Origin of the sequence: Aeromonas sp. s9 (assembly GCF_040907765.1) — a bacterium.
Taxonomy (GTDB): Bacteria; Pseudomonadota; Gammaproteobacteria; order Enterobacterales; family Aeromonadaceae; genus Aeromonas; species Aeromonas caviae.
Window position 1 is genome coordinate 1 of the sequence record NZ_JBFOCK010000025.1, and the last position, 53,352, is coordinate 53,352.

Genomic DNA, 53,352 nt, shown 5'->3' on the forward strand with positions numbered 1-53,352 from the left:
GGCGAAGGTAAGTTGATGACTCATGATGAACCCTTTTTCATGGCTCCAGATGACAAACATGATCTCATATCAGGGACTTGTTCGCACCTTCCCTAACCAAGTCGCTATTCTCCCACTGCTGGATTCCAATAATCAAAGTTTCGAAGGGCAAGAGTATCTTGGTCTTTATCCAGTTGTGACCAAGTACTTCCAGAACAATTCCATGAACCATTACATCGAAGATCGCGGCCACAGGTGGACTAACCTTGGTAACTTTGCTCGTGGAACGCCATCGTGGAATGTCTATAAGTCATAAATGTAAGATTTTGTGGTTTTTTTGACATTAAACTTTACCAAATAAATTACAAATCAAGCACTATGCGAACCAACCAATTGATTTACAAAGATAAATCACAAAATCTACCACGTGAAGGTGAACATTACCTTTTTGATCCCCTGCGGCAGGCCCTGATTCATCAGGGCCTTTTTTTACCTGTTTCTGACGCATTCACCTCCCCCGACGACCATGTTGCTGCCACTCTCCCGCGCTTTACGTCCCCTTCGTCCAGGCTTGTGGCTATCATCGAGACGATTTCTCCCTTCGGGAACCTGCATGAACCACTTGAGTCGTCTGCTGTGCTTCGCCCTGCTGATGTTCGGCGGCCACCTTGCTGCGGAGCCGCTGCGGGTGGGCGTCAGCTTTGCCATTCCTCCCTATGTCATCAGCCACGAAGACAGGGGCATTGAACTCGATCTCATGCGAGAGGCCTTCGCAGGCAGCCCCCATGAGCTGCAGGTCGTCTATCTTCCCCTGGAGCGCACCTTAAGGATGCTGGAGGAAGGCAAGCTGGACGCCATCATCAACGTCAAACCCGGCATGCTGGAAAGTGCCTACCTCTCACAGCCGGTGATCACCTTCCACAACCGGGTCTTTACTCTGGCGCCGACGGCAGTCCACACCATGAAGGATTTGCAGACCCTGCGAGTCAGTGCCTTCCAGCGTGCACGACAGATCCTGGGAACGACCTTCTCCGACATCGTCGACCAGAATCCCCGTTATGAAGAGGTGGCGAGGCAGGAGGGACAGGTACAGCGGCTCCTGCTCGGGCGCACCGATGCCGTGATCCTGGAACAGCGGGTGTTCTACTACTATCTGGCTCAGTTGCTCGGGGATGACCAGGAGGGCGACCGCTATCCCAAGGACAAGGTCAGACAGCACGACCTCTTCCCCCCGACTCACTACCACTTCGCCTTTCGCGAGGCGGGCCACCGACAATGGTTCGACAGACAGCTCGCCAAGATGAAGGCGGACGGGCGCTATGAGCGGATCTTTGCCGCCTATGGCACCACCTCTACTGCCGGAGACAAAAAAGCCAGCCCATGATGGACTGGCTTGATACCGGCTCCGGGGAGCCGCAGTGGATGGAGCGTTACTTCATCGCGCTGCCGTTTTTCAGCTCTGCTTTCTGACGTTTGGCTTCGCGTTTCTCTTTCAGTGACATCTGCGGTTTTTTCTTGGCATCTTTGCCGTGATGCTGTTCTTTGTTGCTCATCATCAGACTCCAAAAAGGTTACCTGGACAGTTGGAACGGGTGTTCCAGCATGTCAGCCGAATCGTGGATTTCAGTACGCCAACAGTGACGATCGGGGATCGCACTGGCCTCAGCATACTCCCAATCTTCCGCCGGGATCCAGCCTCCCGGGAACGCCTGTCAGCCAGGCGTTCCCGTCGCGTGCTCCCCTCGGAAATGACGACCGAGCGACACTTTTGGCATCCGGGGACGGATGGTCAGCCTGTCTCCGATGGATGTGTGTTAGGGTGGGCATTCAACGATCGCAGGAGCGCGTCATGAAGAAGCTGGAAATGAAGGATCTGACCGAGGCCGAGAAAGCCGAGATTGCCCTGCTGGTGCAAAAGGCCCAGGCCAATGCCGATCACACCCTGACCAACGGGGAGCGCAACAAGATCCGCGAGGCAGGACGCCAGAAGATCGCCGCCGATCGCGCCCAGGCCGCCAAGGCTGCTTCCGCACTGGCGCGGGAAAAAGCCAAGGAGCGAGCCAGCGCCCAAGTGCTGCCCGACACCTTCAGCTGGTCCGATTCCGTCAGCAACAAATACCGTGGCAGACGGTAACGGCAGCATGAATGCTCGCAGATGACGCTGCTGCAAAAAAGGGGGCTGGCAGAGCGTCATGTCATGCCCCTGAAAAGGGCAGCAGGAGGCGCCTGGCAGCTGATGCACACCCGGATAAAACGCCTATCCAGCCATCACTGACTGAAACGAATACCAAGATAAAGATTGCCATGACAGGGTGTGCGTGTTCTAATCGTTTTCGATGGTTCGGTAGTTCAGACCTGATTATGTTAGGCAGTCATCTTAAAGCAGTGATTTGTGCAGGCAGTTATCCCCGATAATTCTTGCCAGATAATTCTCCTTCTTTAGTGCTCCCCATACGTATTTCTGACGAAAAATCATGGATTGCCACCCTAATGGCGTTTCACTAATCACTATTCAAGGAAATTATCATGTCCAACAAAATGACTGGTACCGTAAAGTTCTTCAACGCCGAGAAAGGCTTCGGTTTCATCTCCCCGGCTGACGGCAGCAAAGACGTGTTCGTTCACTTCTCCGCCATCCAGTCCAACGGTTTCAAAACCCTGGAAGAAGGTCAGCGCGTTGAGTTCACCATCGAGCAAGGCCAGAAAGGCCCGGCTGCTGCCAACGTTACTGGCCTGTAATTCACGCCCGAGCCGCCTTCCGTTTATCGGCAGCGCCTCAGCAAGAATTGAAAAAACCCGCTTCGGCGGGTTTTTTGTTGCCCGTTTCCGGGTGGCCGACCTGTTGCCCTGCTTCCCTCTCGCCACGGGCAGCAAAAAGGGCACCCTGGTGGTGCCCCATTTCCTGGTCAGGTTCCTTACAGGGGCAGGCTGATCCGCGCCTCCAGCCCCCCCTCCTCGCGATTGTGAAGGCTGAGCTCACCGCCGTGCTGGTGCACCAGGGTACGGGCGATGGCGAGCCCCAACCCCACGCTGCCCGACTCGGTATTGCGGGCTTCATCCAGGCGCACGAAGGGCTTGAACACCTCCTCCAGCTGGCTCTCCGCAATCCCCGGCCCCTGATCGCGAACCAGGATCAGCAACTCGCCGTCACCGCGCACCAGCGAAACCTCGGCACCCCCTGCGTACTTGATGGCGTTGCCGATGAGGTTTTGCAGTACCCGGCGCAGGGTATTGGCCCGGCAGGCGTAAACCTGCTTGCCCTCGGCCAGGCAGGTGACGGGCTGGCCCATGTCGGCATAGTCGTCACACAGGCTCTCCAGCAGGCTGACCAGATCCAGCTCCCGGGTCGCCTCCTGCTGCCCCTCCTCCCGGGCAAAGCTCAGGGTCGCCGCCAGCATCTGCTCCATCTGCTGCAGGGTCTGCTGGAAGCGATCCTTGTCCTCCCCGTCCGCCAGAAACTCGCTGCGCAGCCGCAGGCTGGTGATGGGGGTGCGCAGGTCGTGGGAGATGGCGGCCAGCATCCGGGTTCTGTCCTGCACGAAGCGATCGAGCCGGGTGTGCATCCGGTTGAAGGCCTGGATGGACTCGCGGATCTCGGTGGGCCCCTCCTCGCGCAGGGGCTCGATGTCCTCACCACGCCCCAGCCTGTCGGCGTTGGCCGCCAGTTGCTTGAGGGGACGGGTCGCCCGGCGGAACAGCCAGATCATCAGGCCGATCACCAGGCTCGCCACCAGCAGCAGGTTGAGGGTGGTCTGCCAGGACCAGCTCGCCGTCTCCTTGTCCACCAGGGAGCTGAACTGGAGCCAGCCGCCGTTGGGCAGTTCGATGGAGCCGTAGAGCCGCATGTCCTGGGGCGGCGGCATGCCGTTGCGATCCTTCATCATGCGGTTGTGGTGCTGCCAGGCCCGGCTGCGCTGGATGTCCTGCTTCAGCTCGGCGCTGATCTCCACCGCCAGGGAGGATGGATAGCCGAGCTTGGCCCGCACCAGCTTCTCGAAGCGGGGGCTGCGGTTGTCCGGCTGCAACGGCTCGTCGGCCAGACGCAGCAGCAGGGTCTCGCTGCGGCTCGCCTTGAGGATCTCGTGATAGAGGGAAGGAGGAGAGAGGGAGAGCAGGCGCACCACGGAGATGATGCGTTGCATGGCGTTGCGGCTGTTGACGTAACCGAGGGCCTCCTCCCTGTCCGAACGGTAGATCTGGATACTGAGCAGCTGGATCAGCACCAGCCCCGCCAGGGCCACCAGCACTATCTGGCCGGTCAACCCCTTGGGCAGCAGCCTGGCGAAGACGCGCTTGATCATGTCGGCCTCACTCCTGGGTCACGTCGGCGGCGAACAGGTAACCGCCACCCCAGATGGTCTTGATGAGCTCGGGATTCTTGGGATCCCGCTCCAGCTTGCGCCGCAGTCGGCTCACCAGGGTATCGATGGCGCGATCGAAGGCCACCGCCTCCCGGCCACGGGCCAGATCCAGCAACTGATCCCGGCTCAGCACCCGCTGGGGCCGCTCCAGAAACACCTTGAGCAGATCGAACTCGGCGGTGGAGAGGCTCATCCCCACCCCCTCCTCGTCCACCAGCTCCCGGCGATTGACGTCGAGCAGCCAGCGATCGAAGCGCAGATCCCGGGTCAGGGTCTCCGGCAAGGGCAGGCTCTCCACCTGGGTGCGGCGCATCACCGCCTTGATGCGGGCCAGCAGCTCCCGCGGGTTGAACGGCTTGGAGAGGTAGTCGTCCGCCCCCATCTCCAGGCCGATGATGCGGTCCGTCTCCTCCCCCATGGCGGTAAGCATGATGATCGGCAGGCGGGATTTGACCCTGAGCTCGCGGCACAGGGTGAGGCCATCCTCCCCTGGCATCATCAGATCCAGCACCAGCAGGTCGAACTCCCGCTCATCCAGCAGCCGCTTCATCTCCTTGCCATCGCGGGCGCAACTGACGCGCATGCCATGCTGCTCCAGAAAGCGCTTGAGCAGATCGCGGATCTCGCTGTGGTCATCGACCACCAGAATATGAGGGCTGCCTTGGTTCATCATCATCTCTCCGTTATCGGGCTGGGGCGATTATACGAAAATCAACCGGGCGGGTTGTGTCAAAGTGTGCCAGCACGCCCCTGTGCCACACTCTGCTACAAAATAGGCCTCTACTGGCAAATTTCAGACACTTCCACGGTGTTTACTGGATACCAAGGCGAAAGAGCCTCTACCCGTACACATCCGACAGGAGTTACCCATGAAAAAGCTGACCAAGACCCTGCTGACCGCCACCCTGATCCTTGGCCTGCCGCTGGGCGCCTATGCCGCCAGCGAGGCGGTCTCCACCGCGCAACCGACCCAGGCCACGGCGACCGGTTGCCCCATGGACGGTACCGGCATGATGGGCAGCAAGCATCATGGCGGCCGCCACGACAAGATGGCCCGCATGAAGAACATGACCCCGGAACAGATCCAGGCCCATCTGCAACAGCGCTACGACAAGATTGAAGATCCGGCCAAGAAGGCCGAGTTCGTGAAGAACCTTGGTCTGCGTGCCGACGGTATGATCAAGCACGCCGAGGTGATGAAGCAGTTCGCAGAAGCAAACCAGTAAATCGAAGTAATGAAGCCGTTTGCCGAAGCAGACCAGTAAGTCGAGATGATCAAGCAGTTCGCAGAAGCAAACCAGTAAATCGAAGTAATGAAGCGGTTTGCCGAAGCGAATCAGTAAGTCGAGATGATCAAGCAGTTCGCAGAAGCAAACCAGTAAGTCGACGTAATGAAGCGGTTTGCCGAAGCAGACCCGTGATCCGGCGGGGCCCTGCCCCGACACCGGCAAAAACGACAGGGTGGCGCAAGCCACCCTTTTTTTGTCTCCACCCCCCAGTTTTTCACCTTTTCCTGCCTGGCCGCATCATGTTATGTGAGCGATAACAAACGTTTCACTTTCGAAATAAATCATAATGGTCCCTCACACAACAGACGCGGGCACGATCCCGGGCACAGTGGACAGGAGTCGTTATGGGATGGAATCTGGGCACAATCAAGGGGCGCTATACCGCCGTTTTTCTGGGCTTCATGGCGCTGGTGTGCGCCCTGACGGTGATCGGCATCCAGATCTGGATCACCCCCGCCCTGCAAAAAGCGGGGGAGGAGAACGTGGCGCTGCGAGTCGGCGAGATAGCGACCGACATCCGTGACCAGCTCAACGGGGTGCAGACCCAGTCGCGCAGCATTACCCAACTGGTGGCACAACTGCCGAGCGAGCAGATAGATGCCCAGCTCCCGGCCCTCATCGACCAGTACGGCAACGGCATGGTCTTCGGTGGCGGCATCTGGCCCCTGCCGGACAAGCGGGAGGCGGGGCGCGCCAAGTTCAGCACCTTCTTCCACAGGGATGCGTCCAACGCCCTCATTCCCAACACCTACTGGAACTCGGCAGAGGCGCCCAACTATTTCGATCAGCCCTGGCACAAGGCCGGTCAGCAGGCGCCCCGTGGCGTCTGTGCCTGGGCCGCCGCCTACAAGGATGGCGCGAGCCAGCAGCCGAGAACCAACTGCGCCATGGGGATCTACCAGGATGGCGCCCTCTACGGGGTGTCGACCATAGACGTCACCCTGGGCTTCTTCAACGACCTGGTGGCCAAGAAAGAGCAGGAGATCGGCGGTCAGGTGATGATCATCGAGGCTGACGGCAAGATCCTGAGCCGCAACGCCCGTCTGACCGGGGATGTGGTGCTCGGCAACCTCTCCGCCCATACCGACTATCCCTTCGCCCTCGCCATCAGCGGCCTGCTGGGCCAGGATGCGAGCAAGGGGCAGCTGCGCACCACCTTCCAGGATCAGGGTGAGGAACAGACCCTGCTGATGGAGGCCATCGAAGGGACCCCCTGGCTGCTGGCCGCCGCCCTGCCGACCCGCACCCTGACCCAGGACAGCCGGGATGTGCTCGCCACCCTGGCGAGCATCCAGCTCCCCCTGGCGGGGCTGCTGTTCGTGCTCATGGTGCTGGCCATCAGCCAGCTTGGCAGCCGCCTGCAGACCCTCAAGCTCAACATCGACGCCCTCAGCGCCGGCGACGCCGATCTGACCGCCCGCATCCAGGTCAAAGGGCATGACGAGCTGGACAACATCGCCCTGTCGGTCAACCGCTTCATCGCCTTCCTGCAACAGATGATGGTGCAGGTGACCGCCGCCACCGACCTCATCACCCGCGAGCTGGCCCAGCTCGATCAGCAGACCGGGCAGGCCAGGCGGATCCTGGGAGAACACGCCAGCGAAACCGATCAGGTCGTCACCGCCCTCAACGAACTCAGCTCCACCGCCGACAGCGTTGCCCGCCACGCCAACGACTCCGCCAGCTTCACCGAGGCCGCCAACGGTCAGGCGGCCAGCTCCCGCAAGGTGGTGGGGTCAGCCTCCGCCAGCGTGGTGGCCCTCATCGACGAGGTGGATCTCGCCGCCGCCAAGGTGCTGGAGATGCAGGAAGATGCCCAGCAGATCGGCAGCGTGCTCGGAGTGATCGGCGGCATCGCCGCCCAGACCAACCTGCTGGCGCTCAACGCCGCCATCGAGGCGGCCCGGGCCGGTGAACAGGGCCGGGGCTTCGCGGTGGTGGCCGACGAGGTGCGTGCCCTCGCGGCACGCACCCAGAACAGCACCGCCGAAGTGGGCAGCATGTTGTCACGGCTCACCCAGGGGGTCGCCGAGGCAGTGGTCGCCATGGAGCAGACCAAGCGCAGTTGCCAGGCGGCGGCCGACACCACGGGGCAGGTCACCGGCGGCCTCGACACCATGGCCGACGCCGTGGTGCAGATCCACGATCTCAGCAGCCAGATCGCCACCGCTGCCGAGGAGCAGAGCCGGGTAACCGAGGAGATCAACCGCAACATGGTGAGCATTCGCGACATGCTGAACCTCCTGGTGGAGAACGGCGGCAACACAGAGCAGAGCGCCGCCACCCTGCTGGGGTCCAACCGCCAGTTGCTGGCCCTGGTGCACCGCTTCAAGGTGTGAGCCTGAACACCAGGCAGCAAAAAGGGGCCCGCGGGCCCCTTTTTCATTCACTTTGCCAGGACTCAGGCCTTGTTGGCCAGGTTCAGGGTCTTCACGGTCTCGCCTTCGAACTTGATGACCACGTTCTTCTGGGCCACTTCGGAGTCTTTCAGCAGGGACTTGGTGGTCTCGGCCAGCAGCGGGGAGGCCTTGTTCAGAGCGTCCAGGTCATAGGTCCACACTTCCAGACCGGCGTCGGTCTTGGTGCTGGCCGGGGCGCCCAGCTTGTCCTTGATGGCCTGCTTGTTGGAGCCGCCTTCCTTGATGTCCAGGGCCTTCTTGATCGCTTCGTTGGAAGCGGTGTCCATGGCGTTGCCAGCCATCTCTTTGGCGGTGCTGGTGACGCTGCTGGTCACGGTGTCGGTCAGGGAATCCATCAGGCCGGCGTGGGCAACCAGAGGCAGGGCGGTCAGGGCAATCAGCAAGGACTTTTTCATGAAGATACATCTCGCAAGAATGAAAAGAGCGCGCATGAAACCAGCGGGATGAATTGGAGTCAAGAAAATCCCTTGGTCAAGCCGTATTCGGGGGGGAAAAGCCCCGTAGCGGCTCCGACCAGTGCCCTTGTCAGCCGCTGAGCTGGTCCTTGCCCGCCAGCTTGGCCCGGTAGAGCGCCCTGTCGACCCGCGCCATCAGGTGGGACACCTGCTCGTCGGGGTCGGACTCCACCAACCCGAAACTCAAGGTCACGGGCTCGATCCCCTTGACCCTGGCATGACTCAGGCGCTGCCTCAGCTTCTCGGCCACCACCCGGGCGTCAGGCAACCGGGTATTGGGAAGCACCAGCATGAACTCGTCACCCCCCCAGCGGGCCAGCAGATCGATCTCGCGGATGCAGCCCCGGGTCAGCTGCACGATATCGATCAGGGTCTGGTCCCCCACCCCGTGGCCATGGCGATCGTTGATCTGCTTGAAGTCGTCCACGTCCATGGCGATCACGGCAAAGGGCTCCTTGAAGCGCTTGGCGCGCTCATGCTCCAGCCGCACCGCCTGCTCCAGCCGATAGCGGCTGGCCGCGCCGGTCAGGGAGTCCGTCTCCGCCAGGCGGCGGTTCTCCTCCACCTGGAACTGCAATGCCTGGTTGAGCCGCTCCAGTTCGGCGGTACGCTGCGCCACCTGCTGCTCCAGGGTGCGGTTTTGCAGCTCCAGCCTGGCGTAGAGTTCCCGCTGGGCGTGGATGTTGCGGTGTGCCCCCACCATCCTGGCGACACTGCCGTCCGGGTTGCGTGCGACGATGCGGCCACAATCCGCCACCCAGAGGTAGTCACCGTTACGGCAACGGCAGCGGTATTCGGCCCGGTAGTCCGCCGCCCGCCCACTCAGGCAGGCATCGAAGCTCTCCATGACCTGCGCCAGATCGTCCGGGTGGATCAGGTTCTCCCAGGTGAAGACGGTGTTGTCGAGGGAGTGTGGCTCATACCCCAGCATCTGATACCAGCCGGGATAGCGATGGACATAGCCGGTGTTGGCATTCCAGTCCCAGAGACCGTCGCTCACGACCTCCAGCATGCCGCTCATCACGGCCTCGTCGAGGGCCGGTAGCCTTGTCATCTCATTGTCATGCAGCATGAAAACCTTCCTTGTTCTGCTACTCGGCGCCACGGATCCGCTTGTTGACCTGGCGGGAAAACCGGGCCTGCCGGTCGAGCCTTCAAGGGGCGACTGGCCTCGACACCCCGTCATGACGGGTTATCGGCCAGGTTGCCCTCTTGTTGAACAACAGTAGCAGCCTGCACACTTTCGAGTCTTGCGCGCCGTCACGCTCCCTTCCGTTCTTCTGCCGGCCAGATTGCACCACGGCGGTGCACACCTTTGGCGCAGCCCTGCCCATATTGGGCAAGCCTCGCTGACCAGGGCTGCGATTAATAAGCAAGTGTATGAATAAAAAGAAAAATACTTTTCTGGCGCAATATTTGCCTTTATCTGGGTGAACCACAAGGATTGGGGATATTGCATGAAATTAATCACCGCCATCATCAAGCCGTTCAAACTCGACGACGTGCGCGAAGCCATCGCCAACCTCGGCGTCGAGGGGCTCACGGTTTCCGAGGTCAAGGGGTTTGGCCGCCAGAAGGGGCACACCGAGCTGTACCGGGGTGCCGAATACCAGGTGGATTTCCTGCCCAAGGTAAAGCTGGAGATCGCCACCCTGGCCGACAACGTCGAGCAGATCATCGAAGCCATCAGCAAGGCCGCCCACACCGGCAAGATAGGTGACGGCAAGATCTTCGTTTATGACCTGCAGGCCGCCGTGCGCATCCGCACCGGCGAGACCGACGCAGACGCCCTTTGATACGACTGGAACTGAGGAATACGACATGGAAGAGTTGATCACATCCGTCAGCGAGCTGCGCTATGCACTCGACACCTTCTACCTGCTGATCTCCGGCGTGCTGGTCATGTGGATGGCCGCCGGGTTCGCCATGCTCGAAGCCGGCCTGGTCCGCGCCAAGAACACCACCGAGATCCTGACCAAGAACATCCTGCTCTATGCCATCGCCTGCATCATGTTCCTGCTGGTCGGCTACAACATCATGTACGTGGACAACAGCGCCGGCGGCTGGCTGCCGAGCTTTGGCAGCCTGATGGGCAGCCAGGCGGACGACGCGGGCCACTCCCTGCACTCCGACTTCTTCTTCCAGGTGGTGTTCGTCGCCACCGCCACCTCCATCATCTCAGGTGCGGTGGCAGAGCGGATGAAGCTCTGGTCCTTCCTGCTGTTCTGCGTGGTGATGACCGGCTTCATCTACCCCGTGGAAGGCTACTGGAGCTGGGGCGGCGGCTTCCTGAAAGAGGCGGGCTTCTCCGACTTCGCAGGCTCCGGCATCGTCCACATGGCGGGCGCTGCCGCTGCCCTGGCCGCCGTGCTGCTGCTCGGCCCCCGTCGCGGCAAATATGGCAAGCAAGGGGAGATCTACCCCATCCCCGGCTCCAACCTGCCGCTCGCGACCCTGGGCACCCTGATCCTCTGGATGGGCTGGTTCGGCTTCAACGGTGGCTCCCAACTGGCGCTCTCCAGCGCCGCTGACGCCACCGCCATCGGCACCGTCTTCGTCAACACCAACGCCGCCGCGGCCGCCGGTGTGGTCGGCGCCCTGCTGGTCAGCAAGCTCACCTGGGGCAAGGCGGATCTCACCATGATCCTCAACGGCGCCCTCGGCGGTCTGGTCGCCATCACCGCCGACCCGGCCTCCCCCAGCCCGCTGTTCGCCAGCCTGATCGGCGCCCTGGCCGGTGCCCTGGTGGTCTACGCCATCGTCGCCTTCGATCGCCTGAAGATCGATGATCCGGTCGGTGCCATCTCGGTACACGGCGTCTGCGGCCTGTTCGGCCTGATGGTGGTGCCCTTCTCCAACACGAGCGCCACCTTCGGTGCCCAGTTGCTGGGTGCTGCCACCATCTTCGGCTGGGTCTTTGTCGTCTCCCTCGTGGTCTGGAGCCTGCTCAAGGCCACCATGGGCCTGCGGGTCAGCGAAGAGGAAGAGATGATGGGTGTGGATGTCCACGAGTGCGGCATCGATGCCTACCCCGAGTTCGTCAGCGTCAAATCCAGCATCTAAGCACGCCATCTGCTTGCGGGGCCCGGGGGACACCTCGGGCTCCGTTTTTTTTGGCGGCTCGGCGCCCCTGAAGGCAGGAGAGCAGTTCGAGTGATACCACTCTGCCACGCAACCGGTGAACCCTCTGCTTTGCCCCCTCCCCTTTGCAAGGGGAGAGTCGGGGTATGCCGTGCCGATTGACGGATGGGGCCATAACCCCCTCCCCGCCTCCCCCTTGGCAGGGGGAGGAGCAAGCAAGCGCCCCTGGCTGGACGAATCAAATAATCGAGGTGGCAGCCACGTAGGTTCGATTAGCGAAGCGTAATCGGACAGCGGTAACAGCATTGTTCCCTTCTCCCCTTGCGGGAGAAGGGTCGGGGATGAGGGGCAGGAAAAAGAGAGTTCGCGGTAAACGTTGGGCTTCGCTACGCTCAGCCACAACCTACAAAATCGGTAGGCTGGTACTGAACCTGCGCAGCCCAACATACGAGATATAATCAAACCTCAATCTTGAAAATAAATATACAATAATAATGAATGGCTTTTATCATATGATTTATATTATGTACTTCCCTAAACAACATTAAAATTTTACGCATAAACTCCAAAAAATATATTTCATCAAAATTCTTTCTCTCTAAACCTTCTTTAGTAGGATATATTTTTATAAGCTGTGTCGACTCAGTATATTCATACTTGTAATGCGCAATGCCATTTCTTAATCGACTGTCAACTGCCTCAGCAGCAACCCTATAAAATGAATCATCTAAAGCAGCCAACTTGTTACCAAAGTCAACGTCAGCAAACCTATCCAAAGATGAATAACCTCGAATAATTTCTTTTTTCTTGTTTAGCCTAACTTCATCACTAAACATGTTGTGATCGCCACGTTTTATTATATTATTTATTCCAGCAACTAATGTAAGTTGACGTGAAAATACTTCAGCCAAATCCTTGTATAAGTTATTACAACTATCAAAGTCTGCACTCGACACTCTTGCTGGCGTCAATCCAATATTATAACTGTCCACATAATCATAATATAGCGCAGGTCGTAACGGCAAATCTAAAGAAATCATCTTTGGATATAATTTCAAACAATCATGATGCAGATTTTTCAAGAATGACTTATTAATTAACTCACTAATGAAATCACGTGTCTTGTCGTATTCTGTCTCATTAAGATACTTGAGTAAGCTTGGGAATTCCGTGCTTAATTCTTTATTGTGTTCATATATCGTGAATGGTGACGACATAATCGATGTAGCTGAATACAGTGCTGCAAGCACGTCTTCTTTTTTATGTGTTTTTAATTTTACGTTTGGTATATCTATCACGTTGCAAGCACGTTCAAAACCTTGTATATCATTTCTGATATACTGAGTTATCAATCTTCTAAGATCATTTTCTTTTTTATATAGTGTATTTAGTATATTTAGACGCAGACTTAAATCCTCCAAAGCCTCACGCCCAATCCTTTCCAAAACTTTAAAGAAAGTGGTCTCACCTAATTTGTAGGCGCCAAAATCTACGGGGAAATCAAGATGTAAATCTACAAATGGATATTCACCTTTAAAAGGCCCATCAAAATTAACAATCTCTTCAGCCCCCTCTAAACTTCCGGCACCCGAACCAAGAACAAATGTAATTCGCTCTTCACAATTAGGGCAAGCAAACTGGAATGGCTGAACATCTCTATTTGACATGCCAATTCTACAGTCAATAATTTCACCGCAAATATTACATTTAAACCTCTTGCCGATGTTCATTATAAATTCCCTTACAGAATTATTTTATAATTTCGTACCCATATAAATATTTATACCAGCGTTTCATTGCATCACGTTTGTAGGTTTAATTAGCCAGGCCTAATCAAATACCGGTAAATCCCTTTACCGCCGTCCAATAGTTCACTCCCCCAACCTCTCCGCCAATCCGGAATAACGCTCGGTCTTTTTCCGCACGGCTTGTGCCAGCAGGGCGCGATCGCCGTAGAGATCGAGGCGGGCCTTGGCGCGGGTGATGCCGGTATACACCAGCTCGCGGGTCAGGAGCGGGCTGGGGCTGTCGGGCAGCACCAGCACGGTGTGGGCAAACTCCGACCCCTGGGATTTGTGGATGGTCATGGCGTAGACCGTCTCATGGGGGGGCAACCGGCTGGGCAGCAGGGCCCGCAGGGTGCCGTCCGGCTGCTCGAACCACACCTTGAGCCGCCCGATGTCATCGGGCAGGCAGAGCCCCATGTCGCCGTTGTAGAGGCCGACCCCGTGGTCGTTGCGCACCACCATCACCGGGCGGCCCGCATACCAGTCGCCGTCACGCTGGATCAGCCCTGCCTTGGCGAGGGCCAGTTCGAGCCGCTCGTTCAGCCCCGTCACCCCGAAGGGGCCGTCCCGCAGGGCGCAGAGGATCTGGAAGCCGTTGAACGCCTTGAACACCGCAGCCGGGTCCTCGCCGGCCCGGGCCGCCTTGAGGTAGCTGCCATAACCGGCCACCCCCTCGGCAATCAGGGCGTTGTAAGCCTCCCCCGCCCAGGGGTGCAGGCGGATGTCGCCAAATCCTGCGCCCCAGACCGCCTCCACCGCCGCCCCGTCGCCGCTGTTGCAGGCCCGCGCCAACTGGCCGATGCCCGAATGCTGGTCAAAGCGCCAGCTCTTGGAAAGCAGGCAGAGGCTGTCGCGTACCGGTGCCCCGGCGGGCGTGCCTTGCAGGCGATAGCCGGTCTGGCGGGAGAGCCAATCCGCCTGCGCCGGGCTGATGCCCTGTTCGATAAAGCTGCAGATATCCCCGAGCACGGCCCCCGCCTCCACCGAGGCGAGCTGATCCTTGTCGCCGAGCAGGATGAGGCGGGCATGGCGGGGCAGCGCGTCCAGCAGGCGCGCCATCATGGGCAGGTCCACCATGGAGGCCTCGTCCACCACCAGCAGGTCGAGGTGCAGCGGGTTGCCTCTGTGATGGCGGAACTGGCTGCGCCCGGGGATCACCCCGAGCAGCCGATGCAGGGTACCCGCCTCGGTGGGGATGGCCTCCACCCACTCGGGGGGCAGATCCAGGGCCTGCAGGGCAGCGCCTATGCTCTCGGTCAGACGCGCCGCCGCCTTGCCGGTGGGGGCCACCAGCCGGATCGCCGGGGCCTTGCCCCCTTGCAGGCCGGTCTCCACCAGGATGGCGAGGAGCTTGGCCACCGTGGTGGTCTTGCCGGTGCCGGGGCCGCCGGAGATGACCGCGAAGGGGCGCGCCGCCGCCGTGGCCGCCGCCAGCTTCTGGCCGTTGCAGCAGAGCGCCTCGGGCACCAGGGTATCCAGCCGCTCCAGCTCGCTGGCCGCCTGGGCGCTTTTTAGCAGGGTCTCCACGGCGGGCCACTCCACCTCATGGGGGAAGACCAGATCCAGGTACTTCTCCACAAAGTGGCGGACGGAGAAATCCGGTGCGAGGCGGGCCTTGAGCAGGGCCCCGAACACCAGGCCGTAGTCGCGGGCAAAGAGGCGTGACAGGGCCGGGGCAATCTCCGGCCATTCGGCCCGTTCACTCAAGGCGCTAAGGTGGCGGGCCACCCCCAGCTCAAAGTCGTGGTAGCGGGTGAGGTAGAGGCGATCCCCCCAGAGCCGCAGGGGCCAGCGGGGGGGCTCTCCCTCCTCCTGTTCGCTCCCCACCAGGGGGCTGGCCGCAAAGAGGGCGGGCCAGCTCGCAGGATCCGCGAGATCCGCCAGCAGATCCCGGCTCTGATCCGGATCCAGCCCGAAGGGGCGCGAGGATCCCTGCCCGTCACCGCCCTGAGCAAGCATCGCCAGCGGCAGGCAGACATGGCCACGCCCCAGCTCATGGCAGGCGAGCGCGGCCCCCAGCACCAGCTCGGGGCTGCCGCCCAGGTCGGCCACCAGCCTGGCGAATTGCAGGTCAAGCTGGCGGATGCGCCCCGCCAGCGCCAAGGCTTTCAGCCGCTCTATCATGGTTTCGCCCTTCATCTCGCCCCTCATGCCTCTGCCTTGTTCGATTTTTCTAAACGATGATCGTCAGACGTCACACCTTTACTAAACAACTCGTCCAGCCCCAGCACCAGTTCCCGGCTGGGCCGGGCATGGAAAATGCCCCCTTGGGGCATGCCGCGCAGGAAGAGATAGAAGACCCCGCCAAAATGCCGGTCGAAATCGTAGCCCGGCAGCCGCAAGGCGAGCAGCCGGTGCAGGGCCAGCGAATAGAGCTGGTATTGCAGATCGTAGCGATGCTCGCGCATGGCCCGCTCCAGGGCCGGGCGGCCGTAATCGGCGGGGCTCATGCCAAGGTGGTTCGATTTGTAGTCGAGCAGATACCAGCGCCCCTGCCACTCGAACACCAGGTCGATGAAGCCCTTGAGCATCCCCTGCACGGTGGCAAAACCGAGCGGCTTGCCGCCCCGCGACAGGGGGTCGTGCTGCTGGCAGAGTGCGGTGAGCGCCGGTGCCGTCACCCGCCCCATGGGCAGAAAAAACTCCAGCTCCACCTGTTTGCGCTCGGGTGCCAGATCCCGCAGCCGCACCGGATCCCCAAGGCCGGTCTCAAGGGGGGTATCCAGCACCGCCTCCACCTGCTGTTGCAGCACGGGGGCCCAGCCTTCGTCGAACCCCTCCTGGGTCAGCAGGGCGGCGATGTGCTGTGCCAGCGACTCGCCCTTCGCGTGCTCGAAGTCGATGGTCTCGAACAGGCTGTGGAGCAGGGTGCCGGGACGCGCCCCCTTGGGGAAGGTGAAGATGGAAGGGGCGGGCGCCTCCTCTTCCTGCACGGTGACGGCAGCTTCGGTGGCCACCTCGTCGTCGAAGCCGGGGTTGGCCAGCACCCCCTTGCCGTGGCCGTTGCCCTGGGCCGCGAGCCCGGAGTAGGAGCTGATCCACCAGTCCCGCTCAAGCTGCCCCTGGAACGCGCGCACGGTGGGCTCACCCGGTTTCTCCGCTTCGGCGGGCAGCGGGGCCGGGCGGGTGAGCGAGGGCTCACCGACGGCCACTCCCGGCAGGGCCTGGGCCAGGTCGGTGAGGGCGGTCGCCAGTGTCCCGGCGTCCCCCTCCTCCCCCTTTTGCAGCAGGTAGCCGATGGCGGTGCGGTGCAGGTCGGTCTTCTCCGACTTGCCCGCCCCGGAGCGCACCGGCGCCAGCCCGAGCCAGGTGGCATAGACCCCCCGGGTCAGGGCCACGTAGAGCAGGCGCAAGTCTTCGGCGAGGCGTTCCTTGTCGGCCTCGGCCAGGGACTCTTCGGCACCGGTGAGATCGAGCACGGTGCGATTGCCCGCCTCCCCCGTTTCGTGGAACAGGGGGGTGTCGGCGGCGCGGTGGCTGCAAATGAACGGCAGGAAGACCAGCGGGTACTCCAGCCCCTTGGATTTGTGGATGGTGACGATCTGCACCAGCTTGCGCTCGGACTCCAGGCGAAGTATCTGCTCCCCGTCCTGGCCGTTGGGCTGGCTCACCGCCTCCCCGAGCCAGCGCAGCAGGGCGTACTCCCCGTCCAGCTCGCCGCTCGCCTGTTGCAGCAGCTCGCCGAGATGGAGGAAGTTGGTCAGCCGCCGCTCCCCGTAGGGGCTCGCCAGCAGGGAGGCGGCGAGGTTGCGCCCGTGCATCAGGGCCCGCAGCATGGCCAGCACCCCGTGGCGATGCCAGACCGCGCGGTATCCCATGAACTCCTGCACCGCGCTCTCCCAGGCCCGTTCGTCCGAGGCCAGCGCGTCCAGGGCCCTGGCATCGAGATCGAACAGGCCGGTGGCGAGCGCCGCCCGCAGGCTTCGCTCATCGCTCGGGTTCTGGCAGGCGTGCAGGATCAGCAGGATCTCCCGCGCCTCCACCTGGGCCAGCACGCTCTCGCGGTTCGACAGATAGACGGAGGCGATGGCAAGGCGCGCCAGCTCCTGCTGCACCAGCTTGCCCTCGGCGCCGGTGCGCACCAGCACGGCGATATCCCCGGCCCTGACCGGCTCGCTGCCGAGCATCGCCTTGCCCTCCCGGGCCAGCGTGAGCAGGCGATGGATCTCCGCCGCCGTGGCGCGGGCCATCCTGCTCTGGTACTCCCCCTTGTTGAAGGTGGGCTGACCGGTGAGCTGCCAGCAGTGCAGCACGGGGGCGGTCTGCCCCTCGATCAGCAGTGCCCGGCTCTTGCCCTGCGCCTCCACCGGCAGGAAGGGGATGTCCGCCTCGTAGATGAAGGGATCCTTCGCCCGCTCGAACAGGCCGTTGACCGCCGCCACCAGGGCGCGGCTTGAGCGCCAGTTGCGCCCCAGGGTGTAGTGGGCGCTCACATTTCGCCGCGCCTGGATGTAGGTAAAGATGTCGGCGCCACGAAAGCCGTAGATGGCCTGCTTGGGGTCGCCGATCATCAGGAGCGCCGTGTCCTGGTGACCGCCGTAAAGGCGATGGAAGATGCGGTACTGCTGGGGGTCGGTATCCTGGAATTCATCGATCATGGCGACCCGGTAGGTGGCGCGGATGCGCTCGCACAGCCGCTCCCCCAGGCCCGAGCCGAGCGCCCCGTCGAGATCCCGCAGCAGATCGTCGAAGGAGAGCTGATGGGCCTGGCGCTTGCTCTCCTGCATTCGGCTGCGCACCACCCTGGCCGCCCGCTGCAAGACGAGATCCCGGATGCCGGGTCGGCTCGCCAGCAGGGCGTCTATCTCGCCAAAGAGCGGCAGGGTGGGCACCGTTCCCCCCTTCTTGAGGTTCTCCTCCAGCGCCTGCTGGCCGAAGCGCTCCAGCTCCTTGGGGAGGACGTAGCCGCTGGCCTCGTCCTGCGCCCAGTCGCCAATCTTGGCAAGCCACCCCTCGTAGTTCTTGCCGGTGTAACGGCTGATCTGCCCCTCGGTCTGGCGGCGGATCTCGTCCGTCTGCGCCAGCCACCCGGCTTTCACCGCCCCGATGCGGGCCATGGCGACGCTGTGCCGCGCCGCCAGGGTCTCGTCCCCCGCCACCGGGCGGATCTCCAGCTCGTCGTTGTCGAGCCAGCTCCCCATCTCCCGCAGCAGGGCGGCGGGGCTCGGCCAGAGCCTTCGCACCGCCCGGGCCAGGGGCTGATCCACCGGATAGAACTCGGCGCGCCAGTAGTCACTCACCGCCTGCAGCCGGAGCCGGCTGTCGTCGGTCAAAAATTCGGTTTCAAAGAGGGCGCCCGACTCGAAGGCGTTCTGCCTGAGCATCCGCTGGCAGAAGCCGTGGATGGTGAAGACCGCCGCCTCGTCCATCTGCCGCTCGGCGGCCAGCAGGCGACGGGCCGCCAGATCGTGATCCTCCACCTCCACCAGCAGTTGGGCCAGCAGGGTATCCGTGCTGTGACCGCGCATAAAGGCGAGACGCGCCTCGTGGATGCGGGCGCGGATCCGCCCCCTCAGTTCGGCGGTGGCCGCCTCGGTAAAGGTCACCACCAGGATCTCGGTCACCGACAGGGGCCGCTCGTGGGCACAGGGCTGACCGGCGTCTCCCCCCTCCTCGCCTGCTTGTTCGATAACCGGGCCGTGGCCCAGCAAGAGGCGCAGATAGAGGCCCGCGATGGTATAGGTCTTGCCGGTCCCGGCGGAGGCCTCGATCAGCCGCTCGCCATAGAGGGGGAAACGCAGGGGATTGAGCGGGTTAGCCATTATTGCAACTCCTCCAGCGCCTGATGGAGCGGGGTCAGGTGTTCACGGGCCAGCCCCTGCAACTGGGCCAGCACCTCGTCATCGAGTTCCGGGAAGCAGCGGGCGACATAGACGTCCTGCCCCTCTCCCGTCACCATGTAGCCGCCGTTGAAGCGGGCAAGCGCCGCCTTGTCGGCCTCCTCCGGCTTTGCCGGATCCTTCTCGATCGCCTTGAACCACTCCCAGGCGGTGCTCGGGAAGAAGGGCAGCGGCCGCTTCATCCCCTGGGTCCAGAGGGCCACCAGGGCCGCCAACCTGGGCCGCGCCTCGTCCGCCGCAAGCCTCGGCAGCCGCAGACTCTGTTTGGCATCGAACAGCAGGGTGTCGCCGGGGGCGCTGCTCAATGAGAGGCAAAGGTGCTGGATCCAGGCCAGCAGCAGATCCTTGCCGTTGAAGCTGCCGGGTTTGACCACCAGCGCTCGTCCCTTCTGGGTGTCTATCCAGCCCTGGAGCTGCCTCTGGGCCAGGGCGATGTCGATCTCCACCGCCTGTTTGTCCCCCGTCCAGGGGCGCAGCCGCGCCGCCAGCTTGCCCATCTCGCCGTCGATCTCCTCCAGCAGCAGGCTGCCGAACCACCCTTGCGGCAACAGGCCGGAGAGTTGCAGCCGGTAACGACGGGCCTCGCTCTCCCCTTCGGTCAGATGGGCATCCAGCAGCAGCGCCTTGAGCTGATAGTGCTGCAGGCCGTCCAGCTCGAAGGGCTCGCTGTCTTCGATGGTCGCCTCCTCCAGCTCGAACCACACCTTGAGGCGGCGGTTGAGGAAGTACCTGGCGGGCTGGCGATAGAAGCGCAGCAGCTCCGCCAGCTCCAGCCCCTGCTCCCTGCCCCACTCCGCAGGCAGGGGCAGATCGCCGCTCTGGAAGTTGGCGGCCCCCCGCTCGGGGCTCAGGGCCGGCAGCCAGTCGGCGGCATAGGTGAAGAGACCGGAGCCGGGCTCGGGGTAAAAGTAGGCCGGGCTGTAGGGGGTGAGGGGGTGCGCCACGATCAGGTGTTCGAGCAGCCGCTGGCCCGAGGTGTCGTCGTCGAGATCTTCATCCCCCGCCAGCACGAAGCCCTGGCGCACGTAGTCGATGAGCTCCGCCAGCAGCACGGAGGGCACCTTCTCGCTGTTGTCCTGGGCGCTGAACCCCTGATAGCTGATGTAGAGCCCCTGCTGGGCACTGAGGAGCGCCTCGAGGAAGAGGTAGCGGTCGTCATCCCGGCGGGATCGGTCCCCGCGCCGCGAGGCCACCGCCATCAGATCGAAGCCCATGGGGGGCAGGGTGCGCGGGTAGACGCCGTCGTTCATGCCGAGCAGGCAGACCTGGCGGAAGGGAATGGAGCGCATCGGCATCAGGGTGCAGAAGTTGACCTGACCGGCGAGGAAGCGCTGGCTGGAGCGGGACTCCCCCAGCACGCTGCCGAGGTAGTCCTGCAACAGGTCGGCACTGATGGCCTGCTCGAAGCGGGCCTCGCCGAGCTGGGCCTGCCAGTCGGTGAGCTGGCTGCGGATGAGCTGGAGCTGGCGCTCTTCATCCTCGTCGGCGAGATAGAAGCGCTCCAGCAGCGCCAGCAGGCAGGCGTGCCATTCGGCCAGCGGCTGCGCCTGTTGCAGCCGGGGCAGAAACTCCGCCAGGGAGTCGACGAACCAGGCGAGCTTGCCGAGGATCAGCCCCTGCTGCCCCTCGATGTCCGCATAGGGCAGGATCCCCGCTACCGGCTCCCCGTCCCCCATGGCAAAGCCCAGCAGCATGCGCCGCAGGCCGAACAGCCAACTGTTGCCGGACAGACGCGGCAGCGCGAAGCGCTCGGGATAGTCGTCATCCAGCCCCCAGCGGATGCCGGTCTCCTGCACCCAGCGCCGCAGCACGTTGAACTCGTCGTCGTCCAGCTCGAAGCGGCGCAGCACGGCGGGCACCTCCAGGATGGCGAGCAGCTCCCCCGCCCCGAAGCGGGCGTTCGGCAGCCTGAGCAGGGCGAGGAAACTTTGCAGCAGCGGGCTCTCCTGGCTCGCCGCCCGATCGGAGATCGCAAAGGGGATCTGGCCGCGGGCCCCGCCCCGCCCCTTGCCGCCCTCCTTGCCAAAGACGGCCTGGATGTAAGGGCCGTAGCTGTTGACGTCCGGCATCATCACCACCACGTCTTTGGGGGTGAGGGTGGGATCCTGCTCGAACAGGGCCAGCAGCCGGTCATGCAGCACCTCGAGCTCCCGCATGGGGCCGTGGCAGGCGTGGATCTGCAAAGTGCCGTCATCCAGGCTGACAGGGCTCTTGTGGTGGCTGGCATCGAGACTGAACTCGCCGGCCCCCCGTTCCGCCAGCTCCAGCACGTCTTTCTGGATCGCCCGCAGCAAGGTGACCTTGCCCTCATCGTCGCGATCCTCGATGTCGACGAAGGCCTCGATCTGCGGCACCTCCAGCTCCATCAGCTGGTGCAGGTAGTCGCGCCCCAGCTTGCCCATGGAGGCGAGCAAGGGGTTGGCGGGGCCCTGCAGGGTCTCGAGATCCGTGCCGGGCTTGAGCTTGTTTTCGAGGCGCGCCAGGGTCTTGCGATCGAGCAAGTCCCCCCAGTAGTAGCGGCAGGGGTTGGTCACAAACAGGTGTACCTCCACCTCGGGGCGGCTGCCGAGGGCCAGCAGGGCCTCCACATAGCGGGGCGGCAGGGCCGAGATGCCGAACACGAAGACCCGTTGCGGCAGCCTGCCCGGCAGATCCCGGGTGCGCTCCAGCTCGTGGATGAAGGCCTCGTAGAGGTTGGCGCGGTGGTAGCCGCTGGGGCTGAGGGCCAGGGTGCGGGCCACCAGCTCGCGCCAGAGCTCGGGCTGCCAATCCTGACCGCTCACTCCGGCCAGCTCCTGGCTCAATCCTTCCCCCTCTTCCCAGCGGGCGATCCAGTCCGGCCGGTAGACCAGATACTGGTCGAACAGATCCGCCACCTTCTGGCAGAGCTGCCAGAGCCGCACCTGCTCCGGCGCCTCCCCGTCACTGCCCCCCAGATAGGCCGCGAGGGGCGCAAAGGCGGGTCTGCCGAGCAGGGTGGGCAGAATGGTCATCAGGTGCCAGCTCATGGCTCCCTTGTTGTAGGGGCTCTGGCGCGGCACGTCCGCCAGCACCCGGGTGAACATCTCCCAGATGAAACTCGCGGGCAGGGGAAAGTCGATGTTGGCGGCGATGCCGAACGCCTTGGCCAGCTCCAGCTTGAGCCACTGGGCCATGCCGGGACTCTGCACCAGGATCTGCTCCCGATCGAAGGGGTGGGAGAGCGGAGCCTGCCGGATGCGGCTCACCAGCAGCTCCTTGAGCAGATCCAGCTGATTGGAGTGGTAGAGGGTAAACATGGACGACTCCCGCCAATTTCATGAAGAGGGGGTGCGCGGGGGGGACACTCTCTGGCATTCCCGTCACGGCACGCGAATCGGGATTGTCGGGGATCGGGGGATAAGATGCAAAAGGCACTTGTGGCGTCCGGACTGCGCGCCGTCACACAGATGGCATCCCCGGGAAGCGGGCACAAAAAAGCCGGTGCAGGGCACCGGCCAAAAGGCGTTGGAAAACTTGAAACGTCAGGGTATTACCAGTGCTTGCCGAGGCGGGCATCCAGGCTGAAAGCCCCTGCACCGGCCGCCGCCAGGGCCAGGAAACCACCGGCCACGGAGACGTTCTTCATGAACATCAGCATCTGCATCTGCTCGGCAGGCTGATAGTGGAAGATGAAGGCGGCCATCAGGGTGAAACCGGCCAGCAGCACAGAGAGGCTGCGGGTAAACAGGCCCAGCATGATGGCAAGACCGCCACCCAGCTCCAGCAGGATCACCAGGGGCAGCATGAACCCGGGCACGCCCATGGCTTCCATGTAACCCTGGGTACCGGCGTAACCGCCGATCTTGCCCCAGCCAGCCATCACGAACATCAGCGCCAGCAGTACACGACCCACCAGCAGTGCCACATCTTTCATCTTGTCCATCGTCATATTCCTTTGCTTACCATCATGGTATTTACAGTGTAAAAGCTAATTGTTAACTCATTCATTTCGCCAAGATTTTTCTATCAAGGCAGGTCAAACAGCAGGGCTTCACTCCCCCTGGAGGCGGTGAGCACCCAGCTCGACTCGTCGCGGCTGAGCAGCCCGTCGCCGGGTCGGGCAGCCAGACCGTTGCCGGTCAGCTCCCCTGAAATCATGTGCAGGTAACCATGACGCCCTTGCAATGCCCACTCGAGGGTCTCCCCTTCTGCGAGCTGCAGACGCCACACTCTGGCCTGCTGGCGGATCCTGAAGGATCCCGCCTCGCCGTCCGGTGACGCCACCAGCGTCATCCCGGGCTTGTTTTCAATCTTCTTCTGCTGATAACCCGGGGTCGTGCCGTGTTCATTCGGCTCGATCCAGATTTGCAGCAGGGAGAGCGGCTCGGTCTGCGAGGGGTTGTACTCGCTGTGCCGGATGCCGGACCCTGCGCTCATCAGCTGGAAATCCCCCGCCGGGATCTGCTCGGCGTGGCCGAGGCTGTCCTTGTGCTCTATGGTGCCTTGCAGCACGCAGGTGAGGATCTCCATGTTGGCGTGAGGGTGGGTCGCGAAACCGCCACCCGGCGCCACCCGATCCTGATTGATGACCCGCAGAGCAGAGTGTCCCATCCATTCCGGGTCATAGTAGTGACCGAAGGAGAAGCTGTGACGGGCATCCAGCCAGCCAAAGTTGGCCTTGCCCCGTGCTTCTGCGGCTCTCAATTTCATCATGGTGTGCTCCTCACTGACCAAGTTGGTTCATTAACGCTGGCGACCGTCACCCAGACCGAAGGGGATGCGGTAGCTGCTGCTTTCGTTGCCCAGGCTCACCGTCAGCTTGCCCTGGGTGCGGCTCGGGATGGCGACCTGCTGGGTGCCCATCAGGTTGGCGTGGACGGAAGCCAGCAGATCACCGGACTCGTCGCGCACCTCCAGCATGGGGTTGGCCTTGCCGTCCATCGCGGCGGTGGCGCTCCAGTTGACGAACAGCACGCCCGGGGCGGCATTGAAGTCAGCGGGAACGGAAGCCTGGGCGGCACCTGCGGTCATCAGGCCTGCAACGGCCAGCATCTTGATTACGTTTTTCATGTTCATTCACTCTCTTGGGTTTTATGTCATTGCCAAGGCCCCTTGGGCCCGAATCAATGCATCCATGCAAGAGATCATTCAAATACTATGTTGTTCTTTTGCTGACATCAGACATCGTGTTGGGGATGTCTCAGCCCGGAACTACCTTTTATTTGGCTGCCAGGCGTTCCTGCCTAAGCGTTGATTGAATATTAAAGTGACTTCCCCTAAGTTGTTAGCGAGATAATCTGGTAAACACATTCAAAAAAATTGAAGGTTGGATATGGCCAAGGAATCGAACAAGGAGCGGGCGCTGACCCTGGAGGCGATCCGGGTGCTGGACGCCATCGACCGTCGTGGCAGCTTCGCGGCGGCGGCCGACGAGCTGGGCAAGGTGCCTTCGGCGCTGAGCTACACGGTACAAAAGCTGGAAGACGAGCTGGACGCCATGCTGTTCGACCGCAGCGGCCACAGGACCAAGTTCACCCCGGCGGGCCGCATGCTGCTGGAGCGGGGCCGGGTGCTGCTGGAGGCGGCCGAGCACCTGGTGGGGGAGACCCGGGCCCTCTCCCGTGGCTGGGAGACCGACATCACCATCGCCGTCGATGCCTTGATGCCGGTACAGGCTCTCTACCCCCTGGTGGATCGGCTGGCCGAACAGACCGATACCCGGCTGAGGTTTCGCGCCGAGGTGCTGGCGGGCAGTTGGGAGTGCCTGGAAGATGGCCGCGCCGACCTGCTCATCTCCTCCCTCAATGCCGATATCGCCATGACCGGCATCAAGCACCAGGTGCTCAGGGAGGAGGTGATGCTCTACGTCGCCCACCCCGATCACCCCCTGCATCAGGAACCCGAGCCCCTGGCGGACGAGACCCTGCGCCGCTATCGCGCCATCGCGGTGGCCGACACGGCACTGCGCAAGCCGGTGCTCACCTACCGCCTGCTCGACAAGCAGCCGCGCCTGACCGTCAGCACCATGGGGGAGAAGCGGGACGCCCTGCTGGCGGGGCTCGGCATCGGCACCATGCCGCAACGCTGGATTGAAGAGGACATCAAGGCGGGCAGACTCAAGGTGATCAGTCCCGAATATCGCCACCAGATCCAGGTCGTGCTGGCCTGGCGGAGAGACACCATGGGCAAGGCCAAGAGCTGGCTGGTGCGGGAGATCCCCAAGCTGTTTGCCGGTCAGGGGGAATAAAGGACTGCCTTCCGGGGTCGGTGGCGCAGGAAGTACCAAAACTGCGCCCCATTCTTGACGACGGGCTCAGATTCGGAGAAAAGAAAAAAAGCGGACCTCTTGCGAGTTCCGCTCAATGCCAGGAAAGAATAAAACCTTGCGGTTAAAAAAACCCTTAAATTGGAAGCAAACAATCGTTTTCTCAACCAGGAAGGTATTGAATCCGATTCGTGTTGAATTATGTGCGATGTAATATGCATCACCAGCAAAATGTTGAAAGGTTGAAGGATATGCACCACCGAGTGTCACTTTCTGCCACCTTGCACCACAACTGGTCAGGCCATTTCCGCCATTATCACCGGGTTACCCTCCTCTGGTTTTTCTAGGTGTCAAAATTTGAGCCCGATACAGACAAACCACTCAATTTCTGACACGACTAAAAATGCAGATAAAGGAATAGTTGCATGACCTACAGCCAGACACTGGCCAATCACATCCTCGACACCCTGAAGAAAACCCTGACCGACAAGGGGATCCGCTATCAGACCCTGGCAGAAGCCATGGGAGTTTCCATCGCCACCGTGAAGCGCATGATGAACAAGCCCTCCCTGCCGTTCGACACCCTGCTGGAGATCTGCCATCTGGTGGGACTCTCCTTCGAAGAGCTGCTGGACCGGACCCAGGATGCCCAGAGCCGCCGGGCCGTCTTTACCCAGGAGCAGGATGAGGCGTTTCACAAGGAGCCGGGGCTCTATGCCTTTCTCGCCAACATCTTCTGGCGCGACAAGACCCTTATCGATCTCAAGCGGGAGTACGGCCTGACCGATGCCTCCTGCTACCTCTATCTGCGCAAGCTGGAGAAACTCGGCATCCTGCAGCTTGGCATCGACAACAGCTACCACTTCCTCATCAGCGAGCGCATCAGCTTCGAGCAGCACAGCCGTTTCGCCCGCCAGCAGGCGCGCCAGGCCATGTCGGTGCTGGGGGACTATCTGGTGGAGAACATGCACAGGCCCAACAACTACATGGCGCTGTGCCAGCTCCATCTGGGGGAGAGCGAGGCCATGGCGCTGATCGATCGCATGAAGGAGTACTGGCATCAGGAGCTCAAGCTCAACCGCCCCGCCATCGGCCAGCGGGAGGGCAGCAAGACCTACACCATGTCGCTGCAACTGGCCGACTGCGGCTACCAGAGCTTCGACGATCTGATCCCCAACATCGACAACTGATCCCGGTGGATCCTGCGGGATCCGCCATGTCAGCGCGCCAGAACGCCGCTACTCTGCCAGTTGCACCTGCCGCGCACCGGTGGCGAGCGGTTGCAGTGCCCGGGTATCCAGGCAGATGCGGATGGCGTCCGGTCGCCAGTGCTCGATGTCGCAATCCACCAGCTTCCCTTCCTCGTCATGATTGACCCGCACCAACCGCAGCACGGCACTCCCCTGGGCCAGGTTGAGGGCGCGGGCTATCTCTCCCCGGGCCGCCGACGGGGTGATCTCGAGGCTCGCCCAGCCCTGGCCTATGTCATAGCGCTGCCGGTAGAGCTCGGTGAGGGAGCTGGCCAGGGGAGCGCTGGCGATGCCGGGGAAGCGGCTCGCCAGCAGGTGATGGCTGACGTGGAGCACGGGGCGACCGTCGATCAGCCGCTGGCGGCGGATCTCGTAGAGCGGCGTAAAGGGTTCCAGACCCATCCAGCGGCACAACTCGCTGCTGGCAAGCTGGTTGCCATGGGCCAGCACCCGGGTCTCGGCGGTGCGCTGCTGCTCGCCAATCCACTGGTGAAAGTGGGTGTGGATGGCGGGATCGTAGGTGAGGCGAGGCGGCGCCACGAACCAGCCGCGCCGCTCGGCCCGGTAGATGAGGCCGTCCGCCTCGAGGCTGGAGAGCGCCTCCTTGATGGTGATGCGGGTGGTGGCGAATCGCTCGCTCAGGGCCCGTTCGGCGGGCAGCTGCTGCCCCGCCGCCAGGTGTCCGCTGCCGATATAGCGGCGTAGGGTCCGGCAAATCTGTTCGCACTTGGAGGGTATGCGGCCATCAGTCATCCCCTGTTCACTCAATCGCTCTGTCACTGTCACATCCCTGTCGGTCATTCGGGTTTGCACACCACTGGAGTAGACCAGAGGTTGTCGACCCCGAGTTGTAACCGCCCCTGATGACAGCGCCATGACAGGGCGATTGTCACGAAACTGCCATCAAAGCGCCCCGCCACCGTCATATTTCCCCTCTAGCATCCCTCTCGAACCTTAACTGACCTAGTCCAGAGGGATGGGATGATGAAAAGCGTGATCGCAAGTGCACTGGCCCTGGTGGCCATCAGTCAACCGCTGTTTGCCGCCGAGAACATCGCGGATCTCGAAAAAGCCGCCCGCGGTGAGGGCCAGCTCCAGAGCGTCGGCATGCCGGACAGCTGGGCCAACTGGAAGGATACCTGGCAGCAGCTCGGCAGCATCTACGGCATCAAGCATCAGGATACCGACATGAGCTCCGCCCAGGAGATCGCCAAGTTCGCCGCCGAGAAGACCAACGCCACCGCCGACATCGGCGACGTGGGCGGCGCCTTCGGCCCGGTGGCGGTCAAGCAGGGGGTCACCCAGCCCTACAAGCCCTCCACCTGGGCCGACATTCCCAACTGGGCCAAGGATGCGGATGGCCACTGGATGCTGGCCTATACCGGCACCATCGCCTTCCTGATCAACAAGGATCTGGTCAAGGCCGCCCCCACCAGCTGGCAATCCCTGCTGGGTGGCGACTACAAGGTGACCCTGGGTGACGTAGGCGTCGCCTCCCAGGCCAACAACGGCGTGCTGGCGGCGGCCTATGCCACCGGCGGCAGCGAGAAGAATCTGAAACCCGCCCTGGATCTGTTCGGCAAGCTGGCCAAGCAGGGCCGTCTGTCGCTGAACGACCCGACCATCGCCAACATCGAGAAAGGCGAAGTGGAAGTGGGGGTGCTGTGGGACTTCAACGCCCTCAACTACCGCGACCAGATCGACCCCAAGAAGTTTGATGTGGTGATCCCGAGCGACGGCTCCGTCATCGCCGGCTACACCACCATCATCAACAAGTGGGCCAAGAACCCCAACGCCGCCAAGTTGGCGCGGGAATACATCCTCTCCGATGCCGGTCAAATCAACCTGGCCCGTGGCTACGCCCGCCCCATTCGCAGCAACGTGACCCTGCCGGATGACGTGAAAGCCAAGCTGCTGCCGGCCGAGCAGTATGCCAACGCTAAGCCGGTGCAGGATCACGCCGCCTGGGAGCAGAGCTCCAAGGCCCTGCCGCGCCAGTGGCAGGAAACCGTCATGATCAACATGCAGTAAGGAGTGGCCAGTGCAACACAAGGTGATAGTGGTACTTGTGGATGGCCTGGCAGCAGAGGTAGCCCATTGCATGGGCTACCTCTGTGGCATGGTGGAGGCAGAACGCGGCCTGCATACGACCCTGAGTGCCGCCCTGCCCTCCCTCTCCCGCCCTCTCTACGAGTGCATCCTGACCGGCGTGCTGCCGGTGGCGAGCGGCATCACCCACAACGGGGTGACGCGCCTGAGCCAACACGACGCCATCTTCCATCTGGCCCGGGCCGCGGGCAAACGCACCGCAGCGGCGGCCTACCACTGGGTGAGCGAGCTCTACAACCAGAGCCCCTGGCTGGCGGCCCGCGATCGCTTCACTCACGATGAGCAACTGCCCATCCAGCACGGCTGCTTCTACTGGGACGACGGCTACCCCGACAGCCATCTGCTGATGGACGGCGAGTGGCTGCGCAGCCAGTACGACCCCGATTTTCTGCTGATCCACCCCATGGGAGTGGACGATGCGGGCCACCAGTTTGGCCTCGATTCCCGCCAGTACCGCAATCAGGCGCGCCGCATGGACAGCCTGCTGGCCGACCTGCTGCCCCAGTGGCTGGCGGAGGGGTATCAGGTGGTGATCACCTCGGATCACGGCATGAACAACGATCTCAGCCATGGCGGCACCCTGGCCGAGGAGCGCACCGTGCCACTCTGGCTCTTTGGCGATGCCTTCGTCGAGCGCTGGCCGGATGGGGTGGCGATCGCCCAGACCCAGCTCTGCGCCCTGATGGCGGATCTGCTGGGAGTTCCCCACGACAAGCCGGCAGCCCCCCCGCTGCTCAAGGCGGCCTTTATGCGCGAGGTGCACTGATGATGCCTGCCACCACCGAGATCCTCGCGGATCAACAGGTGAAGCCACGCCGGGTGCGCCGCCACTGGCTGCCGGCCCTCGTGCTGCTGCCCTTTGTCCTCTTGATGATCCTGTTCCAGCTCGCCCCCATGGTGTGGGTGCTGGTGGGCAGCGTCCAGACCCCCGATGGCTGGGGTCTCGACCACTACCGGGAGATTTTGAGCTCCCCCTTCTATCTGCAATCCTTCGGCAACTCGTTGCGCATCGCCGGCATCGCCAGCCTGGCGGGGCTCGCCATCGGCACCCTCGGGGCCGCGGCGCTGCGCCACTGTGGCGAGCGGGTCAAGCGGGTGCTGCTGGCTTTCGTCACCATGACGGGCAACTTCAGCGGCGTGCCGCTGGCGTTCGCCTTCATCATCGTGCTCGGCATCAACGGTGCGGTGACCCTGCTGCTCAAATCCTGGGGCCTCATCGACGGCTTCAACCTCTATTCGGGCAGCGGCCTTATCCTGATTTACACCTACTTCCAGATCCCCCTCGCCCTGCTGCTGCTCTACCCGGCATTCGATGCGCTACAGGATGAGTGGCCCCAGGCCGCCGCCCTGCTCGGCGCGAGCAAGGGGCAGTATGTATGGCACGTTGCGCTGCCGGTGCTGACGCCCGCCTTGCTCGGCACCCTGATCATCCTGTTTGCCAACGCGGTGGGGGCCTATGCCTCCGCCTACGCCCTCACCACCGGCAACTTCAACCTGGTGACCATCCGGGTGGCCAGTCTGGTCTCCGGCGACATCTTCCTCGAGCCGAATCTCGCGGCGGCGCTGGCGGTGATCCTGATGGTGCTGCTGGGGGTAGTGACAGCCGCCAACCAGTGGCTGCTGAAAAAGAGCTATGTGAACAAGGGGCAATCCCATGCATGATTTGACGCCGCGCTGGCCCAGATGGGTGCTGGGGGCGCTGGTCGCCACCCTGCTGCTGCCGCTGCTGGCCACCTTTCTCTACTCCATCTCCACTCGCTGGGGGGCGACCCTGCTGCCGGATGGCTTCACCCTCGACTGGTATCTCAAGCTCTGGGGCGACCCGCGCTTTCTGGCGGCCTTTGGCCGCAGCCTCCTGGTCTGTTTCGCCACCCTGCTGCTGGGGACCCTGGTGCTGGTGCCCACCGTGCTGGTGGTGGCCTACTACTTCCCCAGGCTGGATCCCTGGATGAACCTCTTGATCCTGCTCCCCTTCGCGGTGCCGCCCGTGGTCTCCTCGGTGGGCTTGCTGCAGATTTACGCCGACGGCGTCCTGCCCATCATCGGCACCCCCTGGATCCTGATCGGCACCTGGTTCACCGTGGTGCTCCCCTTCATGTACCGGGCGCTGGCCAACAGCCTGCAGGGGGTGCCGCTCAAGGATCTGATGGATGCCGCTCACCTGCTGGGGGCGAGCAGCGCCCGCGCCTTCCTGCTGGTGGTGATCCCCTGCCTGCGCAAGGGGCTGCTGGCGGCGCTGTTTCTCTCCCTCTCCTTCCTGCTCGGCGAGTTCGTGTTTGCCAACATGCTGGTGGGCACCCGTTACGAGACCCTGCAGGTCTACCTCTACAACATGCGTGCCACCTCGGGCCACTTCACCAGCGCCCTGGTGATGAGCTACTTCCTGCTGACCCTGCTGCTCACCTGGGCAGCTAACAGATTTCATCGGTGAATCAACATGTTCCATCTAGAAGTGAATCAACTGCACAAATCCTACGGTGACACCAAGGTGTTCGAGGGAATTGAATTCGGCATCCGCAAGGGGGAGCTGGTGACCCTGCTTGGCCCCTCCGGCTGCGGCAAATCCACCCTGCTGCGGGCGCTGGCCGGGCTCACCCCGGTGGATGGCGGTCAGGTGCGGGTAGCCGGTGAGGAGATCACCTGGCAGGCACCCCAGAAGCGGGGCATCGGCATGGTGTTCCAGAGCTATGCGCTCTTCCCCAACATGACGGTGTGGGACAACGTCGCCTTCGGCCTCAAGATGAAGCCCCAGCCGGGGCGGGATCTCGCCGCCAGCGTGCAGGAGGCGCTGGCGCTGGTGGAGCTGACCGGCTTCGAGCGCCGCTATCCGGCCGAGCTCTCCGGCGGCCAGCGCCAGCGGGTGGCGCTGGCCCGGGCCCTGGTGGTGCAACCCCGGATCCTGCTGCTGGATGAGCCGCTCTCGGCGCTGGATGCCCGCATCCGCCGCAGCCTGCGCCAGCAGATCCGCGCGATCCAGCAGCGCCTCGAGCTCACCACCATCTTCGTGACCCACGATCAGGAGGAGGCGCTGACCCTGTCGGATCGGATCTTCCTGATGAACAAGGGGTCCATCGTCCAGAGCGGCACACCGGAGCAGATCTACACCCGCCCCGCCAGCGAGTTCGTGGCGGGCTTTATCGGCAACTACAACCTGCTGGATGGCGAGCAGGCCAAATCCCTGTTCGGCCCGCGCTTTCGCGGCAAGCTGGCGCTGCGGCCGGAGTCCATCACCCTGCTGCCCGCCGGGGCGGTCAGCCACGAGCCCAGCCTGCCCGGCATCGTTCGCCAGCAGCAGCTGCTCGGCAACGTCATCCGCTATCAGGTGGAGTGCGAGGCAGGGCTGTTGACGGTGGATTGCCTCAACCGCCGTGCCGGCGATCTGCTGCCGGTGGGCAGCGCCGTGACCCTGGTGGTGGCCCGGGATCAACTCTGTGAGGTAGCATAACGCCATGAATCCCATTCATTTTTCAGCCAGTACCCCGATGCTGGCAGCCAACCCGAGGAGCAGCCATGGCCCTGGCACTGTTTGATCTGGACGAGACCCTGATAGCGGGGGATTCCGCCAGCCTCTGGCTGGAGTACATGGTGGCCCAGGAGCTGGCCCCGGCGGGCATGGTGGCCGAGGAGCAGGCCATGATGTCCCTCTACCACCAGGGCAAGATGGACATGCACCAGTACATGGCCTTCACCCTGCAACCGCTGGCAGGCAGGACGCGCCAGTGGCTCGACTCCCTCTGCACCCGCTTTGCCGAACAGGTGCTGCGGGAGCGTCTCTACCCCGAGGGGCTGGCCCGCATCGAGTGGCACCGCCAGCGTGGCGACGAGCTGGTGCTCATCTCCGCCTCCGGCGAGCATCTGGTGGCCCCCATGGCGCAGATGCTGGGGATGGATCACTGCGTGGCCATCCTGCTCGACGAGGAAGCAGGCATGCTGACCGGCCAGACCCGCGGCACCCTGAGTTTTCGCGAAGGCAAGGTGGCCCGCATCAACCAGCTCTTTGCCGGAAAGGAACACCTCTGGCAGGGGAGCTTTGGCTACAGCGATTCCCACAACGATCTGCCCATGCTGCGGGCGGTGAGCCATCCCCATGCGGTCAATCCGGCCCCCGCCCTGCGCCAGTGCGCCGAGGAGCTGGGCTGGCCCCTCTGGACCTGGCAGTTGCACCCTTGATCCGCGCAATGAAGAAGAGGCCCTCAGGCCTCTTCTTTGCTCAACATGCCATCCCCTGAGGGCGAGTCGTCCCGGGGAGCCAGGGGATCCACCATGTAGATGCGATTCTTGCCGTCACCCTTGGCGCGATAGACCTCGGCATCGACCATGGTCAGCAGGCTCCTGGCCCCAAGCCCGGGGGCACTCGCCACCAGGCCGCCGCTGAAGGTGATCCCAAGACCGGGTTCACGCCAGTGCAGGGAGGCCACCCCAATCCTGTACTGCTCCAGCAGCATCTGGCAGAAGTGGATATCCGGATTGGCGAACAGCACCACCAGCTCTTCCCCGCCATAGCGGCATACCCAGCCATGATCCCCCAGCAGCTTGGCGCCAAAGCTGGCCACCCGCTTGAGCACCACGTCCCCGGTCTGGTGACCATAGGTGTCATTGATCCGCTTGAAACCGTCCAGATCGATCATGGCCAGGCAGAAGCGGTCCTGATCGAGCAGCAGCCGATTCAACCGCTCGTCGAAGAAGCGCCGGTTGTAAAGGCCGGTCAGCTTGTCGAGGTTCGCCTGCTGGCGCACCTCGTGATAATCCTTGCTCACCTCCGCCAGCTCGGCATAGACGTGCCTGAGCTCGCGCATCCCCCCCTGGTGCACCTCGTCAGGCTGGGTCCGGCTGGCCCGGATCACGGTGGAGATCTCGTCCAGCATCCGCCTGAAATAACGGGACCAGATCAGTGCCAGCACCATGTAGAGCACGCTGGCCAGCACGATGATCCCGAGCACGTTGAGGGAGGCGCTCGCCACCACCGCCTGGATGCTGGAGGCGGGCAACACGCTGATCAGCACCCAGTTGTGGTCCGGCAGGCGGCTGTAGGCCACGAACTGGCGAGACGCCTGATCCAGGAAGATGCCGTCCTCCCCGCTGAAGCGGGAGAGCCAGGTCGGGTGGGTCATGGGCTTGAGCAGTTGTGAGGGATCGGGGTGGGCCAACACCTTGCCCGACTGGTTGACGATCATCTGGTAACCGCTGTTCCACTGCCGGTTCAGCTGGGCGGAGAAGGGGGCCAGGATGGCATCCACCGCAAAGACCCCCCGCACCTTGCCCTCCTTGTCGGTGATGGCCCGCGCCAGGGCGATCACCAGCGTGCCGTTGGTGTAGTCGTAGTAGGGTTCGGTCCAGACCATCTTGCCCACATGCTGGCTGGCCAGCTGATACCAGGGGCGCACCCTGGGATCGAAGTCCGCATCCGCCTGCCATTCGGGGTAGATCAGCATCTGGCGCTCGGCGGTGCCCACATAGATGTAGATGAGATCCGCCATCACCCCCTTGTAGAGACGCCACTCCCTGAGATAGGAGTCGGTGTTGCGCAGACGGGGGCCGCTGATGTCCTCCACCTTGATCTGGTCGTAGATGAGGGAGAACTGACGCTCCATCTCGTTCAGGTAGGGCTCGATGAAGACGTGGCGCAACTGGTGATTGGTGGCGAGCAGGCGCTGTTGCAGCTCTCGCTGCAGGCTGCGCTCCATGTGCAGGTAGTAGATGGCACCCAGCATCAGGACGGGAATGAAAAGCAGAAGCAGGCCCAGGCGCATCCGTGCCACCAGGGACCAAGTCTTTTTGGAGACTGCTCGCTTATCCAACCCTGACTCCATGCTATCCCCTGACATCGTGTAGTGTCAGAATATCAGCCCCACCTGATGGCGTCCAAAGGGAAGCGCATCAGGTGGCCAACGAGAAGGAACTGGCCTGGATGTTGAAACCGGAACTGCTGACTGCCCTCCATTACTGCGCCGTGATCACCCTGACCGGTGCCATCACCTCGGAGTATTTCCTGTTCCGGCGCGGCATGTCCATCGAGCAGGTGCGCAAGCTGCTGCTGGCTGACAGCCTGGCCGCCCTGGCCCTGCTGCTCATCTTCATCACGGGCGTGCTGCTGGTGGTCGCCCATCCCCAGCCACCGGCCATCCTGTTTGCCAATCCGGGTTACCGCACCAAGCTGCTGATGTTCTTCGCCATGGCCATCAGCTTTGGCTACCCCAGTCGGCTGTTCCACCACTGGCGCCGATCCTTGCGCCAGGGACGGGCTCCCCTTGTCTCCACCCAGCAGCAGTTCTGGGTGATCTGGATCCTTAGGGGCAACCTGCTGCTGCTCGCCCTGCTGCCCCTGCTCGCCAAGCTGGCCAGCCGCTGATCCTGCCCTCGCCCGGCAACAAATGGCTGACGACAAACGCCCCTTCTCGCAGGTATCGTAATGGCGGGGCCCGAGTGCCGCCGAGACTCTTTCTCAGGGATGATTCCGTATGCGTTCAAACATGATGTTATTGATGGCCGCCGCCATCTGGGGGCTGGGCTTCGTCGCCCAGCGTCTGGGGATGGATCACATGGGGCCCTTCACCTTCAACGGCCTGCGCTTCCTGCTGGGCGCCCTCTCCCTGCTGCCGCTCTTGTGGTGGCTCAAGTCACGCCAGCCGCCCCAGCCTGCCGGTGATCACCGCCTGCTGCTGACCGGGGGCCTCATCGCCGGCACCGTGCTCTTCTCCGCCGCCTCCCTGCAACAGGTGGGGCTGCTCTACACCACGGCCGCCAAGGCGGGCTTCATCACCGGCCTCTACATCATTCTGGTCCCCGTCATCGGCCTGGCCCTGCGCCACAAGACCGGGGCCAACACCTGGGTAGGCGCCCTCATCGCCATGGCTGGGCTCTACTACCTCAGCGTCACCGAGGAGTTCACCATCGGCTACGGCGATCTGCTGCAAGTGATCGGGGCCCTGTTCTGGGCCGTGCATCTGCTGGTGCTGGATCACTACTCGAACCGGGTCGCCCCCATTCGCCTTGCCGGGGTGCAGTTCGTGGTGTGCGGCCTGCTCAGCCTGGCCACGGCCTTCGTCATCGAGACCCCGACGGCGAGTGGTGCCGTGGCGGGCTGGCAGGCGCTGCTCTACGCCGGTCTGGTCTCGGTCGGCATCGGCTATACCCTGCAGGTGGTGGGGCAGCGCGGTGCCCATCCGGCCCACGCCGCCATCATCCTCAGCCTGGAGACGGTGTTCGCCGCCATCGGCGGTGTCCTGCTGCTGGGGGAACATCTGGACGAACGGGCCGTGGTCGGCTGCGCCCTGATGCTGGCGGGGATGCTCATCTCCCAGATCCGCCTGCGCTGGTGGTGGAAGTCCCGCCGAAACAAGGTGCCCAGCCAGCCCTGATATCTGCGGTGGTCATTAACCCCAAATTGAACGAGGCGCCCTTGGGCGCCTCGTTTTATTGCCGCCTGCCTAGCGCACGCTGGAGCAGAAGCTCACGTCATCCCGCAGCGGGTCATTGCTCACGCTGTGATAGAGCTCGAAGCAGGGGCCGTCCCCAAAGGCGAGCCCGGCCGCGACGATATCGCCGATGTGCTCCTGCCAGCGCTCCCCGTACTGGCTGCGATCCGTGATGAGGTAGCGGGACTGGGCGTAGCGCCCGGCGGGGATGTGCTGAATTTCCACCTCCCCCGTCCCCAGGGTGCCCACCGGCACGCTGATGCCGATGTCGGTGCGGCACTGGGCCGGCGGCGTCACCTCGGGGTTGTCGTGGTAGATGAAGATCCACTCTCCCCCTTCCAGGCCACGGGGCGCGGCCCACTGGTGAAGGCGATGGCAGACGGCGTCATACCCTTCGCCATAGGGGCCGGTCACGCGGATATAGGCCAGGGTGCGGGCGTCCATCTCGACGGTGTTCATGGTGTTGCTCCTTGCTGATGAGTGGCCTTCAGCATAAGGGAGTGCCCCTTGCCATGCGTGTCCTTCCTTGCGATCCAGGTGTCCGTTCTTGCCCTTGTCGCGGCGAAACGCCCCTGGGGTGCAGCCATAGTGGCGGCGAAACGCCTTTGCGAAGGCCTGGGAGCTGCCAAGTCCCGCCCCCAGGGCGATGGCGGTAACGCTGGCATCGGTGTAGCAGAGCTGCCAGGCCGCCCGCTGCATCCGCAGGCGGCGGCACATCTCGCCGGGGGCCTCCCCCACCACGGCGGTGAACACCCGGTGGAAATGGTAGAGGGAGAGGCAGGCGCGACTCGCCAGCGCCTCGATGGAGAGATCCGGATCCTGCTCCAGTGCCCGCAGCACCGGCGTCAGGCGCTCGCGATAGTCGATCATCGGCGCACCCTGGCCATGTAGAGGGCATCCACCAGCACCCCATGACGCAGGCCGTAATCCCGGGCAACGCCCTCCTCCACAAAGCCCGCCTTGCGATAGAGGGCCAGGGCCGCCTGATTGTCGGCCCAGACCGTCAGCTCCACCCGCGTCAAGCCGAGCCAGTTGTCCGCCAGATCCAGCGCAGCCTGCATCAGGGCGGTGCCCACCCCGCGCCCGGCCCAGTCATCGTGTACCGCCATGCCGATGCTCGCCACGTGGCGGCGACGGGGGGACGGCTCCACCATCAGGACCAGCGCGCCCGCCACCTCCCCCTCCCACTCCGCCAGCAGGCTGTAGATGCCATCCCGCGGAGTCAGCTTCTGCTCCCACTGCTGCAGGGAGGGGAAGGGAAGTTGCAGGGTGCCCGCCTGGGCATGGGGCATGGCGTGAAGATCCCGCAGGGCGGCGGCATCTTCCGGCCCGGCGCGGCGAATGGTGATGGACATGAGACCTCCTGATTGGCTGAATCCCATCTTGCCGCAAGGCTGGCGTCTGTTTCCACCCCCATCAGCGAAACCAATCAAAGGGTTAGGCACACTCCATTGGAGCCGCTCCCCCACTTCCCCTAGTCTGGCGACTCATCACAAGGAGACCCGCCATGACCGACAAGACCCTGCGCAGCGCCAACGGCGCCCCCGTCGTCGACAACAACAACAGCCTCACCGCCGGCCCCCGCGGCCCCGTCCTGATGCAAGACATCTGGTTGATGGAGAAACTCGCCCACTTCGACCGCGAGCGCATTCCCGAGCGGGTGGTGCACGCCAAAGGCTCGGGCGCCTACGGCACCTTCACCGTGACCCACGACATCAGCGCCTTCAGCAAGGCCGACCTGTTCAACGCCGTCGGCAAGCAGACCCCGGTGTTCCTGCGCTTCTCCACCGTGGCCGGCGAGAAGGGGGCCGCCGACGCCGAGCGGGACGTGCGCGGCTTCGCCCTCAAGTTCTACACCGAGCAGGGCAACTGGGATCTGGTGGGCAACAACACCCCGGTGTTCTTCATTCGCGATCCCCTGAAATTCCCCGACTTCATCCACACCCAGAAGCGGGATCCCCGCACCAACCTGCGCAGCGCCACCGCCGCCTGGGACTTCTGGTCACGCCACCCGGAATCCCTGCATCAGGTCACCATACTGTTCAGTGATCGCGGCATTCCCAGGAGCCTGCGGGAGATGAACGGCTATGGCAGCCACACCTTCAGCTTCATCAACTCGGCCAACGAGCGCTTCTGGGTCAAGTTCCACTTCAAGACCGAGCAAGGCCACCGCTTCTACACCGATGAAGAGGCGGCCACCGCCGTCGGTCAGGACAGAGAGACCAGCCAGGCAGATCTGTTCAACGCCATCGAGCGGGGGGACTTCCCGCGCTGGAAGGTCTATGTGCAGGTGATGCCAGAGGCCGAGGCCCGGACCTACTCGATCCACCCGTTCGACCTCACCAAGGTGTGGCCCCACAAGGACTACCCGCTCATCCCGGTGGGCGTACTGGAGCTCAACCAGAACCCGGACAACTACTTCGCCCACGTGGAGCAGGCCGCCTTCACCCCGGCCAACGTGGTGCCCGGCATCGGCTTCTCGCCGGATCGCATGTTGCAGGGGCGCCTGTTCTCCTACGGTGACACCCAGCGCTACCGCCTCGGCGTCAACCACGGCCTGCTGCCGGTCAACGCCCCGCGCTGCCCGTTCCACCACGGCGCCCACCGCGACGGCGCCATGCGGGCCGACAGCAACGGTGGCGCCAGCCCCAACTACCAGCCAAACCGCTTCGGCACCCAGCAGCCGAGCGAGCAGCACGAACCGGCCCTGAGTCTGGAAGGGGCTGCCCTGCACTACGATTTTCGTGACTACGACAGCGACTACTACAGCCAGCCGGGGGATCTCTTCCGCCTGATGGACGAGGGACAGCGCGCCCGCCTCGCCGCCAACCTGGCCCGCTCCCTCATCAATGTGGAGGATGACGCCATCGTCGCGGCCCAGCTCAGGCACTTCGAGCAGGCCGACCCCGAGTACGCCAAACGGGTCGAGCTGGCCCTGGCCGCCCTGCAGCGCTGAGTCGCAGGCAGCCAACCTCTGCAAAAGCAAAACGGGGGCCTGATGGCCCCCGTTCTCGCATGACGGTCTTGATGAATGAAAAACGCAGCCCAGGGCTCCGTTTTTCCATGCCGTATCCATCCCGGACGCAGCGCCCTCGCGCGCTTCCCTCCCTTGCCAACAAGGGTTTGTACCGCCAGCTCACGGCGGCAACGACGTTGTGCACTGGCAGAGCGGCACCATTATCCACCTGTGGTAATAAACCTGTCTGTGGTAATGCACTTTTAGTCACCAATAAAAACGGAGCCCGAGGCTCCGTCTTTCCATGCCGTATCCATCCCGGACGCAGCACCCTCGCGCTTCCCTCCCTTGCCAACAAGGATTTGCACCGCCAGCTCACGGCGGCAACGACGTTGTGCACTGGCAGAGCGGCATCATTATCCACCTGTGGTAATAAACCTGCCTGTGGTAATGCACTTATATTCACCAATAAAAACGGAGCCCGAGGCTCCGTTGTTCAATGCGGTATCAATCCCGGACGGAACGCGCTTCGCGCTCTTCCCGCTCCCTTGCCAACAAGCGTTTGTACCACCAGCTACTGCGACGACGTTGTGCATTGGAAGAGCGACGAGCCATTGCTTAGATCCCAGTCAAGAGAAGAAAGAGCCGCATTATGCGATAGAGATCACGCCCGTGTCTGTAGCTGGATCAAGAAAAGGCTCACTGGCCCACCCGGATCGTCCGCTGGTTGCCCTCCGGTTCACCACTCTGTGACGGCGTCGTCACCTCTCGCCAGATCAGGGGGCCATTGGTCTCCATCGCCTGTTGCGGCGCGCACTCCAGCCAGAGCTCCCCCTGCTGGATACGGGCCCCCTGGGAGTATTTCTGATCCTGATACCAGCACACCCGCTCGGGCAGCGAACCAAGGGGCAGCACCAGCTCGGTGCCCACCGAGTGACTGAGGGTGTTGGACGCCGGGGCGGCCAACGCGGGGAAGAGCCAGCCAAGGGCCAGCAGACAACCTGCACAACGGATCATGGGAATTCCTGTCACGGGGGAGTGAAAGTGTAGAGCGACCAGCAGAGCCCTCGACTTGACCAATAAATGTCGGCTCATCTGGCATTCCGGAAGCAATATGATAGCCTGCCTGCGCCCGCCAAGGCCTGTCAGGGTTCTGCCGTGGGCCCCCACCGGCATCGCCGGGATGCGGTAATGAATAACCATTAATAATCAGATAATTAACTGGATATGTTGTCAATGCGTATCATGCCGTTGCTCAAGGCTGCCTGCCTGAGCCTGATGTTGTCCGCCTGTGTCGCCCCCCTGCTGATGATGAGCCCCACCAGCCAGCTGATGTGGGCCCTGCTCAAGCCGCTGGTCGGTTTCGATCCGAACGAGGCCAACCTGTTCGAGCAGCCGCTGATCAAGGACAGAATGACCGCCATGCTGGGGCCCAACTACGAGAGCACCATGCAACTGCTCAAGACCGCCGACGAGCTGCAACAGGAGGGACCGCTCTTTTACGTGGTCTCCCGCTACGCCCCCGTGCCGGACGTAGCCAAGCAGGCCGGCATGGTCTGGAACGCCGACACCAACCAGCTCGCCGTCATGGTGCAAAAAGGTGACGGGGCGACCCAGGTCTTCGGGGAAAACCTGACGGCCGCCACCCCGACCTGGCCCAGCGCCATGCAGGGCTGGCAGTCCCAGGCCACCCCGGCCGCCACGGCCCTGACCGGTGCCGGTCAGGGGCTCACGGGCGCGGGCAGTTCTCTGCTGGGCACCATGATGGGGGGCCTGCAACAGAGCGCCAGCAAGGCCCTGTCCGACTCCACCAGACAGGTGATCGGCAGTGCCGCCACCACGGCGCAGCAACAAGCGACCAAGGCGGCGAGCGACTCGGCCAAACAGGCCGCCAGCAGCGCAGCGACCATCAGTGCCGCCACCACGGCGCAGCAGCAAACCGCCAAGGCGGTGAGCGACAGCGCCAAGCAGGCCGCCAGCAGTGCCGCCGCCATCAGTGCCGCAACCACGGCGCAGCAGCAAGCCGAAAAGGCGGTGAGCGACACCGCCAAACAGGCCGCCAGCAGCGCAGCGACCATCAGTGCTGCAACCACAGCGCAGCAACAAGCCGCCAAGGCGGTAAGTGACAGCGCCAAGCAGGCTGCCAGCAGTGCCGCCGCCATCAGTGCCGCCACCACGGCGCAGCAGCAAGCCGCCAAGGCGGTGAGCGACAGCGCCAAACAGGCCGCCAGCAGTGCCGCAACCACGGCGCAGCAACAAGCCGCCAAGGCGGTGAGTGACACCGCCAAACAGGCCGTCAGCAGTGCCGAAACCACGGCGCAGCAACAAGCGACCAAGGCGGTGAACGACAGCGCCAAGCAGGCCGCCAGCAGCGCAGCCGCCATCAGTGCCGCGACCAGTGCACAGCAGCAAGCGGCCAAGGCGGTGCAGCAACAGGGCGAGAAGCGGGAAGCGACTTCCGGCACCCTGAGCGATCAGGCCAGGGCGGATGCCGAAGCGGAGCTGGAAAAACTGCTTAACTGACTTATTTAAGCGTCATGCCACCATAAAAACAGGCCATCACATGATGGCCTGTTGTTTATCTGACCCGTGGCAGGGGAAGATCAGAAATGGCGGTCCTGCTCGGTAGGCTTGGCACCCTTCTCTTCGCTGTGCTCGATGGCGGTGCGGATAAGGTCGACGCCGGCCCGGATGATCAGCACCCCCATGTTGACCAGCTTGACGCAGACCCACATGAAGGTGATGAGCAGGATCAGCTTGAGCACCGTCTGGAATGCCTCCAGGAAGTTCTGCTCCAGCTGGGCGGTGAGCCCGTTGGCGCTGCTCATCAGCCAGGTGTACACCTCGCGCACGAAGGGGATCCGGCTCGGCATCTCCAGCACGTCCAGCGCCGCAGGCAGGGCCTGGAAGATGACGATGCTGCCAAACAGTATCAGGATGACGCCGATGGCAATCCCCAGAAAGAAACCGAACTGTCGCATGAAGAGCCCCACAATGTAGTGAATGAGAAGAACAATAGCCGCCAATACTAGGGACTGCCCGCGCAGACGGCAATCCTTGCGTCCCCCACAGGGTCGGTGCCCCCTGCAAGCCATTGCCCGGCCGTCTGATTTCTGTGACCCTTGTCCCCACTCCTTGCCCCTGGGTGTCATCATGTTTCGAGTCGTCTTCTGCCTGCTGCTGTTGCTGGGCTGTGCCCTGCCCGCCTCCCGCGCCGAATCCCCTCCCTCTGCGGCCGCCTGCGTGATCCGCCACCAGCAAGGGATCCTGCTGGTGCAGGACAGGCTCTCCTCGCGCTACAGCCTGAGCGGCGGTTACATCGACAGGGGGGAGACTCCGGAGCAGGCGGCCCTGCGCGAGCTGTTCGAGGAGACCGGCCTCCAGGGTCGCGTCACCGGCGAGCTGGGACGCTGGCAACGGGCCAGGGTGTTCGCCTGCCAGACCCTGGAGCCCCTGCGGGTCCAGCGAGGGACGGGGTTTGTCTCCCTGCTCCAGGCCCCGGATCTCGGTGGCGAGATCCTGAACGCCAGGCTGATCGCGGCCGCCGACCTGCCCCCTGACCAGCGTCGCTTCCCGGCGCAGCTCGACTGGATAGCCCCGAGGCTGGCCGAGGTGCCCGAGAGCCAGGTGCTGTGGGTGACGGATTTCAGCGACGCGGCCAGTGCGCTGCACCGCGCCGAGTTGCCGCTGATCCAGCGCCTGCAACGGTGGCTAGGGCCAGATGCGCTCTGGCCAAGGGCGGGCAATCTGCTGGGCTCGGCCCCCTTCCAGCTGGCGCTGCTGCCCTTGCTGCTGCCCCTGCTCGGCTGGTCCAGGCTGTGCCACCTGCTGTTTGCCATGGTGCTGCTCACCCTGGTGGTGAACCTGCTCAAGGCGGGCATCGGCTGGCCCCGGCCCTTCCACCTGCAACCCGAGCTGGCCCGCCAGAGTGCCCAGGGCTTCGGCATGCCGAGCGGCCACGCCGCCTCGACCCTGCTCTACTGGGGCCTGCTGCTTGGCTGGCTGCCGGCGCTGCGGGTTTGGCAGGGGGCCCTGCTGGCCCTGTTGCTGGCCGGCGTGGCCGGGCTGGCCCGGGTCTGGCTGGGGGTCCACTTCCTCTCAGATGTGGTGGCCGGCCTTGCCCTGGGGGCCCTGCTGCTGGCACTGCGCGCCCCACTGGCGAAGCAGGCGGCGCGCCCGCTCCCCTGGGCCGGGGTGCTCATCGCCAGCGCCCTCTCGGCCTGGCTCACCCAGTCCACCGCCCTGGCCGGGCTTGCCATGTTCACCCTGGGGCTGGTATCGGGTAATCTGCTATCACTCGAACGGAGCCCCACCCCCGCCCTGCCCGCCGCGCTGCTGACCCTGGCAGGGGGACTGGTCGTGGCAGGGCTCCTGTTCCTGGTGCCCGCGCTCACCAGCAGCTCTCTGCTGATCCTCGCGGGACAAGGGTGGCTCTTTGGCTGCCTGGGGTTCTGGCTCAGCGCCGGGCTCTGGTGGTCGTTGTCCGCTATCCGTCACGGTGCCCGAACCGGGCGCTCAACCCCTCGTTAAGGGAATGCCATGAATATGAAAAAAGTGGATTTGGCCAAGATCACCCTGGGTTTGCTGTTCCTCAGCCTGCTCATCATCTCGTGCTTCATGGTCTTGCGCCCCTTCCTGCCCGCCCTGGTGTGGTCGACCATGATCACCATCGCCACCTGGCCCCTGATGCAGATGGCCCAGCGCCTGCTGTGGGGCAAACGCACCCTGGCGGCGTTGCTGATGACCAGCATCTTGCTGCTCATCTTCGTCATTCCCCTCTTCATGACGCTGGCCAACGTGGCGGAGAAGGCCCCCATGCTCATCGAGCTGGGCACCGAGCTCAGCCAATCCCCGCCCCCCGAGCTGCTCTGGTTGCAGCAAGTGCCCCTGGTGGGCGACAAACTCTACGACTTCTGGCAGCAGATCCTCGCGAGCGGCGGCCAGGTGCTGTTCACCAAGCTGGCCCCCTACTTCGGCCAGACCGCCCGCTGGCTGGCGGCCCAGGCGGGCAACCTCGGCCTGCTGTTCGTCCACTTCCTGCTGACCGTGGCCATCTGCGGCCTGCTCTACCACTCAGGAGAGAAGGCGGCAGAAGGCATTCGCCGCTTCGCCCACCGTCTGGCGGGCCAGCGCGGTGACAATGCGGTGGTGCTCGCCTCCCAGGCCATCCGTGCCGTCGCCATGGGGGTGGTGGTGACCGCCCTGGTGCAATCCTCGGTGGCGGGCCTGGGCCTGCTCATCGCCGGCATTCCCTATGTCATGGTGCTGGTGGTGCTGATGTTCCTGCTGATCGTCGCCCAGATAGGCCCCTTCCCGGTGCTGCTGGCCAGCGTCGGCTACCTCTACTGGAGCGGGGACACCACCTGGGGCACCTTCCTGCTGGTCTGGTCCCTGCTGGCGGGCACCATGGACAACTTCCTGCGCCCCTTCCTCATCAAGCGCGGGGCCGACCTGCCGCTGATCCTCATTCTGGTGGGGGTCATCGGCGGCCTGCTGGCGCTGGGGATCATCGGTCTCTTCATCGGCCCCGTGGTGTTGGCGGTGGGCTACACCCTGCTGGATGCCTGGATCAAGGAAGATGACCAACCGGCAACCGCTCTGGTGGAGCCGCCCAAGGCGCCGTGACGATTCATTCATCCCCGATGCAAAGAGCCGCCCCAGGGCGGCTCTTTTGTTTATTACCGTCCCATGTTGGTTCGATTAGCGAAGCGTAATCGGACGATCGAGATGCCGCTGTCCGGTGTGTCCATGAATCAGCGGCATCTGTCAGCAGGGAAATATGGATGGCTGTTATAGCGGGAGAATTGATTTACGCGAACGTCCGATTACGCCTTATGGCTAATCGAACCAACGGCCGGTCGCGGCGTTTAGAACCAAAGTTCGAACCGGAACGCCAAAACACGAACCAGGGTTCGAATCACTCCTTCCCCTCCCCTGTTCCCTGCCGAAGGCGCCCGCCACAATGCCTGCACCATTGGAGGAGAACACAAGATGAACGAACTGAGAGCAACACGGGCCCTCATCAGCGGCGGCGCCAGCGGCATCGGACTGGCCATCGCCGAGGCCCTGGCCAGCCAGGGGGTGGAGCTGATCCTGGCTTCCCGCCGCCTGGGGCTGCTGGAGCAGGAAGCGGCCAGACTGGAGGCGCGATACGGGGTGCGAGTCATGGCACTGGCGCTGGATGTGTGCGACGGCGATCAGGTGCGGGACGGCCATGCCCGGATCCGGGAGCGGCTCGGCCCCGTCGATCTGCTCATCAACAACAGCGGGGTCGGCAGCGACCACCTGGTGCAGGATCTGCCGGAATCGGAGTGGGACAGGGTGATGGATACCTGTGCCAAGGGCACCTTCCTGCTGACCCGGGCCTGCCTGCCGGACATGCTGGCAAACCGCCACGGCACCGTCATCAACATCGCCTCCCAGGCCGCCAGGCACGGCTATGCCAGGGCCAGCGTCTACTGCGCCGCCAAGTTTGCGGTGCTGGGGTTCGCCCGGGCACTGCGGGAAGAGGTGCAGCATCAAGGCATCCGGGTCCACACCCTCTGTCCCGGACTGGTGCAGGTGCCGCCCCCGGCCTGCCTGGGCGATCGCAAGCCCGGCTGGCTGCAGGTGGAGGATCTGGCCGAGGCCGTGCTCTACACCCTGCGCCAACCCGCTCACGTCCAGCTCGACGAGATCGGCATGACGGGGATCTGAGCGAGGCGCCATGGAACGCCAGCAAGGACAAGGGGCGCCGAGGCGCCCCTTGTCCTGCGTCACACCGCCAGAGGCGGCCTGCGCGTAAGATCAGGCAGGTTGATGGAGGGTGATGCAGTGGATGCCGCCGCCCCCGGCCGCCACCGGGTCTATGTCTATCTGCACTATCTTGCGCCCCGGCTGGCCGACCTCCGGTCTCCGGGCATCGATCTCTGGTTCTTCACCAACGACGACACGCCGAACATGACCGAGCAGACCATCTGCTGATCCATCAGGAGAGCGAAGGCAGTCCCCAGTGCCGGGCGGTGAGCCAATGGCTCCAGCAGCAGTTTGCTGCAGAGGCCGTCACCCGGGGCAAGGACGCGACACTCTGAGAGCGGTCACTGAATCGGGGCGGCAAGGGTGATTAAATGGCCTCTTCCCTTTTGCCGGATATCGCCGTGACCATGCCATCCGTCCCCCAGCCCCTCTCGTCCTGGCCCGAGCACCTGCAGGCCTCCTGGCTGCGCTGTGCCCACCAGACCAGCGCGTCCCTCTGGCATCCTCCCCACTGCGCCAGAGGGCAGACCCTGGAGAGCCTGCGCCAGCGCAAGCGGGACCTGCTCACCACCGGCGAGATGGCGCTGGAGGATCTCTACGAGTTCATGGAGGGGCGCCCCTGCGCCCTGCTGCTCACCGACGAGAGCGGTTGCCTGCTGGCCCGGACCGGCCACCCCGATACCCTGCAGGCGCTGGCGGCACTCGGTTTTGGCCCAGGCGCGTTTTTCAGCGAGGGACGCATCGGCACCAATGCCGTCAACCTGGCGGCCCTGGAGGGGGTGCCGCTCTGCGTCAGCGGCCCCCAGCACTTCAACCAGCGTCTCCACCCCTGGCACTGCTGTGCCAGCCCTGTCTACAACAGCACCGGTCGCCAGGTGGCGATCGTGGCCCTGATCTGCCGGGTGGAGGAGGCCGCGCCGGGGGATCTCGCGCTCACCGTCAGCGCCGGCCGCGAGCTGGCCAATCTGCTGCAGATGGAGCGCCTGATGCAGGAGTCCCAGCACCACTTGAGCGAGCTCTATGCCCTGCTGGATGGCATGGAAGACGGCGTGCTGGCCTGGGATCCCCAGGGGCGGCTGCGCTACCTCAACGCCCTGGCGGCCAGTCGGCTGCAACTCGACCCGGATGTCTGCCTGGGCCAGCCCCTCGATCACCATCTGCTGATGCCCCAGCGCCTGCGTCTGGCCATCGCGGAGATGACCCCCCTGAGCCATGTGGAGGTGACGCTGGAGCGGCGAGAGTCCCGGGGCGAGGCCTTCATCGACGCCCTGGTGAGCCTCAAGCCCCTGCCGGGGCCGGACGGGGTCAGCTTCATCGTCCTGCTCCATCCCACCGATCGATTGCGCGCCATTCATCAACTGCGCCAGACGGTCCCCGAGCTCTCCGCCCTGGTGGGGGAGTCGAGCGCCATGCGCAAACTGCTGCGCCACGCCCGCCAGGCGGCCAGGGGACAGGGCCCCGTCCTGCTGCGGGGGGAGGAGGAGGTGGGCAAGGCCCAGCTGGCGGAGGCCATCCACTTTGGCAGCGAGCGAGCCGCCGGCCCCCTGGTCATCTTCAACTGCCAGGCATGGCCGAGGGAGCGGATGGCGCTGGAACTCATGGGGTCCGACGAGGCGGGGCAGGAGCGGGCAGGCAAGTTCGAGCTGGCTCACGGTGGCACGCTAGTGCTGGAGCAGGTGGAGTGCCTGCCCGCCCCCATGCAGGCCGCCCTGCTGCAACTGCTCAAGACGGGGCGCATCCAGCGCTTCGACTCCGCCCGCATCCTCCCCCTCAGGGTGAGGATCATCGCGACCAGCAGCGCCCCGCTGGAGCAGCGGGTGCAGGAGGGGGAATTCGGGCGCCAGCTGCTCTATGCGCTGCAAGGGTGCGAACTCTGGCTGCCGAGCCTGCGGGAACGCAGCGCCGATCTGCCCGGACTCATCCGCCAGCACCTGGCGGTGCAGGGGGGCGAGCCGGGGCGCCAGTTCACCCCTGACGCCCTCGACTGCCTGCTGGCCTACCCCTGGCCCGGCAACCTGGGGGAGCTGCGCAGCGCCATCGAGTACGCCCAGCTTCATTGCAGTGAGGCACAGATCCCGCCCCGGGCGCTCCCGGCCGCCATCCGCCAGGGCCATTGCCTGCTGACGGACGAGGTGGTGGGACAGCCGCTGCTCACCCTGGCGGAGCTGGAGCACCAGGCGATCCTGCGGGCCGCCCGTGCCAGCAAGGGCCAGGTCAGCCAGATGGCACGCCAGCTCGGGATCAGCCGCACCACCCTCTGGCGGCGGCTCAAACTGCTCGACATCGATCCCGCCGACTACCACCACTGACCAGAACGCCCCTCAAAAAAAGCGGGCCCCGTCGTGACGGGGCCCGGATGGGGGAATGTTTCAGTCGCCGAAGCGATCCTGCGCCAGTTGCAGGAAGCAGCTCAGCGCCGCCTCGGCATCCTCCCCTCGCGCCAGCAGGATGAGCCTGTCCCCCTGGCGCACATCGAGCATGGCGAGCCGGCTCAGGCTGCGGGGATTCGCCTCTTTCTCCCCCTTTTGCAGCCTGAGTTCAGCGGCAAAGGGCTTGAGTGCCGCGACCAGCCGGGCGGCGGGGCGCACGTGCAAGCCGTGGGGGTTCTCCACCACCACCTCGCAGCGCAACCAGCCGTCGTCGGCAACGGGGGCAGCCTCCGTGGTGGCCTGCGCCGCACTGGCAGGCAGCATTCCCTGTTTCGGACCCAGCGCGCCAAGCGCCTCGGCAGCCACCTCGTCCAGCGTCAGGCCTGCGCCAGCGGCCACCACGGCGGCCAGAGTGCCCTCGACCAGCGGGGCGGGGCTGAGCCGCACCCGGGCGCTCAACTCGGAGGGCAGCAGCTCGAGGGCGGTCTCGGCGCTCAGGAGGGCGCTGCCCAAGTCCATCAGCACCAGCACCCCGCTGCCGTCGTCCGCCTCTTCCATCGCACTCATCACGGCGATGGCGTCGGTGCCGATGGGATGGGCGGGGTCATCAACCCCGGCCGCCAGCAACAGCTTCGCCGGGCTGCCCAGCTGATCGGCCAGGGCTTTCAAACCGGCCGCCAGCTGGGCGCTGTGAGAGACCACTACGATGCCGATCATGTCACAACCTCGCTCTGTCACGCAGGGCGGTCAGCAGCAGCAGGGTCGAGGTGGCCCCCGCATCCTGATGGCCGATGCTGCGCTCACCAAGATAGCTGGCGCGCCCCTTGCGGGCCTGCATCTGGATGGTGGCCTCGGTGCCGGCTGCGGCGGCAGCCACCGCCTTGTCCAGCGCCTCGGGGAGCGGCAGGCCCTGTTGTTCCGCCTGCTGCAGGGCAGCCAGAGCGGGCCACCAGGCGTCGCACATGGTCTTGTCACCCGGCTCGGCGCGGCCACGGGAGACGATCCCCTCCACCCCGTCGCTCAGCATCTTACCGAGCTGGCCGAGGGTCAGGCTCTGGCAGGCATCGCTGCTGGCCGCCGCCCGGATAAAGAAGGTGCCGTAGAGGGGTCCGCTGGCGCCGCCGACGGAAGAGAGCAACGTCATGCCGGTGGTTTTGAGCACCTGGCCGATGTCCTTGTCCGCCACCGCGGGCAGCTTCTCCGCCACCTTGGCGAAGCCACGCTGCATGTTGAGGCCGTGGTCGCCGTCGCCGATGTCGGTATCCAGCGCGGTGAGGTAGTCACGCTGCTCGGTAAAGATGTGTTCGCAGTCGAGCAGCCAGTTGACGATTTGGTGTTTGCTTAGCATGGCTATCGGCACTCCTTAGCAGCCGCGACGCAGGGCCGGGGTGTGAACGGGGGCATCCCACAGGGTCATCAGCTCGTCATCCACCTTGAGCAGGGTGATGGAGATGCCGGTCATGTCGAGGGAGGTGCAGTAGGGGCCGATGAGGTTGCGCACCAGATGAATGCCCGCCTCTTCGCACAGGGTGGCGAGGCGACCATAGACGCCGTAGAGCTCGGAGATGGGGGTGCCGCCGAGGCTGTTGACCAGGACGATGACCCGGTCACCCCCATTGAGCGGCTCGATAAAGGTGTGCTCTTCCTGCCAGCTGCCGGTGGCTCTGTCCCAGTGGCGCAGGGTGCGGCCATAGGGGCTGTTGTCGGTCAGCTCCTTGAACATGTCGTCCACCAGGGCGTTGAGGTCGGTGAAGGGACGGCGCTCGATGCCCGGCTCGCCGTGGATGCCAACGCCGAACTCCACCTCGTTGTCAGCCAGGGTGAAGGAGGGCTTGCCGGCAGCAGGGACGGTGCAGGCGTGCATGGCCACGCCTATGGTGCGGCTCTGGTTGTTGATCCGGCGGGCCAGCGCCTCACAGCGCGCCAGATCGTAGCCCGCCTCGGCGGCGGCACCGACCAGCTTCTCGCACAGCACTGTCGTGGCAACCCCGCGGCGGCCTGCGGTGTAGAGGCTGTCCTTCACCGCCACGTCGTCATCGATGAGGGCGAAGCCCACCTTGACCCCGTCACCGTGCAGCAGCTCGACCGCGGTCTCGAAGTTGAGCACGTCGCCGGTGTAGTTCTTCACCAGAAACAGCACACCGGCGCCGCCGTCGACGGCCTGACCGCACTCGTACATCTGATCCGGGGTCGGGGACGTGAAGATCTCGCCGGGGCAGGCACCATCCAGCATTCCTTTGCCCACCAGGCCACCGTGCATGGGCTCGTGGCCGCTGCCGCCACCGGAGACCAGCGCCACCTTGCCCGTCACGGGGGAATCGGCGCGGGTGATGTAGTGGGGTTCGATTCGCACCTTGAGCTCGGGGTGGGCAGCGGCCATCCCCATCAGTTGTTCACGGACCACGGCATCGACAGCGTTGATCAGCTTCTTCATGGCTCACTCCTTGGCTTGCCACCACACGGGTGGACAGATGGTTGATGCAGCCAGTCTAGCGAGCCATAGGGGGATAAAAATGACAGGGGTTTCGGTTCGGATCTGAAACAACAAACAAAGCCTGACGTTTCAATCTGAAACGAGCGGATGGGGAAGATCCGGGAAAGTGTTAGCCGCCTCACAGCCATGAAAAAGGGCCCCGCAGGGCCCTTCTCGATAGCGTGAGGATTAGATGGCCCAGCCACCGGCGTAGAAGATCACCAGGGCCACGGCGATGATGACGGTGCCGATGTTGAGCTTCTTCCACTCGGCGGCAAACAGGCGGCCGACCACCAGGGCCACGAAGCCTAACATGATGCCGGTGACGATGTTGCAGGTGAGCACGATGAAGACGGCGCACAGCATGCCGGAGAGGGCATCGACCGAGTCGTTGAAGTCCAGCTTGGTGACGTTGCCCAGCATCAGCAGGCCCACATACATCAGGGCCGGTGCGGTGGCGTAGGCCGGTACCAGATAGCTCAGCGGGGAGAGGAAGATCATCAGCAGGAAGAGCACGCCGACCAGAGTGGCGGTCAGACCTGTCTTGCCGCCGGCAGCGGTCCCTGCGGCAGATTCGATGTAGACGGCTGCCGGAGCACCACCTACCACGCCCGCCACCATACTGCTGACGGAGTCCGCAGTCAGGGCCTTGCCACCGCTGATGATGTGGCCACGCTCGTTGATGAGGCCAGCCTGACCGGCCACGGCACGGATGGTGCCGGTGGCGTCAAACACGGCGGTCATCACCAGGGCCAACACGGTCGGAATCACCACCGGATTGAGGGCGCCCAGCAGATCCATGCTGCCCACCAAGGAGCCATTCTCGCCACTCAGGCTCGGCATGGCGAAGAAGCCCTGCCAGGTCACTTTCGGATCGAAGATGAGGCCGAGGATGGAGATGGCGATGATCACCATCAGGATGCCGCCCGGCACCTTGCGGCGCTCCAGGCCGAAGATGGCAGCCAGACCCAGCACCGTCATGATGACCGGGAAGGCAGTGATCTCGCCGAGCTGCACCGGCAGGCCCGCTCCTTCATTCTTGATCACCATGCCGACCCCGTTGGTGGCGATCAGCAGCAGGAACAGGCCGATACCGATGCCGGTACCGTGGGCGATGCCGGAGGGAAGGTTGTCCAGGATCCACTGGCGCACGCCGGTGACGCTGATCAGGGTGAACAGCACCCCCATCAGGAAGATGGCGCCCAGCGCGACCGGGATGCTCAGCCCCTGACCCAGCACCAGGCTGAAGGCTGTAAAGGCGGTGAGAGAGATGGCACAACCGATGGCCATCGGCAGCTTGGCCCAGAGCCCCATCAGCAGGGAGCCGAAGGCGGCGATCAGACAGGTCGCCACAAACACCGGGCCCTGCTCAAAACCGGCTGCGCCCAGCATGTTCGGCACGACGATGATGCTGTAGACCATCGCCAGGAAGGTGGTCAACCCGGCCAGCAGCTCCTGTCGCACCGTGCTGCCACGCTGGCTGATGGAGAAATAGGAATCCAGAAACCCGCCATTGCCGGCGCGGGCCGTCGTTTGTTGCGTTGCCATAGTTCATCCTGAAAGTGTGAAGGAAATCGTTTGCTTGCTGGCGCGCAAAATAGCAAGAATTTGGCGAGATTGCAGCGGATAAGCCTCCATTTCCCCGAAGTTTTTCATAAAAGGGCTCGTTGGAGGCCTCATTTTCCATGAGAGCGGCCCATCCCAAGCTTCTACACTCTTAGCTAGCCACGTTCCCATCTACCGGAGAGAAGCCCATGCACACAGGCAACCTGCTTGGCCAGATCCCCTCCCCCCTGCCCAGTGAAGTGTTCGCGGATCTGGTCAGTACCAACAATGTTCGTATCGAGCGCATTCTCTCCCAGGGGCAGCAGACCCCTACCGGAGAGTGGTTCGATCAGGATGAACACGAATGGGTATTGCTGGTGCAGGGAGAGGCCATCCTGGTCTTCATCACACCGGATACCGGGGTACAGGAACGCGTCCATCTGGGGCCGGGGGATTACATCAACATCCCGGCGCACCTTCAGCACCGGGTGGAGTGGACCCATCCGACCGAGACAACCGTCTGGCTCTGCGTCTATTACTAGCAAGCTCACGGCTCAAGAAGGCAATGCTTCTGCTGCGAAGATCGAAGAGGAGACCGTGGAGACGAAAAAAAGCCCAGTCTGTCGACTGGGCTTCTTGTTAGTGGCATAACGGACGCAGAGACGGACAAAGTCCGGCTCAAGCACAAGGGACAACAGAGCGGGATCGAGTTGTCAGTGGCAAGTCGCAGCCCTGGTGGTTGCTTCTTGTGCTCTGAGCTCTTATCCAGACGTCAGAAAGCAAAAAGGCCTTCCCGTCAGGGAAGGCCTTTCAATTTAGTGGCGGAGCGGACGGGACTCGAACCCGCGACCCCCGGCGTGACAGGCCGGTATTCTAACCGACTGAACTACCGCTCCGCATTCGGTTAGCTTTCGCTAAATCTTTTGCTGCTTGTTTGTGAGGTGTCATCCTCGCAGCCAGCCATGTGATTCTTCACATCACCGTTTAATTGGGTGCCTGGCAGTGTCCTACTCTCGCATGGCGAATGCCACACTACCATCGGCGCTACAGCGTTTCACTTCT

46 protein-coding genes, 1 tRNA gene and 1 pseudogene are annotated in these 53,352 nt (G+C 63.5%); 24 read left to right on the forward strand and 24 right to left on the reverse strand.

The window, feature by feature from the left end:
* Window positions 1-592 precede the first annotated feature (592 nt).
* Window positions 593-1,363 (forward strand): substrate-binding periplasmic protein, encoded by a 771-nt coding sequence (locus tag AB5Y54_RS04365; RefSeq protein WP_368153278.1) that lies wholly within the window; start codon window positions 593-595, stop codon window positions 1,361-1,363.
* 46 nt (window positions 1,364-1,409) lie between these two features.
* Here the strand turns inward: AB5Y54_RS04365 and AB5Y54_RS04370 are convergent, their stop codons facing one another.
* Entirely contained in the window at window positions 1,410-1,532 is a 123-nt protein-coding gene (locus tag AB5Y54_RS04370) for a hypothetical protein (RefSeq protein ID WP_010675895.1), read from the reverse strand.
* 296 nt (window positions 1,533-1,828) lie between these two features.
* On the opposite strand from AB5Y54_RS04370, the gene yjbD reads away from it, so the two are divergent.
* Window positions 1,829-2,113 carry a DUF3811 domain-containing protein gene (gene yjbD, locus AB5Y54_RS04375; protein WP_039040119.1) on the forward strand — a complete coding sequence of 95 codons (285 nt, stop codon included), beginning with the start codon at window positions 1,829-1,831 and terminating at the stop codon, window positions 2,111-2,113.
* Window positions 2,114-2,505: 392 nt separating this feature from the next.
* Window positions 2,506-2,718 carry an RNA chaperone/antiterminator CspA gene (locus AB5Y54_RS04380; RefSeq protein ID WP_042078672.1) on the forward strand — a complete coding sequence of 71 codons (213 nt, stop codon included), beginning with the start codon at window positions 2,506-2,508 and terminating at the stop codon, window positions 2,716-2,718.
* Between the two features lie 176 nt (window positions 2,719-2,894).
* On the opposite strand, the gene AB5Y54_RS04385 is transcribed toward AB5Y54_RS04380, so the two are convergent.
* Window positions 2,895-4,280 carry an ATP-binding protein gene (locus AB5Y54_RS04385; protein WP_052816044.1) on the reverse strand — a complete coding sequence of 462 codons (1,386 nt, stop codon included), beginning with the start codon at window positions 4,278-4,280 and terminating at the stop codon, window positions 2,895-2,897.
* A 7-nt stretch (window positions 4,281-4,287) separates the two neighbouring features.
* On the reverse strand, window positions 4,288-5,010 hold the full coding sequence (locus tag AB5Y54_RS04390) for a response regulator (protein WP_128313882.1): 723 nt from the start codon (window positions 5,008-5,010) through the stop codon (window positions 4,288-4,290).
* 199 nt (window positions 5,011-5,209) lie between these two features.
* Between AB5Y54_RS04390 and AB5Y54_RS04395 the strand changes: the two genes are divergently transcribed.
* Window positions 5,210-5,566, forward strand: coding sequence for a hypothetical protein (locus AB5Y54_RS04395; protein ID WP_368153280.1), 357 nt, complete (start codon window positions 5,210-5,212; stop codon window positions 5,564-5,566).
* 407 nt (window positions 5,567-5,973) lie between these two features.
* On the forward strand, window positions 5,974-7,968 hold the full coding sequence (locus AB5Y54_RS04400) for a methyl-accepting chemotaxis protein (protein WP_048209685.1): 1,995 nt from the start codon (window positions 5,974-5,976) through the stop codon (window positions 7,966-7,968).
* A gap of 62 nt (window positions 7,969-8,030) precedes the next feature.
* Here the strand turns inward: AB5Y54_RS04400 and AB5Y54_RS04405 are convergent, their stop codons facing one another.
* On the reverse strand, window positions 8,031-8,444 hold the full coding sequence (locus AB5Y54_RS04405; RefSeq protein ID WP_010675902.1) for a hypothetical protein: 414 nt from the start codon (window positions 8,442-8,444) through the stop codon (window positions 8,031-8,033).
* 130 nt (window positions 8,445-8,574) lie between these two features.
* On the reverse strand, window positions 8,575-9,576 hold the full coding sequence (locus AB5Y54_RS04410) for a sensor domain-containing diguanylate cyclase (RefSeq protein ID WP_039040121.1): 1,002 nt from the start codon (window positions 9,574-9,576) through the stop codon (window positions 8,575-8,577).
* 385 nt (window positions 9,577-9,961) lie between these two features.
* Between AB5Y54_RS04410 and glnK the strand changes: the two genes are divergently transcribed.
* The gene (gene glnK / locus AB5Y54_RS04415) at window positions 9,962-10,300 is read left to right on the forward strand and encodes a P-II family nitrogen regulator (RefSeq protein ID WP_010675904.1); all 339 of its coding nucleotides are present in this window, start codon (window positions 9,962-9,964) and stop codon (window positions 10,298-10,300) included.
* 25 nt (window positions 10,301-10,325) lie between these two features.
* A complete protein-coding gene (locus tag AB5Y54_RS04420; RefSeq protein ID WP_042864817.1) occupies window positions 10,326-11,567 on the forward strand; it encodes an ammonium transporter in 1,242 nt (413 codons plus the stop codon).
* 476 nt (window positions 11,568-12,043) lie between these two features.
* Here the strand turns inward: AB5Y54_RS04420 and AB5Y54_RS04425 are convergent, their stop codons facing one another.
* From AB5Y54_RS04425 to AB5Y54_RS04455, 7 genes are all read right to left on the reverse strand, one after another.
* On the reverse strand, window positions 12,044-13,315 hold the full coding sequence (locus AB5Y54_RS04425; RefSeq protein WP_368153282.1) for a hypothetical protein: 1,272 nt from the start codon (window positions 13,313-13,315) through the stop codon (window positions 12,044-12,046).
* Between the two features lie 141 nt (window positions 13,316-13,456).
* The gene (recD, locus tag AB5Y54_RS04430) at window positions 13,457-15,511 is read right to left on the reverse strand and encodes an exodeoxyribonuclease V subunit alpha (protein WP_368153283.1); all 2,055 of its coding nucleotides are present in this window, start codon (window positions 15,509-15,511) and stop codon (window positions 13,457-13,459) included.
* An 8-nt stretch (window positions 15,512-15,519) separates the two neighbouring features.
* Window positions 15,520-19,134, reverse strand: a complete 3,615-nt coding sequence (recB, locus tag AB5Y54_RS04435; RefSeq protein ID WP_368153284.1) for an exodeoxyribonuclease V subunit beta — start codon at window positions 19,132-19,134, stop codon at window positions 15,520-15,522.
* Complete coding sequence (gene recC, locus AB5Y54_RS04440; RefSeq protein WP_368153285.1) at window positions 19,134-22,490, reverse strand: exodeoxyribonuclease V subunit gamma; 3,357 nt, start codon at window positions 22,488-22,490, stop codon at window positions 19,134-19,136. Before recC ends, recB begins: the two co-directional genes overlap by 1 nt.
* 233 nt (window positions 22,491-22,723) lie before the next feature.
* Complete coding sequence (locus AB5Y54_RS04445; RefSeq protein WP_010675909.1) at window positions 22,724-23,116, reverse strand: DoxX family protein; 393 nt, start codon at window positions 23,114-23,116, stop codon at window positions 22,724-22,726.
* 83 nt (window positions 23,117-23,199) lie between these two features.
* Window positions 23,200-23,886, reverse strand: coding sequence for a pirin family protein (locus AB5Y54_RS04450; RefSeq protein ID WP_010675910.1), 687 nt, complete (start codon window positions 23,884-23,886; stop codon window positions 23,200-23,202).
* A 30-nt stretch (window positions 23,887-23,916) separates the two neighbouring features.
* A complete protein-coding gene (locus AB5Y54_RS04455; RefSeq protein WP_041211883.1) occupies window positions 23,917-24,249 on the reverse strand; it encodes a hypothetical protein in 333 nt (110 codons plus the stop codon).
* 256 nt (window positions 24,250-24,505) lie between these two features.
* Between AB5Y54_RS04455 and AB5Y54_RS04460 the strand changes: the two genes are divergently transcribed.
* On the forward strand, window positions 24,506-25,420 hold the full coding sequence (locus AB5Y54_RS04460) for a LysR family transcriptional regulator (protein ID WP_010675912.1): 915 nt from the start codon (window positions 24,506-24,508) through the stop codon (window positions 25,418-25,420).
* Between the two features lie 443 nt (window positions 25,421-25,863).
* Window positions 25,864-26,628 (forward strand): helix-turn-helix transcriptional regulator, encoded by a 765-nt coding sequence (locus tag AB5Y54_RS04465; protein WP_010675913.1) that lies wholly within the window; start codon window positions 25,864-25,866, stop codon window positions 26,626-26,628.
* 48 nt (window positions 26,629-26,676) lie between these two features.
* On the opposite strand, the gene AB5Y54_RS04470 is transcribed toward AB5Y54_RS04465, so the two are convergent.
* On the reverse strand, window positions 26,677-27,489 hold the full coding sequence (locus tag AB5Y54_RS04470) for a UTRA domain-containing protein (RefSeq protein WP_182956431.1): 813 nt from the start codon (window positions 27,487-27,489) through the stop codon (window positions 26,677-26,679).
* 183 nt (window positions 27,490-27,672) lie between these two features.
* Here AB5Y54_RS04470 and AB5Y54_RS04475 point away from each other — a divergent pair, with 183 nt between their 5' ends.
* The 6 genes from AB5Y54_RS04475 (at window position 27,673) to AB5Y54_RS04500 (ending at window position 32,967) form a co-directional block, all read left to right on the forward strand.
* Window positions 27,673-28,719 carry an ABC transporter substrate-binding protein gene (locus AB5Y54_RS04475; RefSeq protein WP_368153286.1) on the forward strand — a complete coding sequence of 349 codons (1,047 nt, stop codon included), beginning with the start codon at window positions 27,673-27,675 and terminating at the stop codon, window positions 28,717-28,719.
* 10 nt (window positions 28,720-28,729) lie between these two features.
* Window positions 28,730-29,563 carry an alkaline phosphatase family protein gene (locus AB5Y54_RS04480; protein ID WP_143236968.1) on the forward strand — a complete coding sequence of 278 codons (834 nt, stop codon included), beginning with the start codon at window positions 28,730-28,732 and terminating at the stop codon, window positions 29,561-29,563.
* Window positions 29,563-30,459 carry an ABC transporter permease subunit gene (locus AB5Y54_RS04485; protein ID WP_104454902.1) on the forward strand — a complete coding sequence of 299 codons (897 nt, stop codon included), beginning with the start codon at window positions 29,563-29,565 and terminating at the stop codon, window positions 30,457-30,459. Before AB5Y54_RS04480 ends, AB5Y54_RS04485 begins: the two co-directional genes overlap by 1 nt.
* A complete protein-coding gene (locus AB5Y54_RS04490; protein WP_039040132.1) occupies window positions 30,452-31,228 on the forward strand; it encodes an ABC transporter permease in 777 nt (258 codons plus the stop codon). Before AB5Y54_RS04485 ends, AB5Y54_RS04490 begins: the two co-directional genes overlap by 8 nt.
* Window positions 31,229-31,234: 6 nt before the next feature.
* Window positions 31,235-32,242, forward strand: a complete 1,008-nt coding sequence (locus tag AB5Y54_RS04495; RefSeq protein WP_202016954.1) for an ABC transporter ATP-binding protein — start codon at window positions 31,235-31,237, stop codon at window positions 32,240-32,242.
* A gap of 65 nt (window positions 32,243-32,307) precedes the next feature.
* Window positions 32,308-32,967 carry an HAD family phosphatase gene (locus tag AB5Y54_RS04500; RefSeq protein WP_041214057.1) on the forward strand — a complete coding sequence of 220 codons (660 nt, stop codon included), beginning with the start codon at window positions 32,308-32,310 and terminating at the stop codon, window positions 32,965-32,967.
* Between the two features lie 23 nt (window positions 32,968-32,990).
* On the opposite strand, the gene AB5Y54_RS04505 is transcribed toward AB5Y54_RS04500, so the two are convergent.
* Entirely contained in the window at window positions 32,991-34,595 is a 1,605-nt protein-coding gene (locus tag AB5Y54_RS04505; protein ID WP_052815311.1) for a sensor domain-containing diguanylate cyclase, read from the reverse strand.
* 110 nt (window positions 34,596-34,705) lie between these two features.
* Between AB5Y54_RS04505 and AB5Y54_RS04510 the strand changes: the two genes are divergently transcribed.
* The gene (locus tag AB5Y54_RS04510) at window positions 34,706-35,146 is read left to right on the forward strand and encodes a DUF2214 family protein (protein WP_029314852.1); all 441 of its coding nucleotides are present in this window, start codon (window positions 34,706-34,708) and stop codon (window positions 35,144-35,146) included.
* Window positions 35,147-35,255: 109 nt separating this feature from the next.
* On the forward strand, window positions 35,256-36,155 hold the full coding sequence (locus tag AB5Y54_RS04515; protein ID WP_042864813.1) for a DMT family transporter: 900 nt from the start codon (window positions 35,256-35,258) through the stop codon (window positions 36,153-36,155).
* 69 nt (window positions 36,156-36,224) lie between these two features.
* On the opposite strand, the gene AB5Y54_RS04520 is transcribed toward AB5Y54_RS04515, so the two are convergent.
* Both AB5Y54_RS04520 and AB5Y54_RS04525 read right to left on the reverse strand, forming a co-directional pair.
* Window positions 36,225-37,082: a GyrI-like domain-containing protein gene (locus AB5Y54_RS04520; RefSeq protein WP_109112076.1), complete on the reverse strand. Its 858-nt coding sequence runs from the start codon at window positions 37,080-37,082 to the stop codon at window positions 36,225-36,227.
* The gene (locus tag AB5Y54_RS04525) at window positions 37,079-37,567 is read right to left on the reverse strand and encodes a GNAT family N-acetyltransferase (protein WP_128272481.1); all 489 of its coding nucleotides are present in this window, start codon (window positions 37,565-37,567) and stop codon (window positions 37,079-37,081) included. The genes AB5Y54_RS04520 and AB5Y54_RS04525 overlap by 4 nt, the downstream gene beginning before the upstream one ends.
* 152 nt (window positions 37,568-37,719) lie before the next feature.
* Between AB5Y54_RS04525 and AB5Y54_RS04530 the strand changes: the two genes are divergently transcribed.
* The gene (locus tag AB5Y54_RS04530; protein ID WP_368153287.1) at window positions 37,720-39,168 is read left to right on the forward strand and encodes a catalase; all 1,449 of its coding nucleotides are present in this window, start codon (window positions 37,720-37,722) and stop codon (window positions 39,166-39,168) included.
* 699 nt (window positions 39,169-39,867) lie between these two features.
* Here the strand turns inward: AB5Y54_RS04530 and AB5Y54_RS04535 are convergent.
* Window positions 39,868-40,185: a DUF1496 domain-containing protein gene (locus AB5Y54_RS04535; RefSeq protein ID WP_039040821.1), complete on the reverse strand. Its 318-nt coding sequence runs from the start codon at window positions 40,183-40,185 to the stop codon at window positions 39,868-39,870.
* 219 nt (window positions 40,186-40,404) lie between these two features.
* Between AB5Y54_RS04535 and AB5Y54_RS04540 the strand changes: the two genes are divergently transcribed.
* The gene (locus AB5Y54_RS04540) at window positions 40,405-41,691 is read left to right on the forward strand and encodes a hypothetical protein (RefSeq protein ID WP_368153288.1); all 1,287 of its coding nucleotides are present in this window, start codon (window positions 40,405-40,407) and stop codon (window positions 41,689-41,691) included.
* A gap of 80 nt (window positions 41,692-41,771) precedes the next feature.
* On the opposite strand, the gene AB5Y54_RS04545 is transcribed toward AB5Y54_RS04540, so the two are convergent.
* On the reverse strand, window positions 41,772-42,149 hold the full coding sequence (locus tag AB5Y54_RS04545; RefSeq protein ID WP_010675931.1) for a hypothetical protein: 378 nt from the start codon (window positions 42,147-42,149) through the stop codon (window positions 41,772-41,774).
* 172 nt (window positions 42,150-42,321) lie between these two features.
* Here AB5Y54_RS04545 and AB5Y54_RS04550 point away from each other — a divergent pair, with 172 nt between their 5' ends.
* The 3 genes from AB5Y54_RS04550 (at window position 42,322) to AB5Y54_RS04560 (ending at window position 45,864) form a co-directional block, all read left to right on the forward strand.
* On the forward strand, window positions 42,322-43,698 hold the full coding sequence (locus AB5Y54_RS04550; RefSeq protein WP_368153289.1) for a phosphatase PAP2 family protein: 1,377 nt from the start codon (window positions 42,322-42,324) through the stop codon (window positions 43,696-43,698).
* Window positions 43,699-43,707: 9 nt separating this feature from the next.
* Window positions 43,708-44,793: an AI-2E family transporter YdiK gene (gene ydiK / locus AB5Y54_RS04555; protein WP_164882905.1), complete on the forward strand. Its 1,086-nt coding sequence runs from the start codon at window positions 43,708-43,710 to the stop codon at window positions 44,791-44,793.
* A gap of 366 nt (window positions 44,794-45,159) precedes the next feature.
* Window positions 45,160-45,864, forward strand: a complete 705-nt coding sequence (locus tag AB5Y54_RS04560; protein ID WP_368153290.1) for an SDR family oxidoreductase — start codon at window positions 45,160-45,162, stop codon at window positions 45,862-45,864.
* A gap of 90 nt (window positions 45,865-45,954) precedes the next feature.
* Here AB5Y54_RS04560 and AB5Y54_RS04565 read toward each other — a convergent pair.
* Window positions 45,955-46,044, reverse strand: a pseudogene (locus AB5Y54_RS04565) (agmatine deiminase family protein); the annotation flags it as partial.
* Between the two features lie 266 nt (window positions 46,045-46,310).
* On the opposite strand from AB5Y54_RS04565, the gene dhaR reads away from it, so the two are divergent.
* Window positions 46,311-48,212: a dihydroxyacetone kinase operon transcriptional regulator DhaR gene (gene dhaR / locus AB5Y54_RS04570; protein WP_368153292.1), complete on the forward strand. Its 1,902-nt coding sequence runs from the start codon at window positions 46,311-46,313 to the stop codon at window positions 48,210-48,212.
* Between the two features lie 60 nt (window positions 48,213-48,272).
* Here dhaR and dhaM read toward each other — a convergent pair whose 3' ends face one another.
* From dhaM to AB5Y54_RS04590, 4 genes are all read right to left on the reverse strand, one after another.
* Entirely contained in the window at window positions 48,273-48,989 is a 717-nt protein-coding gene (dhaM, locus tag AB5Y54_RS04575; RefSeq protein ID WP_368153291.1) for a dihydroxyacetone kinase phosphoryl donor subunit DhaM, read from the reverse strand.
* A gap of 1 nt (window position 48,990) precedes the next feature.
* Entirely contained in the window at window positions 48,991-49,620 is a 630-nt protein-coding gene (gene dhaL / locus AB5Y54_RS04580) for a dihydroxyacetone kinase subunit DhaL (RefSeq protein ID WP_005306235.1), read from the reverse strand.
* 15 nt (window positions 49,621-49,635) lie between these two features.
* Window positions 49,636-50,706 carry a dihydroxyacetone kinase subunit DhaK gene (gene dhaK / locus AB5Y54_RS04585; protein WP_202016945.1) on the reverse strand — a complete coding sequence of 357 codons (1,071 nt, stop codon included), beginning with the start codon at window positions 50,704-50,706 and terminating at the stop codon, window positions 49,636-49,638.
* A gap of 228 nt (window positions 50,707-50,934) precedes the next feature.
* A complete protein-coding gene (locus AB5Y54_RS04590; RefSeq protein WP_010675944.1) occupies window positions 50,935-52,293 on the reverse strand; it encodes an NCS2 family permease in 1,359 nt (452 codons plus the stop codon).
* A 206-nt stretch (window positions 52,294-52,499) separates the two neighbouring features.
* Between AB5Y54_RS04590 and AB5Y54_RS04595 the strand changes: the two genes are divergently transcribed.
* Window positions 52,500-52,832, forward strand: coding sequence for a cupin domain-containing protein (locus tag AB5Y54_RS04595; RefSeq protein WP_010675945.1), 333 nt, complete (start codon window positions 52,500-52,502; stop codon window positions 52,830-52,832).
* A 277-nt stretch (window positions 52,833-53,109) separates the two neighbouring features.
* On the opposite strand, the gene AB5Y54_RS04600 is transcribed toward AB5Y54_RS04595, so the two are convergent.
* A tRNA-Asp gene (locus tag AB5Y54_RS04600) sits at window positions 53,110-53,186 on the reverse strand.
* Between the last annotated feature and the right edge of the window lie 166 nt (window positions 53,187-53,352).

Bases quoted from the DNA above. Each gene is read 5' to 3' on its own strand.
- AB5Y54_RS04365 (WP_368153278.1), top strand. From the start codon at position 593: ATGAACCACTTGAGTCGTCTGCTGTGCTTCGCCCTGCTGATGTTCGGC.
- AB5Y54_RS04370 (WP_010675895.1), bottom strand. From the start codon at position 1,532: ATGAGCAACAAAGAACAGCATCACGGCAAAGATGCCAAGAAAAAACCG.
- yjbD (WP_039040119.1), top strand. From the start codon at position 1,829: ATGAAGAAGCTGGAAATGAAGGATCTGACCGAGGCCGAGAAAGCCGAG.
- AB5Y54_RS04380 (WP_042078672.1), top strand. From the start codon at position 2,506: ATGTCCAACAAAATGACTGGTACCGTAAAGTTCTTCAACGCCGAGAAA.
- AB5Y54_RS04385 (WP_052816044.1), bottom strand. From the start codon at position 4,280: ATGATCAAGCGCGTCTTCGCCAGGCTGCTGCCCAAGGGGTTGACCGGC.
- AB5Y54_RS04390 (WP_128313882.1), bottom strand. From the start codon at position 5,010: ATGAACCAAGGCAGCCCTCATATTCTGGTGGTCGATGACCACAGCGAG.
- AB5Y54_RS04395 (WP_368153280.1), top strand. From the start codon at position 5,210: ATGAAAAAGCTGACCAAGACCCTGCTGACCGCCACCCTGATCCTTGGC.
- AB5Y54_RS04400 (WP_048209685.1), top strand. From the start codon at position 5,974: ATGGGATGGAATCTGGGCACAATCAAGGGGCGCTATACCGCCGTTTTT.
- AB5Y54_RS04405 (WP_010675902.1), bottom strand. From the start codon at position 8,444: ATGAAAAAGTCCTTGCTGATTGCCCTGACCGCCCTGCCTCTGGTTGCC.
- AB5Y54_RS04410 (WP_039040121.1), bottom strand. From the start codon at position 9,576: ATGCTGCATGACAATGAGATGACAAGGCTACCGGCCCTCGACGAGGCC.
- glnK (WP_010675904.1), top strand. From the start codon at position 9,962: ATGAAATTAATCACCGCCATCATCAAGCCGTTCAAACTCGACGACGTG.
- AB5Y54_RS04420 (WP_042864817.1), top strand. From the start codon at position 10,326: ATGGAAGAGTTGATCACATCCGTCAGCGAGCTGCGCTATGCACTCGAC.
- AB5Y54_RS04425 (WP_368153282.1), bottom strand. From the start codon at position 13,315: ATGAACATCGGCAAGAGGTTTAAATGTAATATTTGCGGTGAAATTATT.
- recD (WP_368153283.1), bottom strand. From the start codon at position 15,511: ATGAAGGGCGAAACCATGATAGAGCGGCTGAAAGCCTTGGCGCTGGCG.
- recB (WP_368153284.1), bottom strand. From the start codon at position 19,134: ATGGCTAACCCGCTCAATCCCCTGCGTTTCCCCCTCTATGGCGAGCGG.
- recC (WP_368153285.1), bottom strand. From the start codon at position 22,490: ATGTTTACCCTCTACCACTCCAATCAGCTGGATCTGCTCAAGGAGCTG.
- AB5Y54_RS04445 (WP_010675909.1), bottom strand. From the start codon at position 23,116: ATGGACAAGATGAAAGATGTGGCACTGCTGGTGGGTCGTGTACTGCTG.
- AB5Y54_RS04450 (WP_010675910.1), bottom strand. From the start codon at position 23,886: ATGATGAAATTGAGAGCCGCAGAAGCACGGGGCAAGGCCAACTTTGGC.
- AB5Y54_RS04455 (WP_041211883.1), bottom strand. From the start codon at position 24,249: ATGAACATGAAAAACGTAATCAAGATGCTGGCCGTTGCAGGCCTGATG.
- AB5Y54_RS04460 (WP_010675912.1), top strand. From the start codon at position 24,506: ATGGCCAAGGAATCGAACAAGGAGCGGGCGCTGACCCTGGAGGCGATC.
- AB5Y54_RS04465 (WP_010675913.1), top strand. From the start codon at position 25,864: ATGACCTACAGCCAGACACTGGCCAATCACATCCTCGACACCCTGAAG.
- AB5Y54_RS04470 (WP_182956431.1), bottom strand. From the start codon at position 27,489: ATGACCGACAGGGATGTGACAGTGACAGAGCGATTGAGTGAACAGGGG.
- AB5Y54_RS04475 (WP_368153286.1), top strand. From the start codon at position 27,673: ATGAAAAGCGTGATCGCAAGTGCACTGGCCCTGGTGGCCATCAGTCAA.
- AB5Y54_RS04485 (WP_104454902.1), top strand. From the start codon at position 29,563: ATGATGCCTGCCACCACCGAGATCCTCGCGGATCAACAGGTGAAGCCA.
- AB5Y54_RS04490 (WP_039040132.1), top strand. From the start codon at position 30,452: ATGCATGATTTGACGCCGCGCTGGCCCAGATGGGTGCTGGGGGCGCTG.
- AB5Y54_RS04495 (WP_202016954.1), top strand. From the start codon at position 31,235: ATGTTCCATCTAGAAGTGAATCAACTGCACAAATCCTACGGTGACACC.
- AB5Y54_RS04500 (WP_041214057.1), top strand. From the start codon at position 32,308: ATGGCCCTGGCACTGTTTGATCTGGACGAGACCCTGATAGCGGGGGAT.
- AB5Y54_RS04510 (WP_029314852.1), top strand. From the start codon at position 34,706: ATGTTGAAACCGGAACTGCTGACTGCCCTCCATTACTGCGCCGTGATC.
- AB5Y54_RS04515 (WP_042864813.1), top strand. From the start codon at position 35,256: ATGCGTTCAAACATGATGTTATTGATGGCCGCCGCCATCTGGGGGCTG.
- AB5Y54_RS04520 (WP_109112076.1), bottom strand. From the start codon at position 37,082: ATGATCGACTATCGCGAGCGCCTGACGCCGGTGCTGCGGGCACTGGAG.
- AB5Y54_RS04525 (WP_128272481.1), bottom strand. From the start codon at position 37,567: ATGTCCATCACCATTCGCCGCGCCGGGCCGGAAGATGCCGCCGCCCTG.
- AB5Y54_RS04530 (WP_368153287.1), top strand. From the start codon at position 37,720: ATGACCGACAAGACCCTGCGCAGCGCCAACGGCGCCCCCGTCGTCGAC.
- AB5Y54_RS04535 (WP_039040821.1), bottom strand. From the start codon at position 40,185: ATGATCCGTTGTGCAGGTTGTCTGCTGGCCCTTGGCTGGCTCTTCCCC.
- AB5Y54_RS04540 (WP_368153288.1), top strand. From the start codon at position 40,405: ATGCGTATCATGCCGTTGCTCAAGGCTGCCTGCCTGAGCCTGATGTTG.
- AB5Y54_RS04545 (WP_010675931.1), bottom strand. From the start codon at position 42,149: ATGCGACAGTTCGGTTTCTTTCTGGGGATTGCCATCGGCGTCATCCTG.
- AB5Y54_RS04550 (WP_368153289.1), top strand. From the start codon at position 42,322: ATGTTTCGAGTCGTCTTCTGCCTGCTGCTGTTGCTGGGCTGTGCCCTG.
- ydiK (WP_164882905.1), top strand. From the start codon at position 43,708: ATGAATATGAAAAAAGTGGATTTGGCCAAGATCACCCTGGGTTTGCTG.
- AB5Y54_RS04560 (WP_368153290.1), top strand. From the start codon at position 45,160: ATGAACGAACTGAGAGCAACACGGGCCCTCATCAGCGGCGGCGCCAGC.
- dhaR (WP_368153292.1), top strand. From the start codon at position 46,311: ATGCCATCCGTCCCCCAGCCCCTCTCGTCCTGGCCCGAGCACCTGCAG.
- dhaM (WP_368153291.1), bottom strand. From the start codon at position 48,989: ATGATCGGCATCGTAGTGGTCTCTCACAGCGCCCAGCTGGCGGCCGGT.
- dhaL (WP_005306235.1), bottom strand. From the start codon at position 49,620: ATGCTAAGCAAACACCAAATCGTCAACTGGCTGCTCGACTGCGAACAC.
- dhaK (WP_202016945.1), bottom strand. From the start codon at position 50,706: ATGAAGAAGCTGATCAACGCTGTCGATGCCGTGGTCCGTGAACAACTG.
- AB5Y54_RS04590 (WP_010675944.1), bottom strand. From the start codon at position 52,293: ATGGCAACGCAACAAACGACGGCCCGCGCCGGCAATGGCGGGTTTCTG.
- AB5Y54_RS04595 (WP_010675945.1), top strand. From the start codon at position 52,500: ATGCACACAGGCAACCTGCTTGGCCAGATCCCCTCCCCCCTGCCCAGT.